General features: G+C 68.5%; 62 protein-coding genes, 1 tRNA gene and 1 pseudogene (1 of these 64 running past the window's edge). 28 read left to right on the forward strand and 36 right to left on the reverse strand.

The features are described 5' to 3' along the window. Nucleotides 1–122: 122 nt before the first annotated feature. The gene (locus QMK34_RS06940) at nt 123–1,580 is read right to left on the reverse strand and encodes a peptide MFS transporter (RefSeq protein WP_326412724.1); all 1,458 of its coding nucleotides are present in this window, start codon (nt 1,578–1,580) and stop codon (nt 123–125) included. A gap of 233 nt (nt 1,581–1,813) precedes the next feature. On the opposite strand from QMK34_RS06940, the gene nhaA reads away from it, so the two are divergent. From nhaA to QMK34_RS06960, 4 genes are all read left to right on the forward strand, one after another. After that, the gene (nhaA, locus tag QMK34_RS06945) at nt 1,814–3,016 is read left to right on the forward strand and encodes a Na+/H+ antiporter NhaA (RefSeq protein WP_326412726.1); all 1,203 of its coding nucleotides are present in this window, start codon (nt 1,814–1,816) and stop codon (nt 3,014–3,016) included. Between the two features lie 59 nt (nt 3,017–3,075). Then, the gene (locus QMK34_RS06950; RefSeq protein ID WP_326412728.1) at nt 3,076–3,567 is read left to right on the forward strand and encodes a phage holin family protein; all 492 of its coding nucleotides are present in this window, start codon (nt 3,076–3,078) and stop codon (nt 3,565–3,567) included. A gap of 17 nt (nt 3,568–3,584) precedes the next feature. Then, the gene (locus QMK34_RS06955) at nt 3,585–4,520 is read left to right on the forward strand and encodes an alpha/beta fold hydrolase (protein WP_326412730.1); all 936 of its coding nucleotides are present in this window, start codon (nt 3,585–3,587) and stop codon (nt 4,518–4,520) included. 71 nt (nt 4,521–4,591) lie between these two features. Further along, nucleotides 4,592–5,308: a TetR/AcrR family transcriptional regulator gene (locus tag QMK34_RS06960; RefSeq protein WP_326412732.1), complete on the forward strand. Its 717-nt coding sequence runs from the start codon at nt 4,592–4,594 to the stop codon at nt 5,306–5,308. A 403-nt stretch (nt 5,309–5,711) separates the two neighbouring features. Here the strand turns inward: QMK34_RS06960 and QMK34_RS06965 are convergent, their stop codons facing one another. From QMK34_RS06965 to nth, 4 genes are read right to left on the reverse strand one after another with little or no spacing between them, the layout of a single operon-like run. Further along, nucleotides 5,712–6,896, reverse strand: coding sequence for a MarP family serine protease (locus tag QMK34_RS06965; protein ID WP_326412734.1), 1,185 nt, complete (start codon nt 6,894–6,896; stop codon nt 5,712–5,714). Between the two features lie 6 nt (nt 6,897–6,902). Next, nucleotides 6,903–7,616 (reverse strand): NUDIX hydrolase, encoded by a 714-nt coding sequence (locus QMK34_RS06970; protein WP_326412736.1) that lies wholly within the window; start codon nt 7,614–7,616, stop codon nt 6,903–6,905. Then, complete coding sequence (locus QMK34_RS06975) at nt 7,613–8,215, reverse strand: TlpA family protein disulfide reductase (RefSeq protein WP_326412738.1); 603 nt, start codon at nt 8,213–8,215, stop codon at nt 7,613–7,615. The genes QMK34_RS06970 and QMK34_RS06975 overlap by 4 nt, the downstream gene beginning before the upstream one ends. Beyond that, nucleotides 8,212–8,895: an endonuclease III gene (nth, locus tag QMK34_RS06980; RefSeq protein WP_326413007.1), complete on the reverse strand. Its 684-nt coding sequence runs from the start codon at nt 8,893–8,895 to the stop codon at nt 8,212–8,214. The genes QMK34_RS06975 and nth overlap by 4 nt, the downstream gene beginning before the upstream one ends. Before the next feature lie 241 nt (nt 8,896–9,136). On the opposite strand from nth, the gene QMK34_RS06985 reads away from it, so the two are divergent. From QMK34_RS06985 to dnaN, 4 genes are all read left to right on the forward strand, one after another. Next, complete coding sequence (locus tag QMK34_RS06985) at nt 9,137–9,388, forward strand: hypothetical protein (RefSeq protein ID WP_326412739.1); 252 nt, start codon at nt 9,137–9,139, stop codon at nt 9,386–9,388. A 158-nt stretch (nt 9,389–9,546) separates the two neighbouring features. Next, nucleotides 9,547–10,221, forward strand: coding sequence for a Crp/Fnr family transcriptional regulator (locus QMK34_RS06990; RefSeq protein WP_003081747.1), 675 nt, complete (start codon nt 9,547–9,549; stop codon nt 10,219–10,221). A gap of 662 nt (nt 10,222–10,883) precedes the next feature. Next, nucleotides 10,884–12,158, forward strand: a complete 1,275-nt coding sequence (locus tag QMK34_RS06995; RefSeq protein WP_326412741.1) for an MFS transporter — start codon at nt 10,884–10,886, stop codon at nt 12,156–12,158. A gap of 185 nt (nt 12,159–12,343) precedes the next feature. Next, on the forward strand, nt 12,344–13,435 hold the full coding sequence (gene dnaN, locus QMK34_RS07000; RefSeq protein ID WP_326412743.1) for a DNA polymerase III subunit beta: 1,092 nt from the start codon (nt 12,344–12,346) through the stop codon (nt 13,433–13,435). Nucleotides 13,436–13,440: 5 nt separating this feature from the next. On the opposite strand, the gene QMK34_RS07005 is transcribed toward dnaN, so the two are convergent. The 7 genes from QMK34_RS07005 to QMK34_RS07035 form a co-directional block, all read right to left on the reverse strand. After that, the gene (locus tag QMK34_RS07005; RefSeq protein ID WP_326412745.1) at nt 13,441–13,689 is read right to left on the reverse strand and encodes a glutaredoxin domain-containing protein; all 249 of its coding nucleotides are present in this window, start codon (nt 13,687–13,689) and stop codon (nt 13,441–13,443) included. Further along, nucleotides 13,682–14,458 (reverse strand): MBL fold metallo-hydrolase, encoded by a 777-nt coding sequence (locus QMK34_RS07010; RefSeq protein ID WP_326412747.1) that lies wholly within the window; start codon nt 14,456–14,458, stop codon nt 13,682–13,684. Before QMK34_RS07010 ends, QMK34_RS07005 begins: the two co-directional genes overlap by 8 nt. Continuing rightward, complete coding sequence (locus tag QMK34_RS07015; RefSeq protein WP_326413008.1) at nt 14,455–15,255, reverse strand: NUDIX hydrolase; 801 nt, start codon at nt 15,253–15,255, stop codon at nt 14,455–14,457. The genes QMK34_RS07010 and QMK34_RS07015 overlap by 4 nt, the downstream gene beginning before the upstream one ends. An 84-nt stretch (nt 15,256–15,339) precedes the next feature. Beyond that, the gene (locus QMK34_RS07020) at nt 15,340–16,476 is read right to left on the reverse strand and encodes a hypothetical protein (RefSeq protein ID WP_326412749.1); all 1,137 of its coding nucleotides are present in this window, start codon (nt 16,474–16,476) and stop codon (nt 15,340–15,342) included. A gap of 34 nt (nt 16,477–16,510) precedes the next feature. Further along, nucleotides 16,511–17,155 (reverse strand): hypothetical protein, encoded by a 645-nt coding sequence (locus QMK34_RS07025; RefSeq protein ID WP_326412751.1) that lies wholly within the window; start codon nt 17,153–17,155, stop codon nt 16,511–16,513. Beyond that, on the reverse strand, nt 17,155–17,610 hold the full coding sequence (locus QMK34_RS07030; RefSeq protein WP_326412753.1) for a RidA family protein: 456 nt from the start codon (nt 17,608–17,610) through the stop codon (nt 17,155–17,157). The genes QMK34_RS07025 and QMK34_RS07030 overlap by 1 nt, the downstream gene beginning before the upstream one ends. Before the next feature lie 12 nt (nt 17,611–17,622). Beyond that, on the reverse strand, nt 17,623–17,784 hold the full coding sequence (locus QMK34_RS07035; protein ID WP_326412755.1) for a hypothetical protein: 162 nt from the start codon (nt 17,782–17,784) through the stop codon (nt 17,623–17,625). A 244-nt stretch (nt 17,785–18,028) separates the two neighbouring features. Between QMK34_RS07035 and QMK34_RS07040 the strand changes: the two genes are divergently transcribed. From QMK34_RS07040 to QMK34_RS07060, 5 genes are all read left to right on the forward strand, one after another. After that, nucleotides 18,029–18,877 (forward strand): esterase/lipase family protein, encoded by an 849-nt coding sequence (locus QMK34_RS07040; protein WP_326412757.1) that lies wholly within the window; start codon nt 18,029–18,031, stop codon nt 18,875–18,877. Between the two features lie 68 nt (nt 18,878–18,945). Further along, nucleotides 18,946–19,890, forward strand: coding sequence for an esterase/lipase family protein (locus tag QMK34_RS07045; protein ID WP_326412759.1), 945 nt, complete (start codon nt 18,946–18,948; stop codon nt 19,888–19,890). Between the two features lie 78 nt (nt 19,891–19,968). After that, nucleotides 19,969–20,217, forward strand: a complete 249-nt coding sequence (locus QMK34_RS07050; protein ID WP_326412761.1) for a hypothetical protein — start codon at nt 19,969–19,971, stop codon at nt 20,215–20,217. A gap of 21 nt (nt 20,218–20,238) precedes the next feature. After that, nucleotides 20,239–21,243: an ArsA-related P-loop ATPase gene (locus QMK34_RS07055; protein ID WP_326412763.1), complete on the forward strand. Its 1,005-nt coding sequence runs from the start codon at nt 20,239–20,241 to the stop codon at nt 21,241–21,243. Next, complete coding sequence (locus QMK34_RS07060) at nt 21,243–22,400, forward strand: ArsA family ATPase (protein WP_326412765.1); 1,158 nt, start codon at nt 21,243–21,245, stop codon at nt 22,398–22,400. The genes QMK34_RS07055 and QMK34_RS07060 overlap by 1 nt, the downstream gene beginning before the upstream one ends. A 39-nt stretch (nt 22,401–22,439) precedes the next feature. Here QMK34_RS07060 and QMK34_RS07065 read toward each other — a convergent pair whose 3' ends face one another. Further along, nucleotides 22,440–22,757: a WhiB family transcriptional regulator gene (locus tag QMK34_RS07065; protein WP_326412767.1), complete on the reverse strand. Its 318-nt coding sequence runs from the start codon at nt 22,755–22,757 to the stop codon at nt 22,440–22,442. A gap of 340 nt (nt 22,758–23,097) precedes the next feature. Here QMK34_RS07065 and QMK34_RS07070 point away from each other — a divergent pair, with 340 nt between their 5' ends. The 3 genes from QMK34_RS07070 (at nt 23,098) to QMK34_RS07080 (ending at nt 26,653) form a co-directional block, all read left to right on the forward strand. After that, the gene (locus tag QMK34_RS07070; RefSeq protein ID WP_326412769.1) at nt 23,098–25,269 is read left to right on the forward strand and encodes a transglycosylase domain-containing protein; all 2,172 of its coding nucleotides are present in this window, start codon (nt 23,098–23,100) and stop codon (nt 25,267–25,269) included. A gap of 300 nt (nt 25,270–25,569) precedes the next feature. Further along, complete coding sequence (locus QMK34_RS07075; protein ID WP_326412771.1) at nt 25,570–26,550, forward strand: metallophosphoesterase; 981 nt, start codon at nt 25,570–25,572, stop codon at nt 26,548–26,550. A 29-nt stretch (nt 26,551–26,579) separates the two neighbouring features. Next, nucleotides 26,580–26,653: transfer RNA gene (locus tag QMK34_RS07080), tRNA-Pro, on the forward strand. Between the two features lie 213 nt (nt 26,654–26,866). Here QMK34_RS07080 and QMK34_RS07085 read toward each other — a convergent pair. Beyond that, complete coding sequence (locus tag QMK34_RS07085) at nt 26,867–27,664, reverse strand: class I SAM-dependent methyltransferase (protein ID WP_326412773.1); 798 nt, start codon at nt 27,662–27,664, stop codon at nt 26,867–26,869. A 39-nt stretch (nt 27,665–27,703) separates the two neighbouring features. On the opposite strand from QMK34_RS07085, the gene QMK34_RS07090 reads away from it, so the two are divergent. After that, nucleotides 27,704–29,557 (forward strand): S9 family peptidase, encoded by a 1,854-nt coding sequence (locus QMK34_RS07090; RefSeq protein WP_326412775.1) that lies wholly within the window; start codon nt 27,704–27,706, stop codon nt 29,555–29,557. Nucleotides 29,558–29,801: 244 nt separating this feature from the next. Here QMK34_RS07090 and QMK34_RS07095 read toward each other — a convergent pair whose 3' ends face one another. Together QMK34_RS07095 and QMK34_RS07100 are read right to left on the reverse strand one after the other, a co-directional pair. Next, a complete protein-coding gene (locus QMK34_RS07095; RefSeq protein WP_326412777.1) occupies nt 29,802–29,987 on the reverse strand; it encodes a 2-hydroxymuconate tautomerase in 186 nt (61 codons plus the stop codon). Between the two features lie 103 nt (nt 29,988–30,090). Next, the gene (locus tag QMK34_RS07100) at nt 30,091–30,717 is read right to left on the reverse strand and encodes a TIGR03085 family metal-binding protein (RefSeq protein WP_326412779.1); all 627 of its coding nucleotides are present in this window, start codon (nt 30,715–30,717) and stop codon (nt 30,091–30,093) included. A gap of 42 nt (nt 30,718–30,759) precedes the next feature. On the opposite strand from QMK34_RS07100, the gene QMK34_RS07105 reads away from it, so the two are divergent. Then, nucleotides 30,760–31,881, forward strand: a complete 1,122-nt coding sequence (locus QMK34_RS07105; protein ID WP_326412781.1) for an NADH:flavin oxidoreductase/NADH oxidase — start codon at nt 30,760–30,762, stop codon at nt 31,879–31,881. A 122-nt stretch (nt 31,882–32,003) separates the two neighbouring features. On the opposite strand, the gene QMK34_RS07110 is transcribed toward QMK34_RS07105, so the two are convergent. The 4 genes from QMK34_RS07110 to QMK34_RS07125 form a co-directional block, all read right to left on the reverse strand. Beyond that, nucleotides 32,004–33,398 carry a glutamate decarboxylase gene (locus QMK34_RS07110; RefSeq protein WP_326412783.1) on the reverse strand — a complete coding sequence of 465 codons (1,395 nt, stop codon included), beginning with the start codon at nt 33,396–33,398 and terminating at the stop codon, nt 32,004–32,006. A gap of 212 nt (nt 33,399–33,610) precedes the next feature. Next, the gene (locus QMK34_RS07115; RefSeq protein ID WP_326412785.1) at nt 33,611–34,090 is read right to left on the reverse strand and encodes a Dps family protein; all 480 of its coding nucleotides are present in this window, start codon (nt 34,088–34,090) and stop codon (nt 33,611–33,613) included. A 42-nt stretch (nt 34,091–34,132) separates the two neighbouring features. Continuing rightward, on the reverse strand, nt 34,133–34,555 hold the full coding sequence (locus QMK34_RS07120) for an organic hydroperoxide resistance protein (protein WP_326412787.1): 423 nt from the start codon (nt 34,553–34,555) through the stop codon (nt 34,133–34,135). Nucleotides 34,556–34,687: 132 nt separating this feature from the next. Continuing rightward, complete coding sequence (locus tag QMK34_RS07125; RefSeq protein ID WP_326412789.1) at nt 34,688–35,260, reverse strand: NADPH-dependent FMN reductase; 573 nt, start codon at nt 35,258–35,260, stop codon at nt 34,688–34,690. A gap of 137 nt (nt 35,261–35,397) precedes the next feature. Here QMK34_RS07125 and QMK34_RS07130 point away from each other — a divergent pair, with 137 nt between their 5' ends. After that, nucleotides 35,398–36,441 (forward strand): alpha/beta hydrolase, encoded by a 1,044-nt coding sequence (locus QMK34_RS07130; protein ID WP_326412791.1) that lies wholly within the window; start codon nt 35,398–35,400, stop codon nt 36,439–36,441. Nucleotides 36,442–36,518: 77 nt separating this feature from the next. Here the strand turns inward: QMK34_RS07130 and QMK34_RS07135 are convergent, their stop codons facing one another. The 3 genes from QMK34_RS07135 to QMK34_RS07145 form a co-directional block, all read right to left on the reverse strand. Further along, nucleotides 36,519–37,061: a hypothetical protein gene (locus QMK34_RS07135; protein WP_326412793.1), complete on the reverse strand. Its 543-nt coding sequence runs from the start codon at nt 37,059–37,061 to the stop codon at nt 36,519–36,521. A 424-nt stretch (nt 37,062–37,485) separates the two neighbouring features. Continuing rightward, a complete protein-coding gene (locus QMK34_RS07140) occupies nt 37,486–38,088 on the reverse strand; it encodes an acyl-CoA-like ligand-binding transcription factor (RefSeq protein WP_326412795.1) in 603 nt (200 codons plus the stop codon). Then, nucleotides 38,069–39,607 (reverse strand): DHA2 family efflux MFS transporter permease subunit, encoded by a 1,539-nt coding sequence (locus QMK34_RS07145; RefSeq protein ID WP_326412797.1) that lies wholly within the window; start codon nt 39,605–39,607, stop codon nt 38,069–38,071. The genes QMK34_RS07140 and QMK34_RS07145 overlap by 20 nt, the downstream gene beginning before the upstream one ends. 173 nt (nt 39,608–39,780) lie before the next feature. Here QMK34_RS07145 and QMK34_RS07150 point away from each other — a divergent pair, with 173 nt between their 5' ends. Further along, complete coding sequence (locus QMK34_RS07150; RefSeq protein ID WP_326413009.1) at nt 39,781–40,926, forward strand: MFS transporter; 1,146 nt, start codon at nt 39,781–39,783, stop codon at nt 40,924–40,926. A 48-nt stretch (nt 40,927–40,974) separates the two neighbouring features. On the opposite strand, the gene QMK34_RS07155 is transcribed toward QMK34_RS07150, so the two are convergent. Next, the gene (locus QMK34_RS07155) at nt 40,975–41,352 is read right to left on the reverse strand and encodes a hypothetical protein (RefSeq protein ID WP_326412799.1); all 378 of its coding nucleotides are present in this window, start codon (nt 41,350–41,352) and stop codon (nt 40,975–40,977) included. A gap of 308 nt (nt 41,353–41,660) precedes the next feature. Further along, nucleotides 41,661–42,050, reverse strand: a pseudogene (locus QMK34_RS07160) (RtcB family protein); the annotation flags it as partial. 60 nt (nt 42,051–42,110) lie between these two features. Between QMK34_RS07160 and QMK34_RS07165 the strand changes: the two are divergent. Both QMK34_RS07165 and QMK34_RS07170 read left to right on the forward strand, forming a co-directional pair. After that, nucleotides 42,111–42,332, forward strand: a complete 222-nt coding sequence (locus QMK34_RS07165) for a hypothetical protein (protein WP_326412801.1) — start codon at nt 42,111–42,113, stop codon at nt 42,330–42,332. Then, entirely contained in the window at nt 42,329–42,916 is a 588-nt protein-coding gene (locus tag QMK34_RS07170; protein ID WP_326412803.1) for a hypothetical protein, read from the forward strand. The genes QMK34_RS07165 and QMK34_RS07170 overlap by 4 nt, the downstream gene beginning before the upstream one ends. Before the next feature lie 68 nt (nt 42,917–42,984). Here QMK34_RS07170 and QMK34_RS07175 read toward each other — a convergent pair whose 3' ends face one another. Together QMK34_RS07175 and QMK34_RS07180 are read right to left on the reverse strand one after the other, a co-directional pair. Further along, nucleotides 42,985–43,173 carry a DUF397 domain-containing protein gene (locus QMK34_RS07175; protein ID WP_326412804.1) on the reverse strand — a complete coding sequence of 63 codons (189 nt, stop codon included), beginning with the start codon at nt 43,171–43,173 and terminating at the stop codon, nt 42,985–42,987. Next, nucleotides 43,170–44,018 (reverse strand): helix-turn-helix domain-containing protein, encoded by an 849-nt coding sequence (locus QMK34_RS07180; RefSeq protein WP_326412806.1) that lies wholly within the window; start codon nt 44,016–44,018, stop codon nt 43,170–43,172. Before QMK34_RS07180 ends, QMK34_RS07175 begins: the two co-directional genes overlap by 4 nt. Nucleotides 44,019–44,116: 98 nt before the next feature. Here QMK34_RS07180 and QMK34_RS07185 point away from each other — a divergent pair, with 98 nt between their 5' ends. The 6 genes from QMK34_RS07185 (at nt 44,117) to QMK34_RS07210 (ending at nt 46,638) form a co-directional block, all read left to right on the forward strand. Further along, complete coding sequence (locus QMK34_RS07185) at nt 44,117–44,398, forward strand: hypothetical protein (RefSeq protein WP_326412808.1); 282 nt, start codon at nt 44,117–44,119, stop codon at nt 44,396–44,398. Next, nucleotides 44,395–44,574 (forward strand): hypothetical protein, encoded by a 180-nt coding sequence (locus QMK34_RS07190; protein ID WP_326412810.1) that lies wholly within the window; start codon nt 44,395–44,397, stop codon nt 44,572–44,574. Before QMK34_RS07185 ends, QMK34_RS07190 begins: the two co-directional genes overlap by 4 nt. Next, nucleotides 44,571–44,759: a hypothetical protein gene (locus QMK34_RS07195; RefSeq protein WP_326412812.1), complete on the forward strand. Its 189-nt coding sequence runs from the start codon at nt 44,571–44,573 to the stop codon at nt 44,757–44,759. Before QMK34_RS07190 ends, QMK34_RS07195 begins: the two co-directional genes overlap by 4 nt. A gap of 431 nt (nt 44,760–45,190) precedes the next feature. Continuing rightward, nucleotides 45,191–45,475 (forward strand): hypothetical protein, encoded by a 285-nt coding sequence (locus QMK34_RS07200; RefSeq protein ID WP_326412814.1) that lies wholly within the window; start codon nt 45,191–45,193, stop codon nt 45,473–45,475. Nucleotides 45,476–45,568: 93 nt separating this feature from the next. Then, nucleotides 45,569–46,081 (forward strand): hypothetical protein, encoded by a 513-nt coding sequence (locus QMK34_RS07205; protein ID WP_326412815.1) that lies wholly within the window; start codon nt 45,569–45,571, stop codon nt 46,079–46,081. Nucleotides 46,082–46,131: 50 nt separating this feature from the next. Further along, on the forward strand, nt 46,132–46,638 hold the full coding sequence (locus QMK34_RS07210) for a DUF3558 family protein (protein WP_326413010.1): 507 nt from the start codon (nt 46,132–46,134) through the stop codon (nt 46,636–46,638). A gap of 73 nt (nt 46,639–46,711) precedes the next feature. Here the strand turns inward: QMK34_RS07210 and QMK34_RS07215 are convergent, their stop codons facing one another. The 9 genes from QMK34_RS07215 to QMK34_RS07255 all read right to left on the reverse strand — a co-directional run. Further along, nucleotides 46,712–46,933, reverse strand: a complete 222-nt coding sequence (locus QMK34_RS07215) for a hypothetical protein (protein WP_326412817.1) — start codon at nt 46,931–46,933, stop codon at nt 46,712–46,714. 358 nt (nt 46,934–47,291) lie between these two features. Next, nucleotides 47,292–47,513 (reverse strand): hypothetical protein, encoded by a 222-nt coding sequence (locus QMK34_RS07220; protein ID WP_326412819.1) that lies wholly within the window; start codon nt 47,511–47,513, stop codon nt 47,292–47,294. Further along, entirely contained in the window at nt 47,510–48,430 is a 921-nt protein-coding gene (locus QMK34_RS07225) for a glycoside hydrolase domain-containing protein (protein WP_326412820.1), read from the reverse strand. The genes QMK34_RS07220 and QMK34_RS07225 overlap by 4 nt, the downstream gene beginning before the upstream one ends. Next, entirely contained in the window at nt 48,430–48,762 is a 333-nt protein-coding gene (locus QMK34_RS07230; protein WP_326412822.1) for a hypothetical protein, read from the reverse strand. The genes QMK34_RS07225 and QMK34_RS07230 overlap by 1 nt, the downstream gene beginning before the upstream one ends. 59 nt (nt 48,763–48,821) lie before the next feature. Beyond that, a complete protein-coding gene (locus tag QMK34_RS07235; protein ID WP_326412824.1) occupies nt 48,822–49,385 on the reverse strand; it encodes a hypothetical protein in 564 nt (187 codons plus the stop codon). Nucleotides 49,386–49,401: 16 nt separating this feature from the next. Next, complete coding sequence (locus tag QMK34_RS07240) at nt 49,402–50,070, reverse strand: hypothetical protein (RefSeq protein WP_326412826.1); 669 nt, start codon at nt 50,068–50,070, stop codon at nt 49,402–49,404. Next, entirely contained in the window at nt 50,067–51,164 is a 1,098-nt protein-coding gene (locus QMK34_RS07245; RefSeq protein WP_326412828.1) for a DUF5047 domain-containing protein, read from the reverse strand. The genes QMK34_RS07240 and QMK34_RS07245 overlap by 4 nt, the downstream gene beginning before the upstream one ends. A 5-nt stretch (nt 51,165–51,169) precedes the next feature. Beyond that, complete coding sequence (locus QMK34_RS07250) at nt 51,170–53,188, reverse strand: poly-gamma-glutamate hydrolase family protein (RefSeq protein ID WP_326412829.1); 2,019 nt, start codon at nt 53,186–53,188, stop codon at nt 51,170–51,172. After that, nucleotides 53,188–54,524 carry the 3' portion of a hypothetical protein gene (locus QMK34_RS07255; protein WP_326412831.1) on the reverse strand. It continues 673 nt past the right edge of the window, so the window shows 1,337 of its 2,010 coding nt (coding positions 674–2,010); the start codon falls outside the window, past its right edge; it ends in the stop codon at nt 53,188–53,190. The genes QMK34_RS07250 and QMK34_RS07255 overlap by 1 nt, the downstream gene beginning before the upstream one ends.

Here is a 54,524-nt window from a genome sequence, read left to right on the forward strand (position 1 = left end):
CTTCCCGAGTCGCACCGCCCGCGACGCCAGCCCGCCCAGCAGAAGGAATGGTCACACGCAAACACTCGCACAACCAGCAGCCGATATCACGAACCGACACGCAAAGATCTAGCTCTGTAGTACTAGTGGACGCCCTTCATCAGCTTGCGGATGAAGGGGCTGGCGATCGCGAGCAGGATGCCGATCACGATCGCGATACCGCCGACGATGCCGAAGTACGGCACCTCGCTGTCCGGCGTGTAGAACTTCGCGAGCTTGCCCGACATGGCCGAGCCGAGCGAGATCGCCAGGAAGTTCAGCGCCACCATCTGCGTCCGGAAGGTCGCCGGGGCGAGCTTCGTCGTCAGCGACAGGCCGACCGGCGAAAGCAGCAGCTCCGCCATGGTGAACACGAACAGGATGCCGATCAGGCCCAGCAGCGGGCTGCTGTTCGCGCCGCCGCCCGACATGGGGATGAACAGCAGGAACGCGCCGCCCATCAAGATCGTGCCGAGCGCGAACTTGATCGGCGACGACGGCTGCTTCGGGCCGAGCTTCGTCCAGAGCGCGGCGAACACCGCGGAGAAGACGATGATGAAGACCGGGTTGATCGAGTTGACCCAGGACACCGGCATCGTCCAGCCGAACAGGTTCCGGTCGAGCCGGGTGTCGGTGTAGAGCGTCACGACCGTGAACTGCTGTTGGAACAGCGAGAAGAAGGCAGCGGTCGCGATGTACATCGGGATGAACGAATACACCCGGCTGCGCTCGACGGCGGTGATCTTCTTGCTGCTCAGGATCACGGCGAAGTAGGCGATCGAGACCGTGATGACCACCCAGACCACGATGTCCACCAGGTTGTCCGCACGGATCGCCCCGAGCAGGACGCACGCGACGATGGCCACCACCACGACGGCGACGATGCCCGCGACCAGCGGACGGCGCGAGGCGGGCAGCGGGTTCGGGATCTCGTGCGCCTTCGCGCCGAGGTTCTTCCGGCCGATCGTGTACTGGATCAGGCCGAACGCCATGCCGATCGCGGCGAGCCCGAAGCCGAGGTGGAAATTGACCTCCTGCTGGGCGAGGCCGGTGAGCAGCGGGCCGAGCCAGCCACCGATGTTCACGCCCATGTAGAAGATGGAGAACCCGGCGTCCCGCCTCGGGTCGTCCGCCTCGTAGAGCGTGCCGACGATCGCGGTGGCGTTGGACTTCAGCCCGCCACTGCCGATCGCGACGCAGACGAGGCCGACCCCGATCCCGGCGAAACCGGGGAGCAATGCCAGGCCGATGTGCCCGATCATGATCAGGATCGCGCTGAAGAACAGCGTCCGCTCGGAGCCGAGGAGCCGGTCGGCCACCCACGCGCCGATGACTCCGGACAGGTAAACCAGGCCGCTGTACGCGCCGACGATGCCGACCGCGGTGGCCTTCGCCATGCCCAGCCCGCCCTGGCTGACCTCGTAGTAGAGGTAGATCGGCAGGATGCCGATCATGCCGTAGAAGGAGAAGCGTTCCCACATTTCCACGCCGAAAAGGTTCGCGAGCCCTCGTGGGTGCCCGAAGAACCCCTTGCCCCGCTCGACCTCGGTTGAGGTACTCACAACTGTCGTCCTTGTCGTAGACATCGTTGTCAATTCGCATGGTAGAAGGCTGGTGGGAAACCATGCCACCGCCCTCCGGATGATCTTCTCGACGGGGGGTGGGCCAACTGTGGTCAGGCTCATGAAGAGGGGCTTTCCCGCGGCCGGGCTGTTAAAATTGTGTCAAGGTGCGCCGGGAAGTCTGGTCGGCAACAGTGTTCGTGTTGCCCGAAACCAGTCCCCGGAGGATGCCCATGACAGCTGCCGAGTCCAGCCGTCCCGCCAAGGCCGTCGCCGAATTCGCCCGATACCTGCGCACCGAGACCACCGGCGGGATGATCCTGCTCGGGGCCACCGCGATCGCCCTGATCTGGGCGAACTCACCGTGGGGTGACATCTACCGGGTGGTGCGGGACTTCCAGCTCGGCCCGTCGCTGCTGCATCTGAACCTCTCGATCGGGGACTGGGCCAAGGACGGCCTGCTCGCGATCTTCTTCTTCGTCGCGGGTCTGGAGCTCAAGCGCGAACTGGTGATCGGCGAGCTTTCGCGGTTCAAGCAGGCGATCCTGCCGATCGTGGCCGCGTTCGGCGGCATGGTCGTGCCCGCGGTCGTGGCGCTCGGTGTCGGCTGGGGGACGCCGGGGATCGACCGCGCCTGGGCGATCCCGGTCGCCACCGACATCGCGTTCGCCCTCGGCGTGCTCGCGCTCACCGCGTCGAACCTGCCGAGCAGTGCCCGTGTCTTCCTGCTCTCGCTGGCCGTGGTCGACGACCTGGGCGCGATCCTGGTGATCGCCATCCTGTTCACCGCGAGTTTCGACCTGGTCGCCGCAGGGGTCGCGGTGCTCGCGCTGGCGCTCTACGCCTGGCTGCAGCACAAGCGCGTCCGCACCGCGTGGATCTACGTCCCGCTCGCGCTCGTCACCTGGGTCGCGGTGCATTCGGCGGGCATCCACGCGACGATCGCCGGGGTCGCCCTCGGCCTGCTCACCCGCGTCCGCCCGGACAAGGACGAACAGGAAGCGCCGGCGTTGCGGCTGGAGCACCGGCTGCAGCCGTGGTCGGCCGCGGTCGCCGTGCCGCTGTTCGCGCTGTTCGCGGCCGGTATCAAGATCTCCGGCGAGTCGCTCGGCGAGGTCTTCACGACCGCGTTGCCACTGGCGGTGCTGATCGGGCTGGTCGGCGGGAAATTCGTCGGCATCCTCGGCGCCAGCATGCTCGCGGTGAAGCTGAAGCTCGCCGAAAAACCCAGGGATATGGGCTGGCGGGACCTCTCCGCGCTCTCGCTGCTCGGGGGTGTCGGGTTCACGGTCAGCCTGCTGATCGCCGACCTGGCGCTCGGCGCCGAGCAGAGTGAGCTGGCGAAAGCCGCCGTGCTGATCGCGTCCGCCGTCGCGTCGCTCTCGGCCGCGGCGCTGCTGCTGCACCGGAGCCGGGTGCACGCGAAGTTCGACTGATCGCGACACTCCCACTACTCCATCGCGCCTGCCGAACGGGCACGTGGCACGATGGCCCGGTGAGCAGCCCCAAGCACGAACGCACCGGCCCCGACGGCGTGGGGGCCGTGCCCTACATCCCCCTGTCGAGTGATGACGACGTCGTAGCCGGTGAGCAGTCCATCGGCAAGCTGGTCGGCGACGCGACACAGCATCTCTCGACGCTGGTCCGCGCCGAGGTCGAGCTGGCCAAGTCGGAGATCGTCGGTGAGGTCAAGAAGGGCGTCAAGGGCGCCATCTTCTTCGTGATCGCGCTGGTCATCGCGCTGTACAGCTCGTTCTTCTTCTTTTTCTTCCTCGGCGAACTGCTGTCCGAGTGGCTGCGGCGCTGGGCCGCGTTCGGCATCGTGTTCCTGCTGATGCTCGTCACCGCGGGCGTCGCCGGGTTCCTCGGCTACCGCAAGGTGAAGAAGATCAAGGCGCCAGAGCGGACGATCAGCAGCTTCAAGGACACCGCGGCGGCGCTGAAGCCGCACCGCGAAGAAGCCGATCTGTCCCCGACCCGCGACTGAGCGGGTCTTTCCTCCAGGTGCAGGCGACCCCGGACCCGTCGATCGTCCGGATCGACGGTCCGTGGACCCATCGTGACGTCTCCGCGAACGGCATCCGGCTGCACGTGGCCGAGGCGGGCGATGGCCCGATGGTGGTTCTGCTGCACGGTTTCGGCGAGTTCTGGTGGACCTGGCACCACCAGCTGACCGCACTGGCCGACGCCGGGTTCCGCGCGGTCGCCGTCGACCTGCGCGGTTACGGCGACTCGGACAAACCGCCCCGCGGCTACGACGCGTGGACGCTGGCTGGGGACGTCGCGGGCCTGATCAAGTCGCTCGGCGCACGCAAAGCCCATCTGGTCGGCCACGCCTGGGGCGGCATGCTCGCCTGGACGGTCGCCGCCCTGCACCCCCGCCTGGTCGAGTCGATCAGCATCCTGGGCGGCGCGCATCCCTTGGCCCTGCGCTCGGCGATCTCCCGCACAGCGTGGCGCCGAGGCGACAGCCAGGCCCGAGCGGCAGGCCACCTCTTCCGTTTCCAGGTCCCCAAGACCCCGGAAAAATGGCTGGTCCGCGACAACGCCGAAGCGCTCGAAACCCTCTTCCGCGCCTGGTCAGGTCCACAGTGGACGAAGACCCCGGACTTCACCGCGACGACCCGCGTGTTCCGCCAGGCGATGCTGGTCCCGGGCGTCCCCCACAGCGCACTGGAGTACTACCGCTGGGCGTTCCGAGCCCAGTTCAGGGGCGAAGGCCGACGTTTCACGGACGCGATGGGCACCCGCGTAACGGCACGGGTCCTCCAGCTCCACGGAGAGCTCGACACCTGCATACGCCCCGAAACGGCCCAAGCCTCGACCCCGTGGGCAGGCCCCCACGCCACGCTCACCACCTGGCCCGGCATAGGCCATTTCCCCCATCTGGAAGCCCCCGCGAAAACCAGCGAAGCCCTGACAACGTTCCTGACAACATAACGAACTATGTTCGGGAACGCGAACAAAGTAGTGCTCGCGGAACTACGTTCGTTTCAGGGTAGGGTCGGAGGATGTCAGCCGATCCAAAACAACGCCGCGCGGCCCGGCACGCTCAGCCGCCGACCCCTCCGGCGCAGCAGGCTCCCCGGAAGGCACCGCTCACTGTGGAGCGGATCACCGACGCGGCACTCGAGGTGGTCGCCACGGAGGGCTACGACGCGTTGACGATGCGCCGTGTCGCGGCCGTACTCGGCACGGGTCCCGCGTCGCTGTACGTGCACGTCGTCAACAAGGCCGACATCGACGAGTTGATCATCGGCAGACTTTGCGCGCAACTGGTCCTGCCCGAGCCCGATCCGGCGACGTGGCGCGAGCAGATCGTCGACGTCTGCACCCAGACCCGCGATCAGTACCTGAAGTACCCCGGGATCTCCCACGCGGCGCTGGCCATGGTCTCGACCAACCTCGACGTACTCCGTGTCAACGAAGGAATGCTGGCCATCCTTCTCGCGGGAGGCATCGAACCCCAGACGGCGGCCTGGGCGATAGACGCCCTCTCGCTCTACGTCAGCGCCTACACCCTGGAGATGTCCCTGGTAGCGCAGCGACAAAGCCAACGCGACGACAGCTGGGTCATAGACCGCGACGAGCTGGTCCGCCGATTCACCGCCCTACCGGCCGACCAGTTCCCCCAAACAAGACGCTACGCAACCGAACTGACCTCAGGCACCGGCCACGAAAGATTCACCTTCACCCTAAACCTAATAATAACCCCCCTAACCCCCTAACCCACCCAGCCCAGACCGCGAAGGGAACATTTGGAGCACCCAGGTCCCTCATGGTGGCCTTCAGAGACAGTCAAAAACTCCCGCAAGCCCCCAACCCGCCGAAGTCGCGCACGCAGAGCCCAGCACCCCACCGCCACCACCAAACAGCACCACCAAACAGCACCACAGCGTCTCCGCGAGCTCTGCGAGTGGAGACTTCACCGCCGCGCGCCCTCTTTCGCGGCCGCCAGGCCGCCCCAACTCGCGACGGTAGGTCGCCCCCCTACAAACAAAAGCCGCACTTACGCTGGAAGTCGGGGCGGCCTGGCGGCGCGAGTTTGTGAGCGCGCTGGCCAAAAAACACAGGCTTCTAGCCGCACCTCAGGACTCAACCAAAAGCCCGCGACCAACCAACTAGCGCAAGCTAACTGGCACAAGGCCCAGTACTAACGTTCGCAGACTGCGCCGGTGCAGCATTGACTTCATCCAAGACCTGCGCCGCGGTCAGCGTGAACCCCGTATCCGGATCCTCGACGGCTGCCCCGAAAACAACCCCGATGACCTGTCCGCCGGGCGTGATCATCGGTCCCCCGGAGTTCCCGCTGCGAATCCCGGCCCGCACGGTGAACACATCCCGCTGCACGGTGTTCTTCTCGTAAATATCCGGTCCCCGCAGGTTGATCCGCCCCCGCACCCGAGCGGGTGTCGCCTTGTACGGCCCGTCGAGCGGGTACCCGAGCACGATCGCGCTGTCTCCAGCCGCCGCGGTCTCCGACGCGAACGGCAACGGCTCCGCCTCGAGCCGCGGCACCGCGAGCACCGCGATGTCGACCTCTGGGTTGAAATACACCACCCGCGCGGGCAGTCGCCCCTTGGTGGTCTCGATCGCGACCTCATCGGTCCCGGCGACGACGTGCGCGTTGGTCATCACTCGCTGCGGCGAGATGACGAACCCGCTCCCTTCGAGCGCGCGTGAGCACGAACTCGCGTTGCCGCGGATCTTCACGACACTCTCGTGTACCCGTTTCACGACGCTGCTGTCCGGCAGCGCGTCGTCCGGCGGGCTGGTGTCCAGGGTCGGCGCCTTCTGGAACGGGTCGACGGCCAGTGGGAAGCCCGAAGCGTCGAGCAGCTTCCGGAGTTCGCTCGGGAAGCCCTGTGCCGCTTCCGGCATCACGTTGTTGACCTCGCCGAGGACGACGGAGCCGTTGATCGCCTTGGGCAGCCATGGCAGGCCGGACACCGTGGTGAGCGGGGTCGCGATCAGCCAGGCGACCACGAAGACCACCGCGGCCTGGACGAGCGCGCCGAGGGTTTTGTCCACTCCGGACAGTTTGTCGGGGTTGATCTTCTGCCGGAGCTTGCGCCCGACCCAGACGCCGAGTGTCTCGCCGAGCGCGACCAGCAGCAGGAACGTGGCCACGGCGAAGGCGACGCGCGCGGCCGGGTTCATGAACAGCTCCACGACCAGTTGCGCGAGCTTGATCCCGACGATCGCGCCGAGCACCACCCCGATGAGTGAGGGCAGCGCGACGATCACGCCCTGGAACGCACCGGAGACAGCCGCCAGCAAGGCCAGCAGGAGCACCAGCACATCTACCCAGTTCACCGGTGTTTACTCCCCGTCCGCCGTGCTCCGGCCGTTCCGCGAATCGACCCGCGCCTGATAGTCCGACAAAGCTACGTCAAGGTCCCGGACGTCACCGAAGTCCCACTCGGCGTCCCAGCCCGCGAGGCTCAGCAGCACTGAGAGCAGCCCGGCGGTGAAACCCCAGACGAACAGGCCTTCGACCTCGAAAGCGGGGCCCTTCCAGCGGTTGTCCTTGCTCACCTGGAACCGGTTCGCCGGGTCCACGAGGTCGGCCACCGGGACTCTCGCCACGGAAGCCGTCTCACCGAGGTCCACGGCTCGCACGGGCGAAGGGTTCACCCAATGCGCCAGCACCGGTGTCACGGCGAAGCCCGAAACCGGGACGAACAGCTCCGGCAGCACCGCCACCGGGCGCACTCCGGCGGGGACGACGCCGGTCTCCTCCTCGGCCTCACGCAGCGCGGTGCCGATCGGGCCGCCGTCGCCGTCCTCGGCGCCGCCGCCGGGGAACGCCACCTGGCCCGCGTGCGAGCCGAGGGTGTCGGCGCGGCGCTGCAGGAGGACGTCCGGGCCCTTCTCGCCCTCGCCGAACAGGATGAGGACCGCCGCGGGGCGCGGGTAGGCATCCTCCGGTGGGGTGAATCTGGTGAACACCTTCGCGTCCAGGTCGCCACTGACCTTGACCAGCGGGCGAAGCCATTCCGGCACGGAGTCCGGGTCGACGAGCGGTCCGGTCATGACGTCCCCTCCACGGCTGCCTGCACCTGGCCAGTGTCACCGAACACGCGTGGGCTCCCGATGAGCCGGACCGTCCCATCCGCGCTGAGCAGGTACGACGCTGGCAGCGTCGACGGGACCTTCAGCGCCGTGCGCACCGGCCCCGTCTTGCCCTCTCCGTCGAACAGCGACGGCAGGTGGACGCCGATCCGCGCGAGCAGGCCGAGCCCGTCCGCGGCCGGGCTCGCGACCTGCACCTCGAGAACCGGCACCGCGCCGGGCATGGCCGCGTAAGCCGCCAGCACCGGGAGCTCGGTCTTGCACGGCTCGCACCAGGTCGCCCAGAAGTTGATCAGGACCCGCTGCCCGGCCAGCGCGCGGCCGAGGTCGACCTCGGCGCCGTCACCCAGGCAGTCCGCCCGGACGTCCCGCAGCTGCGAGACCACGTCCTGGGTGCCTTCGCGCGGCGCGGGACAGGCCGCCAGCGCGGCCTTCGCCCTGGCCGGGGTCAGGTCCCCGGTGGCCTTGGCGGGCGCCTGGCCGCCGCGCGGCAGGAGCGCCACGATCAGGGCCACCACCAGCACGGCCCCGCCGAGCGCCCACTTGGTGAGGGTGGTCACGGCCGGGCCGCCAGCTCCAGGATGTGCTCGCGTTCGACGCCCTTGACCAGCTTCGCGGCGGCCTCGAACTCCGTCGGCCCGGCGCCGTAGGAGGGGCAGTCGCGGGCCAGCGGGCAGGCGCCACAGGCGGGTTTGCGGGCGTGGCAGACGCGGCGGCCGTGGAAGATCGTGCGGTGCGACAGGAGCGTCCACTCCTTGCGCGGGATCAGCTCGCCGATCGCGTGCTCGACCTTGACCGGGTCCTCGAGCTCGGTCCAGCCCCAGCGCCGGACGAGCCTGCCGAAGTGTGTGTCCACAGTGATCCCCGGCACACCGAAAGCGTCGCCGAGCACCACGTTCGCGGTCTTGCGGCCGACGCCCGGCAAGGTCACCAGGTCCGCCTGCTTGCCGGGGACCTCGCCGTCGAACCGCTCCACGAGCGCGGCGCCGAGGCCCAGCACGGAGTTCGCCTTCGCGCGATAGAAACCGGTCGAACGCAGGAACTCTTCCAGCTCGGCGCGGTCGGCCCCGGCGTAGTCCTCGGCCGTGCGGTAGCGCGCGAAGAGGGCGGGGGTGACCTGGTTGACCCGGACGTCCGTGGTCTGCGCGGAGAGCACGACGGCGACCAGCAGCTCGAGCGGCGTGGTGAAGTCGAGCTCGCAATGGGCGTCCGGATAGACCTCGTCGAGGCAACGCTTCATGCGCCGCGCGCGTCTCACCAAAGCGAGCCGGCTTTCAGCGGCGCCGCCCTTGCGGGGGGTGTTCGAGACGGCAGCTGGCACCCCGATAGCCTACGGGCGCAGCCGGGCCGAGCACGCGGGAGCACCCGCGGGTAGTCGTCCGACACGCCAGAGCACCACCTCGGCGCAAGAAGCACGCCGCCATGAGCGAGGATCTGGAGTCAATGCCTAGCCCTGATACCGAGTGCACTGGACTGGAATCATGACTGTCTGGTTCGTCATCCTGGTACCACTGGTGATCATGTTCTTCGCGCTGTTCATGGAACGCGTGGAGAGCCGACTGAAGTACGTCGCCGTGCAGGAGAACGAGGTCGAAGAGTTCCTCGAGCAGGCCCAGCCCAACGAGGTCAGGGCCCTCTACGGGCACGGCATCGGCCGGGCGCTGGAGCTGTTCCGGCTGCGCCGGCTCGGCGGCAGGGCAGCCAGGCTACGGCCCCGCAAGGTACGGCGTTAGGCTCCACGTTCGAGCTAGATCGTTCCGGTCCGCCGCACGTCACGCGGCGAGCCGACAGGCGATCTGGCGAGTACGCCCTAGACTGACGCGAAAGTGATCGGCGACACGGGCCTCGAAGACGAGGTCCGGGGTCGTTTGTCGATGAGGAGGCACCCGAGGTGGACGAAACCCTGGCCCGCGCGGGCATTTTCCAGGGTGTTGAGCCGGCAGCCGCAGAAGCGCTGGCGCAGACCTTGGAATCCGTGGAGTTTCCCCGCGGGCATGTCATCTTCAACGAGGGTGAGCCCGGCGACAAGCTCTACATCATCCAGTCCGGCAAGGTGAAGATCGGGCGCAAGTCGCCCGACGGCCGGGAGAACCTCCTGGGCATCTTCGGCCCGTCCGACATGTTCGGCGAGCTGTCGATCTTCGACCCCGGCCCCCGCACGTCCAGCGCGACGACGGTGACCGAGGTCCGCGCCGTGACGATGGACCGCCCGGCCCTGCGGCAGTGGATCTCCACGCGCCCGGAGATCGCCGAGCAACTACTGCGCGTAGTCGCCCGGCGCCTGCGCCGCACGAACAACATGGTCGCGGAACTGATCTTCACCGACGTCCCCGGCCGCGTGGCCCGCGCACTCCTGCAGCTCGCCCAGCGTTTCGGCAGTCAGGAAGCAGGCCTGCTCCGAGTGACCCACGACCTGACGCAAGAGGAGATCGCCCAGTACGTAGGCGCCTCACGCGAGACGGTCAACAAGGCCCTGGCGGACTTCGCCCACCGAGGCTGGCTCCGCCTAGAGGGCAAGAGCGTCCTAATCCTCGACCCCGAGCGCCTAGCCCGCCGAGCCCGCTAAAAGCAAAAGAACAAGGCACCCCAAGCCCCAACTCAGCCCCGGCCACCCAAAGTGACCGGGGCTGAGCCATACCCACCCAAAAAACCCAAAACACCAACAACACGACCCACCCACAGCCGTTTGCCCCAGCCACAGCGTCTCCCCGAGCCCTGCGAGGGGAGACTTCACCGCCGCGCGCCCTCTTTCAGGCCCGCCAGGGCCTCCCAACTCGCGACGGCAGGTCGCCCCCCTGCAAGCAAAACACGCGCTTACGCTGGGTGTCAGGGGCGGCCTGGCGGCGCGAGTTTGTGAGCGCGCTGGCCAAAAAACACAGGCTTCTAGCCGCACCTCACGACTAGACCAAAAACAAAGGGCCGGGCGCCACCCCCGACGTGGCGCACCGGCCCTTCGCTTGCGCGGATCATCCCCCGACGACCCGCGCTCCCTACCTCCGGATGGGCCCCGACCCTGATACCGAAGGGAGTTCGTCCTCACACCATCGCACGGCTCCAACCCACAAAATCAAGGCCATTCACTCTCAAGGACGCCACCCGCACGGTTTCGTTGCGCTCGCCACCTGAAATTGGGGTGAGCGTTACCGAACCGAGACTCGGCTCACCTGGTGACGCACCCGACCCTCAAATAACTGGTACTCACGTACCAAAAAAGTCATACTGGTACACGTGTCCCAGTCTGTGTCCAGCCACGAAAGCCGTACCTCCCTCGCCGACTACCGCGTCGCGCTGACCTCGCCCGGATCCCGCGGGCCGGTCTTCGCGTCGCTGCTCGCCCGGCTGCCGATCGCGATGATCGGCATCTCTGCGCTTCTCTACGTCCAGCGCGAGACGGGCTCCTTCGCTTCGGCCGGACTGGTCTCGGCCGGTTCGCTGATCGGTGTCTCGGTGGGCGCCGTGGTCCAGGGCAGGCTCATCGACCGCTTCGGACCAACGCGGCCGCTGCTGGTCACCGTGGCCCTGTTCGCCGTGGCGATGACGGGGCTGGTGATCGCGATCGAGGCGCACACCACCACCGCGGTCATGGTCGCGCTGGCCTTCGGAACGGGCATCACCGAGCCGATGGTCGGATCCGCCTCGCGGGCACTGTGGACGCGCCTGCTGCCTTCGGGAGCCGCGCGCAACGCCGCGTTCTCGTACGAGGCGATCAGCATGGAGGTCTTCTTCATCCTCGGCCCGGGTTTCGCCGGGCTGCTGGTCGCCGCACCGTGGGCGGGCACCGGCATCGCGGCAGGCTCGATCATCATGGTCAGCGGCGCCCTGCTGTTCGCGCTGAACCCGACCGTGCGCGCCTGGGGGCCTTCGCCGTCCTCGGGCGGGAAGCTGCTCGGCGCGCTGGCCAGCCCCGGCATGCGGACCCTCGCGCTGGCGGCGCTGGGCTTCGGCGCGGTGATCGGGTTCGTCGAGGTCGCGGTTCCGGCGTCGGCCACCGAAGCCGGGCACGCGTCGGTCGGCGGGCTGCTGCTCTCGGCCTGGTCACTGAGTTCTGTCGCCTTCGGCGTGGCGTACAGCCTGCGTCCGTGGCCCCGCAAGATGGGAATGCGGCTGCCGGTGCTGCTCGCCGGTTTCGGTGCGCTGGTGGCCCTGCTGGCGCTGCCTTCGACGCTGTGGGCGCTGGCGCTGGCGCTGACGATGCTGGCGGCGGGCGCGCTGATCACCCCGCAGTCGACCACGCACTCGGCCGCGATCGAACTGGTCGCGCCGAAGGGCACGGCCGCCGAGGCGTTCGGCTGGGTGCTCACCGCCGTCACGACGGGACTGGCGATCGGCCAGTCGATCAGCGGCTACCTCGTCGAGCACGCCGGCCCGTCCGCCGCGTTCCTGACCGCGGGCGCCTTCGGCCTGGCGATGGCGGCCGTCGTCTGGCTCCTGCGCGGAACCGTCCGCCCGGTCGCCACGACGCCTTCCCCGACCACCCCCGAGCTGGTCGGCGCCACCCGCTGACGGTCAAGGTGGCCTTCACGGCACCGCGCTGCGCCCCGGCTCCCGAAAACGGGAGCAAAGGTCCCTTGCTCCCGTTTTCGCTTGACTGCCTCTGATGGCCACCTTGAGGGACCTAGAGTCCCTCAAGGTGGCCATCAGGGACTTGAGCCGCGGGAATTGTCGGTGCCGGTCGCTAGCTTGCGGGCATGGACCTCACAGCCAGCACGCGCACACTGTCGGCCGCCGTCTCCGCCGCGGCCCGGCTGCTCCCGGGCAAGTACGGCGACCCGGTGCTGTCCGGTCTGCTCCTGAGCGCCGACGCCGACGGCCTCACGCTGGCCGGGAACGATCGCGAGCGGGCCGTCCGGGTTTCCGCCGCCGCGATGGTGCACACCGACGGTGAGGCGCTCGTGCCCGCGGCGCCGCTCGCGGAGACGCTGCGCATGCTCGACGACGAGCTGGTCCGGGTCGTCGTCGAAGGTTCGCGGCTGGCACTGCGGGTGGAGGGCGGCCGGTTCGCGCTGCCGCTGCTGAGCCGGGAGCTGCATCCGGGTGCGGCGGTACTGCCGCCCCAGGTCGCGGCGGTCGGGGGAGACACGCTGGCCAGGGCCTTGCGGACCGTCGCGGGCACCGCCGCGAAAGACGACTCGCTGCCGATGTTCACCGGCGTCCGCGTGCACGGCGCCGACGGCGAACTGCACCTGACCAGCTCGGATCGCTACCGGATGGCGGTCGCGAAGCTTCCGCTGCGCTCAGGGACGGCCACCCCGCTCGACGCGCTGATCCCGGCCGCCCTGCTCGCGGAGACTGCTCGTCAGGCGAGCGGGGTCGTTGGCCTGCACGCCGAAGGCGGCCGCTTCGGGCTGAGCTGGCGGGACACCATGGTCGGCACCGCCGTCCTGGACGGCGGGTTCCTGTCCGAGCAGTCGATCTCGACGTCCACAGTGGACACCACGGTGGACGTCGCCGCGGACGCGCTCGCCGCCGCGGTCCGGCGGGTCGGGGTCTATGCCGACTCGCATCGGGTGCTCACGCTCGAGGTCGGCGACGCGCACCTGCGGCTGGCGAGCGCGCGGCAGGACACCGGGGAAGCCGAGGAGACGCTCAAGGCCGAGGTGCTCGGCGGGCGGACGTCACCCTCGTTCCAGACCCGGTACCTGCTCGACGCGCTCGCGCCCTTCGCGGGTGAGCGGATCAGGATGTCGGTCCAGCCGGGTAGGCGGGCTTGCATCATCCGCGCCTGCGAGCCCGGTGAAGTCGACCTGACCTATTACCTGATGCCTATGCTCACCCGCTGAACAGCTCAGGCGGCCGCGCGGACGGCGGCCTCGACCTCGGCGAAGCTGGGGTTGACCATCGCGGCCGAGCCGACGAAGACGGTCGGGACGATCTCGTTGCCGTTCGCCACCGAGCGCACGCGCGCGGCCGCGTCGGCGTCCTCCCAGATGTTGACCTCGCGCACCTTCAGCCCGCTGGACATCAGCGGGCGGCGCAGTGCCGCGCAGAATCCGCACCCGGGCCGCCAATAGAACTCGACGTCGACGTCACTCATTTCCCGCGTCCTCCGACCGTAGATAGTCCAGCTGAGCCTGCACGCTCCACTCGGCGGGCACCCACAGCGCCTGGTCGACGTCGGCGTAGACGACCTCGACGACCTGGCGCGCGGTGGCGGCCGCACCGAGCTCACGAAGAGCCGAACGCACCTGATCAAGCCGCTGTTCCCGATGGGCGAGGTATTCCCGCGCGGTCGCCGCCAGATCCGGCAGCTCCGGGCCGTGGCCGGGCAGGCCCAGCGTGCCGGCCGGGAGCTCGATGAGCTTGCGCAGCGTCCGCAGGTAGTCGCCGAGGTCGTGCAGGACGGTCGTGCCGCGGCCGAGGATCGTGTCCCCGGTGAGCACGTCGTCGCCGATCCGCAGGGAAACGGAGTCGTCGGTGTGCCCCGGGGTGTGGAGGACGCCGATCTCCAGCCCGCCCGCCTTGAGCACCTCGCCGTCCCCGAAGGCCTCGGCGCCACGGCAAAGGGCCTGGTCGAAGGCCCGGATCGGCGCGCCGACGCGCTCGGCGAACCAGGGCGCGCCCTCGGCGTGGTCGGGATGGTGGTGGGTGAGCACGATCAGCTCGACCGGCGCGGCCGCGGCCAGCAGCGTGAGGTGCTCGACGTCCTCGTAACCGGGGTCGACGACAACGGCTCCGGCCGCGCCGGGGGCGCGGAGCACCCAGCTGTTGGTGCCCTCCAGCGTCATCGACGACGGGTTGTTCTCCAGCAGCACCGACGCGGTCTCCGTGACCCGGCGCAGCACTCCGTACGCGGGCGCGCTCACTTTTCCTCCAGCACGACGCGGACTTTGTCGCCTTCCCGGACGAGCGTGGGGATGATCTTCTCGATCCGCCGTCCGACGGCGAGCACGTCCGCGGCGGCGGGGTACTCGGCCAGCTCGGTCAGGGTGATCCAGGTCGGCGGCATCAACATGCGACGGCCTTCGCGGGCGTCGTCGATCGCCTCTTCCGGGCGCTGCCAGCCGGAGCTGTCGGCCTCGGTGGTCGCACCGTCGGCCTGCTGGCCTTCCGGGAGCGTCGCGACGAAGAACCTCGTGTCGTACCGGCGCGGCTCCTGCTCGGGGGTGAGCCAGTTCGCCCACGGGCGCAGCAGGTCGGCGCGCAGGGTGAGGCCCGCGTCGGCCAGGAACGCGGCGAGCGAGATCTCACGGGAGACCAGCGCCTGCCTGGCGTGCTGATACGGCGTGACATCGGCGAGTACGCCGTCGGCGGTACCGGCCAGCAGGACGCCCGACTCCTCGAACGTCTCCCGCACGGCCGCGCACACCAGGGCGCGGGCGAGCGACTCGTCGCAGGAGAACCAGGCGGCCCACTCGGCGGCCGTCGGGCCCGCCCAGCTCACCGACGCGTCGGCATCCCGCTTGTCGACCCCGCCGCCGGGGAAAACCGTCATCCCACCGGCGAACGGCATGCCCTTGACCCGGTGCTGCAGGAACACCTCGAGCCCGGCGGGCCCGTCGTGCAGCAGCATCACGGTCGCGGCGTCCTTGGGCGTCGACGGCGGCAAGCCCTCCGCCGCCCGCGTGCCCACCCCGGCGCCCACCGGAATGTCGAACGTCATGTCTTCGGGAAGCTCAGCCACGCCTGGCAACCTACCAACGACCACGCGAGAAACCACGATGCGTCGACAAGTTGCGGATTGGTCCTACCAGCCGCGCTGCTCGCCGCTGCGAGAAGCGCCGTTGAGACGGATCTTCGCGGCCTCGGCCCGCTCGCGCTCGGCGAGTTCGGCGTGCAGCTCACGCAGCAGCGCGCGATCACGCTCGCTGAGGCTGGGATCGTCCAGATCCAGCGCGGGCAGCTCGACGACCTCGTGCATGCTCGGCTTGCCCGACGCGATCTCGCGACCGCGCTCCGGATCCTCGGCCAGCGCCTGGCGCAGCTGGGCGACCTCGGCCGGGGTCAGGTCGGCGGTGCGCTCGGCCCGCGTCTCCGACCGCGACTTGCGCGGCTGCTCTTGCTCCGGCGCCTGCTGGGCGGCGGGCGGGGGCAGCTGCGGCATCGGCGGCTGGACGATCGGCACGACCGGGGCCATCGGCTGCTCGGCAGCCGCGGGCACCGGGCGGATGCCATGCCTGCTGGTCGGCGCCGTGATCGGCGCCGTCTCCGTGGACGGTGACGGGATGATCGGCTCGGGCCGGTACTCGGTGTGCGGGCTGCCGGTCACCCAGACCGGACCCGCGGCGGCCGAGGCGGCCTGGTGGTACGCCGACCGCGCGACGCCAGGGCCACTGACCTCGACGACCGAGCGGATGCCCGCCCGGCGCAGGGCGGTGTCGACCCGGAAGGCGACCGCGGGCGGATTGCCCTCGGGACCGATCTCGACGAGCACGACCCGCTGCGGCAGTGAGCCGGGGACGCTGCCAGCCGGGGTGTTGCGCCACACGGCGTGCACCGAGCGGACGTCCGGCAGCACCTGAAGGGTGCGGTCGAGCGCCTCGGCCAGGCCGAACTCGGGCTGATTCTCCCCGGTGAACCGGTGGGTCAGCTCGTGCTCGGACTCGTCGACGAGCAGCTCGTTCGCCAGCGTGGCGTCGGACCGGCTCATCTCCAGCACCAGCGCGAGCTCACGCTGCTCGGCCGAGCTCACGGAGATCCGGCCCGCGATGAGCGTGCCGGTCGTGAGCTCGACGGCTTCGTCGATGTGTGCGCGGGCGATGAGCTCCCGCGATTCGGTGAGCGCGCTGTCGTCGATGCGGCCCGCCAGGGCCAGCAACAGGTTGTGCAGTCGCAGGGGTACCGAAAACCCGTCCATAGGCGGGCCGTCGTGGACCTCCACCATTGCTCTCCTCCCAGCTCGCCTGGCGGAGCGAGCGCTAAGCGGCAACCAGCCGATTACCGGTGTCCGTGGCTCCCGTGCAGACCAGCTCGGAACTGGCCAGCGCGGCCCGGTGGTAACCGGACAGATCGAAACGCGGCGGAAGGACTTCGACGCTGGGTTCCTCGTCACCCAGTACGCGCAACACGCGCTGTAGCTCCCCGGCCAGCCTCGGCAACCCGGACAGCGCAGTCACGAGGAGCACACGCTTCGTCCCACCCGCACCAGCAGCACCCCCGCCTGAAAAGCCGAGATGCCGCCAGCTCTGCCGCACTTCACCCACATCGGGTCGACCACGCAACGTTGCGTGAATCAACACGGACACAGAGTCGACGGAGTTCACCCATTCGGGCGCACTCTGCGTGAATGTGTACCCCGTCTCGGTGACGTCGTCTACCCCGAGGGTCGAACTGACCTGATGCCAATCGGCGCCATGCGGAATGAGCCCCGCCACGAGCAGGCGATACTCCGTTTGATCGAGATCGATCCTGTGCTTAAGCAAAGACCTGGGCAGGGTGCGCGCGAGGGTGCCCATGGCGCCTTCGCCGAGCCAGTCGCGGAACCGCCACAGCAGCTGGTCCGGCAGGCGGCCGGCGAGCCTGAGCAGCAGTTCATGCAAGGACTGCTCGATGTCGGGATCCATCACTTGACCTCCACGATTACCTCGACCTCCACCGGCGCCCCGATCGGCAGCTCCGCGACGCCGACAGCCGAGCGGGCATGCACGCCCGCGTCGCCGAAGACCTCGCCGAACAGCTCGGACGCGCCGTTGACCACCGCGGGCTGACCGGTGAAGCCCTCCGCGGACGCCACGAACCCGACGACCTTGACCACCCGGACCACGTTGTCGATCCCGACGAGCGCGTGCACCGCGGCCAGCGCGTTGAGCGCGGACGTGCGGGCGTGCTGCTTGGCCTCTTCGGGGCTGACCTCGGCGCCGACCTTGCCGGTCGCGGCGAGTTCGCCGCCGACGAACGGCAGCTGGCCGGACGTGTAGACGTATTCACCGCTGCGTGTGGCGGGCACGTAGGCCGCCAGCGGCGCGGCGACGGCGGGCAGTTCGATACCGAGCTCAGCGAGCCGGGCGCTCCAGGTCATCAGTCAGATCCTTCAGTTCTTGGGCCGCTTGAGGTACGCCACGTGCTGCTCGCCCGTCGGGTTCGGCAGCACGGTGACCAGTTCCCAGCCATCCTCGCCCCACTGGTCGAGGATCTGCTTGGTGGCGTGGATCAGCAGGGGGACGGTCGAGTACTCCCATTTGGTGGCGCTCATACGCGGGAGCGTAACCAAGTGATCCGGAGTGAGGACAAATCGTCTCGAAAACTACCCGGGGTAACCACACTGAACGATCACTTCACCCCGATGTGGCCTGGCCGACACCCGAGCCTGTCGCGCATGCTCGGTCCCCACACGTTCACAGCTGGGGGCAGTCAGCTGGGGGAGGTCAGCTCGGGGAAGTCAGCTCGGGGAAGTCAGCTGGGGGGAGGTCACAGTGCGACTGAAACAAACAATCCTGGTGACCACATTCGCCCTCCTCGTTGGCTTGCTCGCCGCGACCCCCGCCGACGCGCGGACCAGCGTCAACGACTGGTCCTGCCGCACGGGCGAGGCGCATCCGGTGCCGGTCGTGCTCGTGCACGGCACCAGCGACAACAAGGAATCCACCTGGCGTGAGCTCGGCCCGATGCTCGCCTCGCGCGGGTACTGCGTGTTTTCGCTCACCTACGGCGTCCTGCCGGGCGCGTCGACCGGGCCGGACGCGGTCGGCGGGCTGACGCGGATCGAGGACAGTTCTCGCGAGCTCGCGACGTTCACCGGCAAGGTCCTCCGCGCCACCGGACGGCCCAAGGCCGACATCGTGGGGTACTCGCAGGGGACGCTGCTGCCGACGTACTACGCGAAGTTCCTCGGCGGCCGCACCAAGATCAACCGGTACGTGAGCCTCGCGCCACTGTGGAACGGCACCGACGTCGCGCTGGCCGCGGACCTCGTCGGCCTGCTGCGCCTGCTCGGCCTCGACGGGCTCACCCGCCTGCTCACGAACTGCGCCGCGTGCACGCAGGTGCTCACCGGCTCGCCGCTGCTGGAGCGGCTGCGCGCGGACGGGATCCGCGTGCCGGGCATCCGCTACACGAACATCGTCACCACCCACGACCGCAACATCGTGCCGTACACCAGCGGCCTGCTGAACGGGCCGGACGTGACCAACGTCGTCCTGCAGGACACCTGCGCGGCGGACGAGAGCGAGCACGGCAGCCTCGTCGTCGACCCGAACGCGCTCGGGCACGTGCTCAACGCGCTCGATCCGGCGCGCGCCAGGCCGGTCCCGTGCCGTCCCACTGGGCCGGATGGGCTAATCCGGTGAACTGATAGCGATCCTGACCACATTGTGGTTCACTTCACACCTACTCGTCAGTAGTTAGGGAGTACCCGATGCGGACAACGAAGTCCCTCGCGGCCGCCGTCCTGGCTGCCGCCCTCGCCCTGATCTGCGTCCCGGCGGCGAACGCGACGGCGAACCTGCCCGTCCCGTGGACCCTGCTCGCGGCCGTCCCCGCCCAGCTCGCGAACCCCGGCGGCGCGCCGCCCGGCGCCAACGACTTCTCCTGCAGGCCCAGCGCCGCCCATCCGGAACCGGTGGTGCTCACCCACGGCCTCGGCGCCAACCAGACCGTCAACTGGCAGACGTATTCGCCGCTGCTCAAGAACAACGGCTACTGCGTCTTCTCGCTGACCTATGGCGTTCCCGGCACGCCGATGCCGATCTACCAGCCCGGCGGCCTGGTCCAGATGCAGCAGAGCGCGCACGAACTCTCCCTGTTCATCGACAGGGTGCTCGCCGCGACCGGAGCGTCCAAAGTGGACATTCTCGGCCACTCCGAAGGCACCGTGATGCCGAGCTACTACGTCAAGAACCTCGGCGGGGCGGCGAAAGTGGCGAAGTACGTCAGCCTGACCCCACTGTGGAAGGGCACGACGCTCTTCGGCGTCTCGCACCTGTACGACCTCGCGAAGGTGCTGAACCTGAACCCGCTGATCGACGGCGCGCTCGACCCCGCTTGCGGCTCGTGCCGCCAGTTCCTCCAGGGCTCGGACTACAATAACGACATGAACAGCGGCAGCGGCATCTTCCAGCCGGGCGTCGAGTACACGAACATCCTGACCCGGTACGACGAAGCCGTGGTGCCCTACACGAACGGCCTCGGCTCCGGCCCGAACGTGCGCAACATCGTCCTGCAGGACACCTGCGCACTGGACTTCTCCGAGCACGTGGGCCTCGCGGCGGACCGCAACGCGGCGGGCCACGTCCTCAACGCACTGGACCCGGCCCACACCAAGCCGGTCCCCTGCGTCCCCGCCGGTCCGCTCGGCAGCTGACGCAACAGTCCCTGAAGGCCACCATGAGGGACTCTAGGTCCCTCATGGTGGCCTTCAGAGGCCGCTAACGTGGGTGGCGTGGAGAGCTGGCGGGTGTTCGCGACGGTGCTGCTGGCGGTCGCCGGACTGCCGCTCGTGCTCGTCGTGATGGCCAAGGCGCGCGACCGGACGGGCAGTTCCGGGCAGGTCGCGATTACCGGCGCAGTGACGTTCACCATCCTCGTGGTGCTGGCTGTGGTGATGCTCACGGTGCTACCAGGGGTCCTGACCTGGGTAATCGTCGGAACGGTCGCGGCTGCGCTCAGCGTCATGCTGCTGGCCAGCTGACGCCTCAATTAGGGTGAACAGGTGACGACAGGACCCGCCGGCTGGACCGACGAACTCGCCCGAGCACGGCTGCATTTCGTCACGGGCAAGGGCGGCGTCGGCAAGACCACGCTCGCCGCGGCGCTCGGCCTGGCGCTGGCCCGTGGCGGGCGCCGCGTGCTGGTGATCGAGGTCGAGGGCCGCCAGGGCATGGCGCAGCTCTTCGACACCGAGCCGCTGCCCTACGCCGAGCAGCGCATCGCGGCCGTCCCCGGCGGGGGCGAGCTGCGCGCGCTGCACATCGACGTCGAAGCGGCGCTGCTCGAGTACTTCGAAATGTTCTACAACCTGGGCTTCGCCGGTCGCACGCTGCGGCGGATGGGTGCGATCGAGTTCGCCACCACACTCGCGCCGGGACTGCGGGACGTGCTGCTCACCGGCAAGATCAAGGAGTGCGTCGGCCGGACGGAATCCGACGGCCGCCACACCTACGACGCGGTCGTCGTCGACTCCCCGCCGACCGGCCGGGTGGTCAAGTTCCTCGACGTCACCAAGGCGCTCACCGACCTCGCGAAGACCGGCCCGATCCGCGGCCAGGCCGACGGTGTGGTCCGGCTCCTGCACTCCGGCGAGACGGCCGTGCACCTGGTCACGCTGCTGGAGGAGATGCCGGTCCGCGAGACGGTCGAGGCCGTCGCCGAGCTCGACGGCGCGGACCTGCGCCCAGGCGCGGTGCTGGTCAACCGCGTACGCCCGCCCCGGCTCCCCGCCCGCTCGGTGTCCTCCGCCGCTGACGGCCGTGTCGACGCTTCGCGCGTCCGCGCCGGGCTGGCGTCGGCCGGGCTGAAGCTGCCCGACGAGACACTCGAAGCGCTGGTCGAGGAGACCGTGGAGCACGCCGTCCGCGTCGCCGCCGAGCAATGCGCGCGAGAACAGCTGGCCGAAGCCGACCTGCCGACGCTGGAGCTGCCCGACCTCACCGACGGCGTCGACGTCCCCTCGCTCTACGACCTCGCCGAAGCACTGACCGAACAGGGGGTGCGGTGATGGACTCCACCCGTGCGGACGCGGCGCAGGACCCTTCGCTCGACCTGGACGCGCTGATCGACGACCCGGAAAGCCGCGTCATCGTCTGCTGCGGTTCCGGCGGCGTCGGCAAGACGACCACCGCGGCGGCGCTCGCCCTGCGCGCGGCCGAACGCGGCCGCCAGACCGTGGTGCTCACCATCGACCCCGCGCGGCGGCTGGCGCAGGCGCTGGGCCTGCGGGAGCTGGGCAATCACCCGCGGCAGGTCATCGTCGACGGCTTCGAGCCCAAGGGCGAGCTGTGGGCGATGATGCTGGACATGCGCCGCACGTTCGACGACATGGTGCGCGTGCACGCCGGGCCGGAGCGGGCCGACCAGCTGCTGCAGAATCCCTTCTACCAGACCATTTCCACCTCGTTCTCCGGTACGCAGGAGTACATGGCGATGGAGAAGCTCGGCCAGCTCGCGGCGTCGGGCGACTGGGACCTGATCATCGTCGACACCCCGCCGAGCCGGTCCGCTTTGGACTTCCTCGACGCGCCGACGCGGCTTTCGAGCGCGCTCGACGGCCGGATGATCAAGCTGCTCACCGGCCCCGCCAAGGCAGGCGGCTGGGGCCTGCGCAAGGTCGTCACCGCCGGGGTCTCGCTGTTCGCGAAGGCCGTTTCGACGATCATCGGCGGCCAGTTGCTCGCCGACGCGTCGGCGTTCATGCAGGCCTTCGACAGCATGTTCGGCGGCTTCCGCGAACGGGCCCGCAAGACGGCCGAGCTGCTGCGCTCCAGCGGGACGTCGTTCCTCGTGGTCGCCGCGCCAGAGCCGGATGCGCTGCGTGAGGCGGCCTACTTCGTGGAACGGCTGTCCGACGAGTCGATGCCGCTGGCCGGGCTGGTGGCGAACCGCACCCACCCGGTGCTCGCCTCGCTTTCGGCAGGCGAAGCACTGGCCGCCGCCGACGCACTGGAGAAAGGCGAGACGAGCGCCCCGCTCGCCACAGCCGTGCTGCGGCTGCACGCCGACAGGGTCGCGCTGAACGAGCGAGAGAACAGGCTGCTCGCGCGATTCACCCGCGGGCATCCCGAAGTCCCGCTCGTGCGGGTACCCGCCCTGCCCAGCGACGTCCACGACCTCGAAGGACTGCGCGACATCGGCAGCAGGCTGGCCAAGGTCTCGTGAGCGGCGCGGCCGGTGCTCACCGGCCGCGCCACCCGCGAGTCAGCCGACGCGTGCTTCCTGCTCTTCTTCCTCGTCGGCCCCGCAGAAGCGCCGCTTGGCCGCTTCCAGCAGGTCCGACCAGCTCACGACGTCAGGACGACGGCGCAGCAGCGCGCGCCGTTCCCGTTCCGTCATGCCGCCCCAGATGCCGAAGTTGATCCGGCCGTCGAGCGCCTCGGCGAGACATTCCGTGCGTACCGGACAGCCCTGGCACACCGCCTTGGCCCTGTTCTGTTCCGCTCCCCGGACGAACAGGCCGTCCGGGTCGGTGTCTCGGCACGACGCGTCGATCCGCCAACTCGACTGGTTGGTTTCCATGCCCCCAGCTCCCTACCCTGGTGTCAGACACACCATTGGGGGACGCAAAAACACTTCGCTCCCCCACGAGCGTGTCTCCCTCTAGCTCACGTCGGTGGACCGGACACCTCCCCGGTGCCGGTGCCGCGATCCGGCCGGACATCGTCGCCGATGCTCACCCGTCCGCTGGCTGTTCTTCGCGAGACTGTGACGGACTGTAGGGGCCCTCGGTTCCCCCCGCCAAGCCCCAGAATGCCCGCCGATACCAGAAGTGACCTCACGGGGTGGCGTTTGTCGTCGAAAACACCACCGCCGGAGGCGACGTCACGAGAGCCTGACAGCGTCCGCGTACCCTGGCCTCGTGCGCAAAACGGACGCTTTGCTGAAGCTCATCGGCCTTTGTGTGCTCGCGGGGGTGCTGGTCGCCGGCATGTTGTTCCCGATCGTGGGTGCCGGCGGGGTCGTGTCGAACCAGGCCAGCGAGACGGTGGACAAGACGTCCTCGGACCTGGCCGACATCCCGCCGCCCTTGGTGACGACGATCACGGACAACGCGGGCAAGCAGATCGCCACCCTGTACAAGCAGTACCGGCTGCCGGTGAACGAGACGCAGATCAACGAGGCCACGCGCTGGGCACTCGTGTCGGTCGAGGACAAGCGCTTCTACGAACACCACGGCGTCGACTGGAAGGGCACGCTCCGGGCCGCGGTCAGCAACGGCACCGGCGGCGACACCCAGGGCGCCTCGACGCTGACCCAGCAGTACGTGAAGAACTACCTGATCAACGTCGTCTACCGCGACAACAAGTCCGGCCAGGAGAAGGCCAAGGAGCAGTCGGTCGCCCGGAAGCTCAAGGAAGCCCGGATCGCGATCCAGCTCGAGACCAAGCTGACCAAGCCGCAGATCCTCGCCGGCTACCTCAACGTCGTCGAGTTCTCGCGGCAGATCTTCGGCATCGGCGCGGCCGCACAGGCTTACTTCAACACGACCACGGAGAAGCTGACCGTGCCGCAGGCCGCCCTGCTCGCGGGCCTGGTGAACAACCCGATCAACAACGACCCGTGGAAGTACCCGAAGAAGGCGACCGACCGCCGCAACCTGGTGATGGACCGGATGGTCGACAACCTCAAGCTCGCCAAGGCCGACGCGGAACGGTTCAAGGCCGAGCCCCTCGGCGTCGTACCCGACGGCCCCCAGAAACCGGCCGCGAACTGCGTCGGCGCGGGCACCGAAGCCGGCTTCTTCTGCCAGTACGTCGAGGACTACCTGCTCAAGGCCGGGATGTCGCAGGACGACTTGTACACCGGCGGCTACACGATCAAGACGACCCTCGACGAGAAGGCGAACCACGAGGCGAAGATCTCCGCCGAGGCGCAGGTCGACAAGACGCAGCCCTACATCGCCAACACTCTTTCGCTGGTCAGACCCGGCAAGGACAAACACGTGGTCGTCGCGCTGGCGGCCAACCGTGACTTCGGGCAGGACCAGTCCAAGGGGCAGACGCTCTACACGCTGCCGTCCGGGGTCTACAACACCGGCGGCGCCGGGTCGACGTACAAGATCTTCACCACCGCGGCCGCGCTGGACAAGGGCGTCGCGGGGATCTACAGCAGCGTCGACGTGCCACCCAACTACACCTCGCACGTGTTCTCCGGTGGCCCGAAGAGCTGCCCCAAGACCGGTCCACCGCTCAACTCGAACTGGTACTGCGTCGGCAACGCGGGCGACTACAGCGGTTTCGGCGGCGCGACGAGCGTCCAGGAAGCGCTGGCCACCTCGCCGAACACCGCGTTCGTCGAGCTGGAGGACAGGCTCGGCAGCACCGGCCCCGGTATCGACATGGCGAACAAGCTGGGCATGCGGGAGACGATGTCGAGCACGATCAGCGGCGGCACGGTCGACCCGAAGTCCGACGAGGCGGCGAAGAGCCAGTCGCAGGCGCAGGCCTATGGCCCGACCTCGAAGAGTCCCGGCTTCGGCGCGTTCACCCTGGGCTTCAGCCCGCTGAGCGGCCTCGAGCTCGGCAACGTCGCGGCGACGATCCTCAGCGGCGGGGTCTGGTGCCCGCCGACGCCGATCGGCGGGATCACCGATCGCGGTGGCAAGCCGCACGCGATCACCGAGGCCGCCTGTGAGCAGGTCGTCCCGGCGGAACTGACGAACACGCTGGCCGTCGGGCTGAGCAAGGACGACCAGGGCGGTGGCACCTCGGCGAAGGCGGCCCAGGCCGTGGGCTGGAACCGGCCGATCATCGGCAAGACCGGAACGACGAACGACAACGTGTCGGCCACCTTCGTCGGCGGCACCCCGCAGCTGGCCGGAGCGGCGATGACGTTCAAGTTCGGCGGCGGCAAGGGCGGTATCTGCGACGCCGGCCAGGGCAATGTCCGGCTTTGCCCGAGCGGGAACATCTTCGGCGGCAAGGCGCCCGCCAGGACCTGGTTCGGCGCGATGACGAACATCATGGCCGGGCAGGACGCCCCTGGGCTGCCGGAAGCGGATCCGAAGTACACGGGTGGCGCACCGCGGTAGCCACCCCGCGTCGATTCTGCGATGAGGAGACGTTCAGACCGGTCCAGGCTGTGACAGCCTGGACCGGTCGGCGTAATCGGGAAGCATTTTCACCCGCCCGCAGGGGTTCCCGAAGAGCGCTTTCGTACCGGTCAGGTCCTCGAACGTCGGAGCGACCCGGATCGGAATCAAGACAAACCGTCGTCGTTCTCGCCCGGCTCGCGGCGGGAAACCCGTCGTCGGACCGGCTGAACGCGGTGCCGCGGGTTCCCCGGAATGGGGGCGAAGTCATCCCACCGTCGAGCACGTATCCTGGACCTTGTGAGCACGCTCAGTAACACAAGCACGTCCGGGGCCACGGTCAAGCGCCTCGCGCTGGGGACCGTGGCGCTCGGCGCCGCGACACTCGGTTACGCCGTCGGCATCGAACGCCACCACTGGACCCTGCGCACGGCCGAACTCCCGGTCCTCGCGCCCGGCTCCCGGCCGTTCACCATCCTGCACATCTCCGACCTGCACATGCTGCCCAGCCACAAGGCGAAGCAACGCTGGGTCTGCGCGCTCAACGAGCTCAACCCGGACCTCGTCGTCAACACCGGCGACAACCTCTCACACCACCAGGCCGTCCCGTCGGTCATCCGCGCCCTCGGCCCGCTGCTCGACCGGCCCGGCCTGTTCATCTTCGGCAGCAACGACTACTACGCGCCCAAGCCGAAGAACCCCGCGCGCTACCTCATGCCGCGCGGCAAGAAAAAGAAGATCCTCGGCGTCCAACTCCCCTGGCGCGACCTGCGCGCGGCCTTCGTCGAGCACGGCTGGACCGACCTCACCCACGTCCGCCGCACCATCGAGGTCGCCGGACAGGACGTGTTCGCCGCCGGCGTCGACGACCCCCACCTGCACCGCGACCGCTACGCCGACATCTCCGGCCCCGCCGATCACACCGCGACCGTCCGCATCGGGCTCAGCCACTCCCCCGAACCACGCGTCCTCGACACCTTCGCCACCGACGGCTACGACCTCGTTCTCGCCGGCCACACCCACGGCGGCCAGCTCCGCATCCCCGGCTACGGCGCCGTCGTCACCAACTGCGAGCTCGACCGCTCCCGCGCCCGCGGCGCCTCCCGCTGGGGAGCCCGCATGTGGCTGCACGTCTCCGCCGGACTCGGCACCTCGCCCTACGCCCCCGCCCGCTTCGCCTGCCCGCCAGAAGCGAGCCTGTTGACGCTGGTCCCGCGCGGATCCGGCACCCCCGGCACCCAGAAGCCAGCCCAACGCAAAGCCCGAAACACCGTCCGGTAGAGTTCACGTCGGCCCAGTAAGTGATACATCGGGGTGTGGCGCAGCTTGGTAGCGTGCCTCGTTCGGGTCGAGGAGGTCGTGGGTTCGAATCCCGCCACCCCGACGGAAGATCAGGGAGATCTGTATCTGCGGAAATCGCAGATGCGGATCTCCCTTTTCGTTTCCTGGGGGTCGAACCCCCAGACCCCCGCCAGGCGGGGCTTCGCCCCCCTGGACCCCCAGTTGTGGGCGGGTTGGGTGTCTGGCTCTGGTTGGGCTCTTGGCGGGTTTTTTTGGGGCTTTGCCCCTTGCCCCCTCGTGGGGGCGGGTTGCGCTTTTAGGTTGTTGTTGTCGTTGTTGCTGTTGCTGTTGTGGCTGTTAGTTCGGTCCAGCATTGGGTGAAGTCGCCGTCGGTGCCTCGGGTCCAGGTCCAGGCTGAGCGGGCTGCGGAGGCCAGTTGGTCTCGGTCGGCTTCGGGGCCTGGGGTGTTTAGGGCCTCTACCAGGCGGTCTTCTATGTACTTTGCCAGTTCTCGGTAGGTGAGGTCCTGGCGGTAACGGGTTCTGGTGTGGAGGTTGGTGAAGCCTGCGGCGGTTACTTGGTCTGCGATGTGCTTGCCTGCGAAGGGATTGCCGCCCGCTCTGCGGCGGAGGAGATAGTGACCTCGGAGGGCCGCGTCGACGTTGGCTGTTTTGGGGCGCAGTCTGGCTCTGCTCCAGTCTGATGTGGACAGAGCAAGGGTGCCGCCCGGTTTCAGGACTCGGCGGAGTTCTTTCAGTGCGGCTGCGGGGTTCGCCAGGTGTTCGAAAAGGGCGTGGGCGAAGGCTACGTCCATGGTGGCGTCGGCTATCGGGAGGGCGTAGATCGAGGCGGCCATGAAGTCCACTGTGGATGCTCCGGCTCGGCGGGCCGCCGTTCGGGCCAGCTCGACCTGGCCCGCGTCGCGGTCGACCCCGAGCACCCGTGAGCCGGGGGCCAGGCCCAGCGTGATCGAGCCGGGGCCGCAGCCGACGTCGACCACCCACATCCCGGGTACGAAAAGCGGCTGCGCGAACACCGCTCGCTCCGCCGCCTGTCGCGCGGCCATCATCGAAACCGCATCCCGCGCGAATCCCGGCGCGTAACCCTCCAGCACCCCGCACACAGTACGGCTCGGAGATGGCAGGATCGAGGGGTGAGCACGCAGCCAGGCAACAAATATCCGTCCGCGGTCGTCCCCGAGCGGCTTTTCGACGACGAGAAGGCCGAGTCCCGGTGGCGTGCGCGCTTCCACGCGGCTCGCCTGTCGGTCCCGGACTGGGCCCGCGACGCCCCCGAAGCATGCGTCTACGTCTCGAACGCCAGCGGCGTGTGGGAGGTCTACGCGTGGGACAGGACCAGCGACAAGCACCGCCGGGTCACCGATCGACCCAACGGCACCCTGCACGCGACGGCCGCGCCCGGCGGCGAGTCGATCTGGTGGTTCAGCGACACCGACGGCGACGAATTCGGCTCGTGGGTGCGGGAACCGTTCGGCGGCCGCGCGGAGGGCACAGAACCGGAGAAGGCGCTGCCCGACGTCCACGACGGCTACCCCGCCGGTCTCGAGATCGGCTCGCGGGTAATCGCGATCGGCGTGTCGACCGACGACGGCAGCGAGCTTTTCGCGCACCTCGACGGCGAGACACAGCGTTTTTATACCCACGCCGACGACGCGTCGATCGCGTCGATGTCGCGGGACGAGACCTTGCTGACGATCTCGCACTCCGAACACGGTGACTCACGTCACCCCGCGCTGCGCGTGGTGTCCACCGAGGGATTCGCGACCGTAGCGGACAAATGGGACGGGGAGGGCAAGGGGCTGGGCGCCCTGGAGTTTTCGCCCGTCGCCGGTGACCAGCGGCTGCTGGTCCTGCACGAGCGGCGCGGCCGCGAGGAACTGCTGATCTGGGACGTCGCCGCCGACACGGAGCGCGAGATCGAGCTCGACCTGCCCGGCGAGGTCGTCGCGGACTGGTACCCCGACGGCAGCGCGCTTCTGGTCGTGCACTTCCACCAGGGCCGGAGCTCGTTGCACCGCTACGACCTGTCGACGGCCGAATTGTCCTCTTTGGACACACCGGCCGGCCGGATCGGCGGCGCGGGCGTCCGCCCCGACGGCACGGTCGAGTACTCGTGGTCGAGCGCGGCGCAGCCCGCCGCGGTGCGCGTCCGCACGCAGGACGGCGGCGACACCGTGCTGCTGACCCCGCCGGGCGAGCGCGCGCCGGAGTCCGCCCCGGTCACCGACGCGTTCGTCGAGGGCGTCGGCGGGCAGATCCACGCGCTGGTCTCGCGGCCGCTGGACGCCCCCGATGGCCCGCTGCCGACGGTGTTCTCGCTGCACGGGGGCCCGCACGCGGCGGACGAGGACCGTTTCTCCGCCTACCGCGCGACCTGGCTCGACGCCGGGTTCGCGGTGGTCGAGGTGAACTACCGCGGCTCAACGGGCTACGGCTCGGCCTGGCGCGACGCGATCGAGGGCCGTCCCGGCCTGACGGAGCTCGAAGACGTCGCTTCGGTGCACGACTGGGCTGTCCAAAGTGGACTCGCAGACCCGGAGAAATGCGTGGTGAACGGCGCTTCCTGGGGCGGCTACCTCTCTCTGCTGGCGCTGGGCACGCAGCCCGCGCGCTGGGCGGCGGGCGTGGCCGGGGTGCCGGTGGCGGACTACGTCTCCGCCTACGAGGACGAGATGGAGCAACTGCGCTCGTTCGACCGCGCACTGTTCGGCGGCTCACCCGAGACGGTGCCCGCCGTGTACCAGGAATGCTCACCGATCACGTACGTGGACGCGGTCGCGGCGCCGGTGCTGGTGCTCGCGGGCGACAACGACCCCCGCTGCCCGATCCGGCAGATCGAAAACTACCTCGACCGGCTCGCCAAGCGCGACCTGCCGTACGAGTTCTACCGCTACGACGCGGGCCACGGCTCGCTGGTGATCGCCGAGACGATCAAGCAGTCCTCCATCGAGGTGTACTTCGCCCTGCGCGCCCTCGGCCTGCGCTGACGCCTCCAGCCCCACTCGACTCGGCCGCTCGACCGCCTCTGAAGGCCACCTTGAGGGACTCTAAGTCCCTCAAGGTGGCCTTCAGAGGCTTGGAACGCGACACAGTTGTCCACAGGTTCATACACTTGTGGACAACTGTGTCGAAAAAGCGCTGAACAGGCCTTACCGGGCTTCGGGGCCGGTAGAGTGGAGCGGGGCAGCCCCCCAGGGCGGGTGGGGGGTGGGGTGCGCGCGGCGGGCGGTGTCAGCGGTCCGAGAACAGGGTGCCGCCGGTGGCCCAGTGCTCTGCGGGGACCTCGGTGATGGTCACCCAGACGCCCTCGGGCTTGCCGCCGCAAGTGCGGACGAACGCGTCGGTCACCTCGCGGACCAGCTCGCGCTTCTGCTCGGGCGTGCGGCCGGGGAACATGGAGACGCTGATCATCGGCATGGTCACTCCTGGGGCGGTGGGACGGGACAACCGAAAGTAACGGCTCACGGGAATTCGGTGGCGGCGCGCCCGCTATGGAGAGTCAGTGACCGGGCCGCTCGAGCTAGAGCCCGCGGTTGAGCGCGCGCAAGCGCTCGACCGCCGCCGGGTCGCCTTCGAACGTGACCCGCACAGCGTCGCGACCGAACAGGAACAGCAGCAGCTCCACCGGCTCACCCACGATGGTCACCGCGTCGGGGCCCGCCTTGACCGTGGCCTCCTGGCCGTCCGGGGTCCTCAGGTTCACACCGACGGGTGACTTCCGCAGGTTCAGCCGAGCCGCCTGACGGGCCGACTTCCACGCCGTCGCGTCCCGCACCGGATCGGCCTCGCGCGGCTCCCAACCCGGCTGCGCCCGGCGCACGTCCTCGTGGTGGACCAGGAACTCCGGGCCGTTCGTCAGCTCGTCGAGCGGACCGATCGTCGTCGGCCAGAACCACGCGGGCCCGGACCGGACCTGCGCGACCAGCTCGGTCCACGGCCGCGCCGCGTACTTGTCCTGCACCCGCTGCGTATGCGGGGCGAGCGCGGGCACCATGATGCCGGGCGCGGCGTCAAGGCGGTGCTCACGGACCAGCAGGTGCGCGGCGAGATCGCGAGTCCGCCAGCCTTCGCACAGGGTCGGCGCGTCCGGCCCGACCTCTTCGAAGAGCACACTCAACGCACGACGTTCATCAGCGGCGACACCCATGGCAGCGACGTTACCCGCCGGTACGGGAGGTCGGCATCTCGCGTGGCCCAGCGCACCATCGGGAAGATCCACGCCGACGAGGGCGCTGTGACCATCGTGAGCCGACTATTCGAACAGATCACCCTGCGCGAACTGACTTTTTCGAACCGCGTCTGGGTCTCGCCCATGTGTCAGTACTCCTCCACCGACGGACTGCCGAACGACTGGCACCTGATGCACCTCGGCCAGTTCGCCGCGGGTGGCGCCGGGCTCGTGCTGACCGAGGCCAGCGCGGTGACGCCGGACGGGCGCATCAGCCCGCAGGACGCCGGTCTCTGGAACGACGAGCAGGTCACTGCCTGGCGCCGGATCACCGATTTCGTCCACGCCCGCGGCACCAAGGTCGGCATTCAGCTGGCCCACGCTGGCCGCAAAGCCTCGACTTTCCGCCCGTGGGGCGGTAGCAGCGGCACGGTCCCGGCCGACGAAGGTGGCTGGGAATCGGTCGGCCCCGACAGCAGGCCGTTCGGGTACTACGCCCCGGCCCGGCCCCTGTCCGAGGACGACGTCGCCCAGCTTCCCGCCCGGTTCGCCGCGTCCGCGCGCCGCGCGATCACCGCGGGGTTCGACGTCGTCGAGCTCCACTTCGGTCACGGCTACCTGGTCCACCAGTTCTACTCCCCGCTGTCGAACTCCCGCACCGACGCCTACGGCGGCATCTTCGAGGGCCGGACCCGCCTGGCGGTGGAAATCGCCGAGGCCGTCCGCGCCGAGATCGGTGAGGCGATGCCGTTGTTCGCCCGTATTTCGGCGAGCGACTGGACCGAAGACGGCTGGCAGATCGAAGACTCGGTCCGGCTGTCGAAGCTCCTGAAGGACAGCGGCGTGGACCTGATCGACGCGTCCTCGGGCGGCAACACCCCGCACCCGGACATCCCCGTCGGCCCCGGCTACCAGGCCCCCTTCGCCCGCCAGATCCGCGAAGAGTCCGGAATCCCGACTGCCGCGGTCGGCATGATCACCGATCCGGCCCAGGCGGAGGACATCATCGCCTCGGGCACCGCCGACGCGGTGTTCCTGGCCCGCGAGCTGCTCCGCGACCCGCACTGGCCCCTGCGCGCCGCCCACGCCCTGTCCGCGAAAGCGCAGTGGCAACCCCAGTACGAGCGTGCCGACTGGTCCTGACTGCCTCGGCGCCGCCCAGGTTTCACGTTCGGCCTGACTGCCCCTGAAGGCCACCTTCACGGCGTTTTACGCCGTGAAGGTGGCCTTCAGGGGCCTTCGGGCGCGGGGGGGGGGGAGGGCCGTTAGTGGTGGAAGGCCGTCGCGACGCCGGAATCGTGCGCGGCGGGCTTTTCCTGTCCCTCGAGATCGGGCAGCGCGCGCCGCAGATCGGCGAGCAGCAAGTCCGCGAGATCGTGCGTGAACCCGTTGCGCACGACGATCCGCAGCACCGCCAGGTCCGTCCGGTTCTCGGGGAACGTGTACGCGGGCACCAGCCAGCCCCGCTCGCGGAGCCGCCGGGAAACGTCGAAGACGTCGAAAGCGGTGACGTCGTTCTTGACGGTGAACGCGAAAACCGGCAGCTGGTCACCCCGGGTGATCAGCTCGAACGGCCCCAGGTCCGCGATGCCCTCGGCGAGGTGCACGGCGACGTCCCGCGACGCCTGCTGAACGGCCCGGAAGCCTTCCGTCCCGAGTCGCACGAAGGTGTAGTACTGCGCGGCGACCTCGGCGCCCGGCCTCGAGAAGTTCAGCGCGAAGGTGGGCATGTCCCCGCCCAGGTAGTTGACGTTGAACACCAGTTCCTCGGGCAGCGCGGCCTTGTCCCGCCAGATCACCCACCCGACACCGGGATAGACCAGGCCGTACTTGTGCCCCGAGGTGTTGATGGAAGCCACCCGCGGCAGGCGGAAGTCCCAGACCAGCTCGGGATCAAGGAACGGCGCGATCATCGCCCCGGACGCGCCGTCGACGTGGACCGGGATGTCCCAGCCGCGGCTGTCCCGCAGCTCGTCGAGCGCGGCGGCGATCTCGGCGACCGGCTCGTAACTGCCGTCGAAGGTCGACCCGAGGATCGCGACGACACCGATCGTGTTCTCGTCGCACCGCGCGACGGCCTCGGCCGCGGTGAGGTGGAAACGGTCACCGTCCATCGGCACCAGCCGCGGCTCGACCTCCCAGTATTCGCAGAACTTCTCCCAGCAGACCTGGACGTTCGCGCCCATCACCAGGTTCGGCTTGCCCGTCCGGCCGAGCTTCGACCAGCGGCGTTTCAGCGCCATGCCGGCGAGCATGCAAGCCTCGGACGAGCCGGTCGTCGAACAGCCCATGATCTCGGCGACGTCCGGGGCGTGCCACAGGTTGGCGAGGATGTTGACGCAGCGCCGCTCGAGTTCGGCTGTCTGCGGGTACTCGTCCTTGTCGATCATGTTCTTGTCGACGCATTCGGCCATCAGCTCGCGGGCCTGCGGCTCCATCCACGTGGTCACGAACGTGGCGAGGTTGAGCCGCGCGTTGCCGTCGAGCATGAGCTCGTCGCGCACCAGCTGCAGCGCCGCGTCGGCGGGCAGCGAGTGGTCGAGCAGCTTGTCGTGCGGCACGACCAGACTGGCGGCCAACGCCGGATTCGCCCCGGCATACAACGGATTCGTCCCGCCTTGGCGGTCCGGACGGCTCGGTTTCCCCTTGTGCAGCACCATGCCCACGACCGTACTGCCGCAGACGCAAACCCGCTTCGGGAGAAACGACCACGACGTCTCCGTAAGGCGCGCCAGCGCCGCCGGAGACTTCACCGCGCGCCTCTTTCGGCCGTCAGGCCCCGCGATCGCGATGGCAGGGCGCCGTACAGACCAGGGCGCCCCTCCGTCGAGAAGGAGCGCCCTGGCAGCGCGATCGCGGAAGCGCGCGCAGACTAAACAGCCTGCTGGGCTTGCCACATCCAGTGGGCCTCTTCGAGCGCGCGGGTGATCTCGATGAGGAGGTCCTGGGTGACCAGGTCGCTCTTGTCCGTCTCGTCGATGCGCTTGCGCAGCCGCTCGATCAGCGTGGACAGGATGTCGACGATCGCGGCGACCGTGGACTCGACGGACTGCCAGTTGTCCGGGAACGCGGGGCTGCCGGAGCTCTCGACGACGGTCTTCGCCTGGCCGTTGGGCGAGACGCCGATCGCGTTGGCGCGCTCGGCGACCTGATCGACGTACAGCCTTGCCGTGGTCACCAGCTCGTCGAGCTGCAGGTGCGCGTTGCGGAAGTTCGCGCCGATGACGTTCCAGTGTGCCTGCTTGGCGATCAGCGACAGGTCGACCAGGTCCACCAGCGTCGCCTGCAAGGCGTTACCGGTGATCTCCTTGTCGGCGTCGCTCAGCGGGCTCTTGATCGGGGAGTTGACCATCTTCGATGTCCTTTCAGAACGTGGTGGACCTGGGCGGACAGGTCAGACGGTCGCGCTGAGCGCGACCTCGATGTTGCCGCGGGTGGCGTTGGAGTAGGGGCACACCTGGTGCGCCTGCGCGACGAGGTCGTCGGCCTGGGCCTGCTCGAGGCCGGGCAAGGAGACGTTCAGCGCGACACCGAGACCGAATCCGGCGCCCTGCTTGAGGACGCTGACCTCGGCGGTCACCGTGGTGTCGGCGAGCTTCACCTTGGCCTGGCGCGCGACGAGCTGCAGCGCGCTGTGGAAGCAGGCGGAGTAACCCGCGGCGAACAGCTGCTCGGGGTTCGTCTTCTCCCCGCCGGGGCCGCCCATTTCCTTGGGGATCGCCAGCGACTCGTCGATGACGCCGTCCGACGAGGTGACCTCGCCGTTGCGCCCATCGCCACGAGCCGTTGCCACAGCGGTGTAAATCGCGTCAGCCATCTTGTCAGCCCTGCTTTCTGATCGGGACACTCTTCGTCGAGCGTCTCATCTGAGACAACGTTCCGCCGGGTCAGAACCGTGCCGCCTCATGGCGGGCGTCACGTTCGCGGAATATCGGGCCAACACAGGGGGTCAACCGGCGCGCGACACCGCGAACTCGGCGACCTGGCGGCCGATCAGCCGCAGCGTCCGGACGGATTTCTCGTCGGAGGCGCCGCCCGCCTCGTCGAACTTGGTCTCGGCGGAGTTGATGGAACCACCCAACGGGGTGGCCCAGCCGCGCAGCGCGTGGGTGATGGTGCGGAGCTGGTCCAGCGTGGTCACCGCGGCCTGCCAGCCGTAGGCGACAGCGGCGAGGCCGACCGCGCGGCCGTCGAGGTACGGGCGGGTGTCCTCCCGCAGGTCTTCGACGTAGTCCAGGGCGTTCTTGACCAGGCCGGACAGCGCGCCGTGGTACCCGGGCGAGACGACGATGATCCCGTCGGCCCGGCGGATGCCCTCGATCAGCCGCAGCGCGCGCTCGTCGCGGTCGGCGAGCGCGGTGTCGTAGAACGGCAGCACCAGCTCGGGCCCGGAGATCAGTTCGGTCGTGACGCCGAGTTCGGCCGCGCCCTCGATGGCGATCCGCAGCGCGCGCTCCGATTGGGAGCCCTCACGCAGGGAGCCGCCGATACCGAGCACGTTGACCGCTTGGGGTGAAGTCACGTCGTCGAGGTTAACCCCTCCAGTTAAGTGGAGGACCAGGATTTGGGACGGAGTCCTCGGTCACACCGGACGCCCGCTGGACCAGGTACCTACTCGCTAGTAACGTCAGGGGCGCATCAGGCCACCAGGAGGAATCAATGGCGATACCGCTCCAGATCCGGGTCCAAGCCGCGGTCTCCCAGCTGCTGTACTGGCTGCCCCGGCCGGTCCGGCGGGCGATCGCGGGCAAACCCGTCCGGCTCGACGGCCAGGAGCTGGCGCTTGACGCCCAGCTCCTGCTCCGCCTGCAGAAACTCTCCGGCGCCGCGCTGGTGAACGGGTCGGTCGAGCAGTCGCGTGCCCTGCTCGACGCCGGCCGGCACTTGGTCAGCGGCAAGCCGATCGAGCCGATCGCGGTGCGCGAGGTCACCATCCCGACCGAGCACGGCGACCTCCCTTCGACGCTCTACACCCCGGCCGGGCTGCCGGAGCCGTCCGGCCTGCTGGTGTTCTTCCACGGCGGCGGCTGGGTCGTCGGCACCCGCGACAGTCACGACAACACCGCCCGCTACCTCGCCAAGCACGCCGGTGTCCGGGTGCTGTCGGTCGAGTACCGGCTCGCGCCAGAGCACCCGTTCCCGGCCGCCACCGAAGACGCGATCGCGGCCTTCGACTACGCCTACGCGAAGGCGAGCGAGCTGGGCGCCGACCCCGCCCGCATCGCGGTCGGCGGCGACAGCGCGGGTGGCAACCTCGCGGCGGTCACCGCACAGCAGGCGGTCCGGCGCGGTGGCGGCGTCCCGGCGTTCCAGCTGCTGTTCTATCCGGGGACCGATTTCTCCACCCGGCGCCGGTCACGCGAGATTTTCGGCGAGGACCTTTTCCTCACCGACAAGGACATGGACTGGTTCGAAAACCATTACGTTCCGCGCGGCACAGATTTGACGGATCCGCGCCTTTCCCCACTGCACGGAGAAGTGTCAGGACTGCCGCCCGCGTATATCGCTACTGCCGGTTTCGATCCGCTTCGCGACGAGGGCGAGGCTTATGCGGAGAAACTGCGGGCGGCCGGGGTGCCGGTGGCGCTCAGCCGCCAGCCGGACCTGATCCACGGGTACATCAATTTCATCGGCGTCGGCCGACGGTTCACCGAAGCGCTCGCCGAGGCCGCCGGTGCACTGCGGCTCGGCCTGAGCAAATAGCGACCCCGGACAGCCGGAATCCGGTGTGGAGAAATGTCCACACCGGATTCCGGTTCCCCCCGATGGTTGGTCCTGGGCTAGTGCGCAGGCACCGGGATCGGTACGGGGACAGGCAGACCGGGCACCGGCAGGCCCGGTACCGGAAGGCCGCCCAGCAGGCCGGAAACCAGGCCGGTCACCGCGACCAGCAGGGTCTTCAGCAGGTCACTGACGACCTTCAAGGGGCCGGGCAGGTCCGGCAGCGCGGGCAGTGGCAGGGGCGGCAGCTGCCGCGGGGTGGCCGTCGGATCGGCGATGAGGCGGGAGGATTCATCGGCCCGATCCTGGGAGTCGACCGCCCTGGCCTGAGTTTCCGCCTGGATCGTGTAGCGCTTGCCCGCGGCGAGATCGGCCAGCACGGGGCTCATCGTGTTGAGCGCGGACTGGGTCTTCGCGACGTCTCCGGCGTAAGCCACCTTGGTCAGGTCGTCGCGCATCTGGAGCACCTGGGCGGCGACCGCCTGGGTGGCCGAGGACCCGTGTCCGCCGGCCGGACTCGCCGCGGCCATGCCGCCCGAGGCCACCGCCAGCAGACTGCCTGCGGCTACCGCGGCAATCGTTCGGGCAATGTTGCCTTTCATACCTAACCTCCTGGCCTCATGGGACCTAACGGTTCTAATCGGTACTCCCCGTGTCGGAGAACCACCAGCCGATCACCTGTTGGAACACATTTCTAACCCTTACGTGCCGAATTCGATACTTCCGAACTATCCCGCAATTGATTAACCCGCCGGGCTTGCCCATACCCCGGAAGATCATCATCACCCCCGCCATTGATCACCATCGGTGATCGGAAAACCCGAAAGTACGTCAAGGTCACCCATATCGGGGTAATCGGCAATTGTTTATCCCCATCACTCCGTCGGACCGCGTGTCGCGACTGCTCCGGACGGGCGGGTCACCCACAGCTCTACCGCCAGTCGGGTTAACCGGCGGCGCCCGAAAAGACGGCGTGACCGCTTTCCGGAATGGCTCAAGAAAAGGACTCAGCCGGATTCCCCGGGCTCACAGCGGGAGTCCGGCCTCCAGGTGCGCGAAGGCGTCGTCGAGCAGCTGCATGTGGTCGGCCACCTCGGAACCGCCCGAGGACAGGAACGCCGACATCAGCACGCCGACCACCGCACCGGCCCAGTTGCGCACCTCGAAGTCGTCCGGCGAGCGGCCCGCCCGTTCCGCGGCGACGTCGGCGAGCAGCTGGATCCCGGCCACGTACTGCTCCATGACCGCGGCACGCAGTTCCGGCTCGTTGAACACGAGCAGCTGACGCTCGCGTTCGCGCTCCCAGGCCTCCGGCGAGAGGCCGCCGAACACCTCCCGCAGGGTCGCGCGCAGGGCCGCGGTGGCGCTGAGCTCGGGCGGCTGGGCTTTCGCCGCACGCATCAGCACGGGGTCGAGCTCGTCATAGACGACCGTCGCCTCTTTGCTGGGGAAGTACCGGAAGAACGTGCTCGGCGAGATCTCCGCGGCGGCGGCGATCTGGTCGACCGTCGTCGCCGCGTAGCCCTGCTCGCCGAACAGCCGCAACGCGTGCCGCTGGACAGCGGCACGCGTCTTGGCCTTCTTCCGCTCCCGCAGCCCGGCGGGCCGGTCAGATGCTGACGACGTCATGCTCCGATTGTGGCCGCCCGGCCACCAACCCCGCCGCCCGGCTCGACAGGAACATGGCCGCGAGTGCCGCGCCTGCCGCGGCGATCCCGGCGCAGGTCCACAAGGTCGCGTCCATTCCGCTCACAAATGACAACCGAGCGTTCAGCAGTAATGGCTGTGAACTCAGTTCACGGGCAACGGCGACGGCCGCCGAGGCACTGCCGCGCGCGACCTCCGCGACCTGCGGCGGCAACCCGCTCGTGTCGAGCCCGGCGCGGTAACCGGCGTTGAGCACGGTGCCGAGGATCGCCACCCCGATCGTGCCGCCGACCTGCCGCAACGCCTGGATGAGGGCCGAACCCGCACCGGCGCGGCCCTGGGTAAGCACGCCCATGGCCTGCGCCATCAGCGGCGGCAGGGTGAGCCCGGTACCCAAGCCGATCACGACTTCCCAGAGCACCGTCGTGCCGTAACCGTCGCCGACGGCCGTCGACGCACCCCAGACCAGTCCGCCGGCGAGCAGCGTGAACCCGAGCACGACCGTCCGCTTCACGCCCGCGGCCGCGCTGAGCGGTTCGGCGGCCTTCGACGCGACGAGCATCCCGCCGATCAGCGGGAGCAGTCGGAGCCCGGTGCCCAGCGCGTTGGCCCCTTCGACCGCCTGGAACAGCTGAGGCAGCACGAACAGCAGGCCCATCAGCGCGAATGACGAGATCGTGGCCAGTACCGCGCTCCACACGAACGTGGGCGAGCGGAACAACACGAGGTCGGTGAGCGGGTTCGCCGCCCGCGTCTGCCACCGGGCGAACGCCGCGAGCAGGGCGGCGCCGACGGTGATCATCAGCCAGGCGCCCGTGCTGCCCCAGCCGTCGCCGCCCGCCCGGACGAACCCGTACGTCAGCGCGACCAGCCCGGCACTGGACAGGGCGATCCCGGCGACGTCGATCCGCCCCGTCCCCGAACCACGGGTGAGCGGGACCAGGAAACCCACCGCGAACAGGCCGACCAGCACGAGCGGGACGTTGATCAGGAACACCGAGCCCCACGAGAAATGGTCCAGCAGCCAGCCGCCGAGCACCGGTCCGAGCGGAATGCCGAGGAAGGTCGCCATCACCCAGACGGTGAGTGCGCGCGAACGTTCCTCCGGGGCGAACAGGATGTTGAGCAACGACATCGACAGCGGGATGAGGAACGCCGCGCCGACGCCGAGCGCCACCCTGGCCGCGATCAGCGTGCCGGGCGAATCCGAATACGCGCAGGCCAGCGAGGCCAGTCCGAACAGAGCGAGCGCGCCGAGCAGCAGCTTCTTCGGCCCGTATCGGTCGCCGAGCAGGCCCGCGGGCAGGAGCAGCGAAGCGAGCGCGAGCGTGTACGCGCTGCCGAACCACTGCAGTTGCGTAGTCGACGCGCCGAGGTCGGTGGCCAGCGTCGGCACGGCCACGTTGAGCACGGTCTGGTCCAGGCCGACGGTCAGCAGGCTCACCGCGAGCGCTGCCAACGCCCACCAGCGACGAGGATACGTCGCGGTCCCAGAAGTCATAGCCCCTCCTAATTGATAGTTACTACCAAATGAGAGTAGCTTCCAAAATCTGCGGACGCCAGCCCTTGGCCGAAAATAAGAAGTTGCACGCGCGTACCAAGATGAGCTCTCATCGACCTGTGCCGCTGCAGCCGTACCGTCGTGTGCTCGCCATCCCCCGTGTCCCGTTTTCGATGACGCTGATGTTCTTCGCGCGCCTGCCGATGACCGCGATGGGCGTGACGCTGACCCTCTACGTCGTGCAAAACCTCGGCCGTGGTTACGGCGAAGCCGGGCTGGTCGGCACCGCGACCATGCTCGGCAGCGCGCTCGGCTCCCCGCTCGTCGGCAGGATGATCGACAAGTACGGCCTGCGCCCGGTGGTGGCGGTCTGCGGGGTCGCCTCCACCACGTTCTGGATCAGCGCGCCACACCTGTCCTATCTCTGGCTGCTGCTGGTCGCGCTGCCCGGCGGGCTGCTCGCCATCCCGTCCGGCTCGATCGCCCGCCAGGTGCTCGCGGCGCTGGTGCCCGAGTCGCAGCGCCGCGCCGCCTACTCATTGGACTCGGTCTCGGTCGAGGCGTCGTTCATGATCGGGCCGTCGGTGGGGATCCTCGCGATCACGCAGCTGCCCGCGTCGACCGCGTTCACCGGGGTCGGTGTCTGCTTCGGGCTGACGGCCGTCCTGCTGTACCTGACGAACTTGCCGATCCGCGGCGAGGACGATTCGCGGCCGAAGATCGCCGGGCCCCGGCCCGCGCTGCGGACCTGGCTGAGCGGCCGGCTGATCGCCACCCTGCTCGTCGCCGCGGGTGCGTTGTTCACCTTGGTCGGCACCGAGGTCGCGGCGCTGGCGTCACTGCGCGCGACCGGCGACGTCGGCTGGACCGGCCTGGTCATCACGGTGATGTGCGTGGCGTCGGTGATCGGCGGCATCGTGCACGGCGCGGTCGCCAAGTCGTTGACCCAGACGAAACTGATGCTGCTGCTGACACTGCTGGTGCTGCCGGTCGGGCTGTTCGACCAGCCATGGTGGCTGCTGATGATCGCGCTGTTCCCGACGAACCTGGTCTGCGCGCCGACGCTCGCCGCGACCACCGAGTCGGTCAGCAAGCTGGCGCCCGCCACCGTGCGCGGCGAGGCGATGGGCCTGCAGGACTCGGCGACGCGCCTCGGGCTCGCCGTCGGCAGCCCGGTGGTCGGGTTCGCGATCGACCACAGCTCACCGGGCTGGGGCTTCGTCGCGGCGGGCCTCGGCGGCCTGGTGCTCGCCGGGCTCGGCCTGATCTGGAAACGCCGCTCGGCCACGGCAGGCCGCGTCCCAGCGCTAACCAGCTGAGCTCACTGGATTTCGCAACTCGTCGACGAGTTGCGGACGTGGCGGACGCTAGCCGCAGGCTTTGCGGAGGGCGTCGAGGCGCTTGACGTTGCGCTCGGCCCATTTGCCGACGACGCCGAGATCCTCGAACCGTTCCTTCTGCACCTCGACGTACGAGTCGGCCATCGTGACCAGCGCGTTCTTCACCTGCTGATCCTGGACCTGACCGGCCAGCTCACGCAGGCGCTTCTCCTTGTCGACGGCCCGCGCCTTGATTTTCTGGGGATCCACCAAGGGATTCAGGTCGGCGAGGCCGAGCGCCTCGGTGCACGCGCTCACCTTGTCCACGGCGCCGTTGGCCCCGTCGACGGCGGAATTGACCTGCTCACAACCGGCCAGCAGGACTGCGGCGACAGCGAACGATCCGAGAACTCCCCAGCGGTTCATGCCACCACGCTACCGGTTCGCACGCGATTGACCAGATACCGCCGACAGCTCGTCAATGTGCAACGTAGTTGCCGTGGCGTGCAGTTTCGTGACGACCCGGAGCCGATCGGGCCCACCGTGAGCGGTGTCCGCACGAACCGAACCGATGCGGTCCGGCATCGACATCCCAACTACGGCTTGACCGGCGACGTCGTGCTCTACGGCAGCGGACCGGGCACGGTGACCACCGGCGTAGAACTCGCGCCCGTGAGCGTGCGCCCGCGCGAGTCCCACGCTCGGGACTGCGAGTTCCACAGTGTGGAGGTGGGTCAGCCCTTCACGCAGATGACCTGCTTGAGGTGCGCTACCACCTCGACAAGGTCCGTCTGCGCCTTGATCACCGTCTCGATGTCCTTGTACGCGCCCGGAATCTCGTCGACCACGCCGGAGTCCTTGCGGCACTCCACCCCGGCCGTCTGCTCCTCGAGGTCCTGGGTGGTGAAGGTCTTCTTCGCCTTGGTCCGGGACATCCGGCGGCCCGCGCCGTGCGACGCGGACTGGAACGAGTCCGTGTTGCCGAGCCCGCGCACGATGTACGAGCCGGTGCCCATGCTGCCCGGGATGATCCCGAGGTCGCCGGACCCCGCCCGGATCGCGCCCTTCCTCGTCACCAGCAGGTCGACGCCGTCGTAGGTCTCCTCGGCGACGTAGTTGTGGTGGGTGAGGAACTGCACTCACCTGCGCCGATGGCCTCAAAATGGGGCAGATCTGGGGCACAAGTGAACGGCAGCAGTCAAGAACTCCCGACTTATGACCCGTGGGGCGTCGTCAACGCGGTCATGTTCAAACTCGCCGCCGACGGGTTCAAGCCCCGACTGTCGAGCGACACGATCGGCGAGGCAAAGGAGGCCGCCAGTGCGCTCCTGATGGCGCTGGGCGTTCTGCCGGTCGTGCCGGACTACGCGGCCGAGGACGCCGTGGCAGAGGCGGCGAAGCGATGACCCGCCGTAACAGTTCCAGTGATCAACTCGAAGAGGTCACCATGGGGGAACCACCGAGATCGCGCCCGCGCATGCTGGCCAAATCTTTGCCGATCATCGTCGCGTTCGTACTTGTCGCTGGGCTGCTCGCCGTTGTGCGCGTTGATCGATCGCCCGTCGCTTCGGCGGCGGAGCCGGTCTGCGACGCAGCGGTCGTCATGGCCGATCGCCTCGATGCGCTCGGGCGGAACGCCTACAGCTGGGTAATCGTGCCCGGAATACTGCCGGGCCCAGCGTGGGGTTTGACGGGTTATCCGACTGACAGGACAGTCTCGATCTCGTCGGAAGTGCCCTGCGAGCAGATGTCCAGTGTCGTGAACCACGAGTGGGCGCACACGCAGCAGATCCGCAAGTACTCCGTGCCTGGACGTGCGGTCAACGCCTTCGGCGGCCTTGACGAGTTCGAGATCGCCGCGGATTGCGCGTCGCTGCTACTTGGATCAAGGCTTACTCCGTACCTCGACCGGCGAAAAATCGCCACCGGTCAGGCGGGGTGTTCCGAGATCGAACTTTTGGCGGCACGCCAATTGGTCGGCATGCACTGACCAGGCACACCTAGCAGAAGGGCCCCGGCGTTCACGAGTCGCCGGGGCCGTCCTGTCGCGCAGTGTGCCTACCGGCGCACCTGAGCGAGCAGCGCCGACCAGCCATCAGATGTTGCGGTGAGATGCCCGGCGGCACGGTCCTTGGTGTCCCGGACAGCCACAGTCGAGGGTGCGTAGGCCACCTCGACACAGTTGTTCGCGCCACCGGAGGATCGGGACGACTTCCGCCACTCGGTGTATTCGACCTCGGTTTTCACTTCTTCTCCAGGTCTTTCGCGACCGCTTCCAACATGGCGATGCTCTCACGCGCTGGCAAGGCGGTTTCGGTCAACGTGCGGAACGCGAGCTGGTAGGCGTTCACGTGTGACTCGCCGTCCAGCAGGTCAGCCCGCGTCAGATCCTCCAAGTACGCCCACGTCTTGGTCGCGGTGCCCACGGCGACATCCAGCAGCGTGAACCCGGAGCCCAACGCGGCGTGCTGACCGGCCGCGAAGGGGTGGACCTGCACGGTGATGTTCGGACGCGTGCTCACTTCAGCCAGGTAACGGAGCTGGCCAGCCATCGTGGCGGGGTCGCCGATCATGCGCCGGAGTGCCGCTTCGCCGAGGACCAGGTGGACCTCGGGCGGCGGCATCCGATCGAGTAGCGCCTGACGACGTACCCGGGAGTCGACGACACGGGAGACATCCACGGCAGCGACTACCGCGCTCGTGGTGACGACGGCCTTGGCGTAGCCCCGCGTTTGGAACAGGCCCGGAATCAGCTCGGTGTCCCAGATGGCCAGCGATCGCGCGTCTGCCTCCAAGCCGAGGTACTGACGTGCCCAGTCGGCGACCTTGCCGAAGCTTCCGCGCTTGCGAGCGTGTGCGGCGAACTCTTCGACGCGGGCGGTGTCCTCGGGACGTGCGCCGTAGAACTCCAAGAGCCTGGTGACCTCGTCGGCCTTCAGCGTGGCTTGCCCCTGTTCCACCTTGCTGATCTTCGAGAGGTGCCAGCCGACGTGGTTTGCGGCGTCTTCGCGGTTGATGCCCGCGCCTTCTCGGAGCTCTTTCAGATCGCGTCCGAGCAGGAGCCGGTAGGTCGCCGGGCCGGTGGATTCCATGGCTGGTGATCGTAGCGTCACCCGATTGGACCGCGCTAACTCGAATTTCTAGTTGTACCGTCGGTGGCACAACGACTACAGATACTCGCGGGGATGCCATGGGAAAACACGTACTGATCGAGACGAGAGTGACCACCGACGCCGATTACACGGCCAGGTACTACAAGGCCCATGGCGCGGCGCACCTGTACCGCAAGCGCGACCTTGCCGACAGCTCGATTGGCCTGCTGTCGCCGTGGTGCCTGGTCGGGAAGCTCGCCCCTGAGCTGCACAAGCGGGGGGACATCGATCCCGCGCCGATCACGCCGGGCAGCTCGTTCCTGGTGTGCCGTCACTGCCGGGCCGAACTCGCCCTTGTCCGAACCGGGCGGATCTCGTGAGCTACCCGAACAGCCCGGCGGGCAACCTGGTGACGCACGACCGGCCGCGCCACGACGAGCGGTGCCCGTGCGGGCTCACTCCTGCCGGGGTGTGGATCGAGCACATGCCAGACGGGCAACGGGTACGCACGCCGTACTGCGGTGCCTCGCCTCGCGAGCCGGAGATCGGCCAGTGACCGCCCTCGCCAGCTTGGACCGCGTCAAGGCTCCCGAGTCGCTGCGCAAGGGGCGAGTCACCGAGGTGGATGCCGAGACGTGGACGCCGCGCGAGCGCGAGGTCCGCGCCTGCTGTCACTGCCACGTCGTCTACCAGTCCGCGGGCTACGCGTGGGACTGCGAGCACTGGCACGAAGGATTGTGATGGTCGACCCCGGCCATCTGGCCGCTGAGTATCTCGCCGGAAGCACCGTGGCAGAACTCAGCGACCGCCACGAAATCCCGTGGTCAACGGCCTATGGACTACTGGCTGCAGTAGATACCCCGATGCGGGCAACGTCTGTGAGGCCACGGCCCATACCCGCGACGCTCGCGATGGACCGCCGGAGAGGCCACACAATCCGCGAGCTCGCACGCACATACGAATCGTCATACGGCACCGTCCAACGATGGCTGACGCTGCTTGAGGCCGCTAAGTCCGCCCCCTGATCGTCCGGCCGCCGCGCTGCTCCCCTCGCGCGGCGCGGCGGCTGGGCTTCCACTTCGCGTCTTACCCGAGGCGCGGAGGCCAGAGCCCCCACGACTTCACGAGCGTGGGGGCTCTGTGCTGGCACCGACATACCCCAGAAGGACCAGATGAACCTGCCGCTGCCGAGCCACGGATGGATGCCCGAGGCCGACGACCACACCGCCCCGCACCGTCCAGCCCACTGGGTACCACCCGGCTGCCACAAGGCGGTCGGGGCTGACGGTCAGGTCCTCTACCTCGCCCAGTGCGGCGTCGCCTGCTACCCGAACTACGGCACCGACCCCACCCGACGCATCGCCCGCCACGGACTCTGCTCGGACTGCGAACTACACGTGCCGTGCCCGATATGCACCCGCGAAGAGGACGAGCTCAACCGCCTGCGGCTGCGTTAGCGGTCCGCCGGAACCGCTGACAGCCCCGAACCGTCACAAGTACAGTGACCGGGGAGCCACTCAGGGTGGGCGACGACAGCGGGGAGCAGCGCGATGGCCGACGGACAGCCGGGGATCGAAGTCGGAACAGACGGCACCTTCGTGCCTCCTGCCCCTGCCAGCGGAGACGCGGGCAAGAACTTCATCGACAACTTGATGACCGCCCCGCTAGACGCCGAGGGCGCGCACCGCGTTGCCGATGGAGGCGCAGACCTGAAACAACAGGCTCTCAATGGCGGGTTCGCGATCAACGAGGCGGGCCTTCAGGCGTATTTGAAAGCCTGTGACAAATTCCTCGACGGGTTCGAGTACTGGAAACGTCAGCTCGAACTACTCGGGAAGGCAGCTCAGATGGGATCGAGCAATTACGCCCGTCAGGTAGCTCAGTTCAACGTAACGGTCCACGAGGGCGACGCCAGTTCCCTGATGCCGAACCTTATGCTCATGCGAGATGGAATCGAGAACGCTAAGGCGGCGCTCATCATCGCTCGCAAGAACTACCGCGAGACTGAAGAACGCCACAGCGTCAATTTTCGTAAACTCAACCAGGGACTCCACGACTCGTGAAAAAACCCACTGGACTTGTAACGTTCGCAGGCATGCTGGTCGCCGCAATAATGCTCGCGGGATGCTCCAGCCCAGTTGAGGGCCAAGCGAAGCCGGGCACGGTTCCGTCCAGCTCCCAAGCTTCCGGCTCGGCGTCACCCACGTCTGATCCCAGTAACCCCTTCGCTAGCATGGACCCTTGCAAGTTGCTTGATCAAGTTCTCGCTGGACAAGGGTACGAGCCCGCGACTCCGGATATCGCCGACCCTAAGCGATCTTGCGGCACTAAAAAGGGCGCAATACAGGGACAACTCGGCTTAGCGCTCCAGGCGGGGCAAAAGATCGACGATAACATCGCCAATCCGGCCAAAGCGGCTCCCGCCAAGATAAACGGCCGCCGATCCGTCCAGGAGAAGGAACCGCTCGGCGATCACGGCGACTGCACCATCGGCATGGAGGTCCAGTCGAACTCGCGCGCTCTCGTTCTGTTCAACTCGTCGTCTAAGACGACCGACGAAGCCTGCGCGGCAGCGCAAGACCTCGCGCTGAAGGTCGAACCGCTACTACCGAAGAACTGACCCAGCAGACGACGAAAGCCCCCGCTCTCAACCGGATGCAATCCGGCGAGAACGGGGGCTTTCGTATGCACGGCTATTTGCCGCGTGTCCCCGGGGTGGTCGACTTCTCCGACCCGGAATCTGGATCCGGCACCTGCACGTCTGACTCTTGAATCGGGCCGTTCGAGTTGGTGAACATCGCGACGATGCCCGCCTCGGCAGGCATGTCCGGCGGCTTCGGGCCCGACCGCCAGGCCGCGTTATCCGGGTGCCCCGGGTTGAACTCCGGGCTCGGGTGGTACTCCTGCTCGCTCATCAGGGTTGGGTCCTTCCAGCTGGTTGTCGTAGTGCCGCTGGCCGTCGTACGAAATGCCGCCCGGCCGCGGCGGCAAGATTTTCCATGCGGGATCCCGATCGGCGTAGATATCCCAGGGCCCAACGGCCAGCGGACGGAAGGCGCGCGCGTCGGCGCTGCGCCCGTACGCCAGCAGCTGGTCGAGCAGGGTCCGGTCGGGGTCGAGGTTTGCGGCCTTGAGCCAGCAATGCAACCGGTGTTCGTCGCTGAACCCGCGGCATTCCGTGGTCGCACGGTGGACGGCTCGGTATGGCATGGCGTGCTCCTGAAAGTCGGCTGGCCGGGCGGGTCTTCCCCACCCGCCCGACCAGCCGCCACGCTAGAACACCCGTTCGACTGGTGCAACCGGCGGGGCCGCTGGCGGCTTCGGTGCGTTGGCCGGGCCGCCGAGCACGGCCAGCGCGGTCACCGCGCCCGTGATGAGGGTCGCCCACCCCGTGGACAGGTCGGGGAACAGCACGGCGATTCCCCCGGCGGCGACGATCGCCCCGGCGACGCCTGCGAGGAACTTCCGGATCCGGGCCGCGTCGAGGCGCCTCATACGGCACCGACCGCGAACGAGTGCGTGGCGGTGTAGCGGACGGTGGCCATCGCCGCATCGGGCGGGATGGGTACCGGGCCGGGCCGGTTGGACTGCCACGTCGTGGCGTTCACCGCGCCACCGACGCCCGTGCCGTGCAGATCGTCGCCGGTGTCGCCGTAGAACAGAATCGCGTGAACCTGGATGACCTCGTTCCAGCTGCACGCGAGGTAGAGCGCGGTCTTGCCTTTCACGATGAGGTCGAGGTGTTCGTCGGTGCCTGCGGGTGCGGTGGCCATGGTGTCCTCCTGGTCGAGTGCGCCGGGAGTGCCGGCACTCTGGGTTGCGCGGGTGGTAGGCGCGTTGTGTTGGCCCCAATCGGGGGCGAGGATGTCGGAGACGTCGACCTGGATTCCGCCGACGTAGATCTGTCCGAGCCGCTGGTAGAGCGCGGCCTTGGTCGAGTGTTTGCCCGTGGACCAGGCGGCGGTTTGCCAGCCGTAGCGGGCGTGCGCGCCGACCGCCATCTCGATGACGTCGAACTCGCCGTAGACGCCGACGAGCTCGCGCCCGCCGAGAATCGAGGCCGCGCCGTCGAGGTAGGCCATCACCGCGGTGAACTGGTCGCGGGTCACCTGGTCGGAGTCGACAGCGAAGTAGACCGGCCGGTCCGCGGGGAACCCGATCGCGTCGGCGTCGGCACGGGCCGCCCGTGCGGCTGCCTGCCCGCCCGCGTAGCCGCCTGCGGCGTCACCGGCGTGGTTCTCGTAGACCAGCGCCACCCCGCGCCCAGCGGCGACCATGTCGGCGTACTCGGCGCGGGTGATGTTCTTGGTCCTGCCCGGCGTGCCGACGTAGCGGATGACCCCGTCATGGCGGGCATCACGCACCGCGGCGGCGCGCGGACGACCCGCCGAGTAGTCGAGGGCGGTGGCCATCAAGTTCCTTCCGGGTAGAGCGGGGGCGGGTCGGCGATGTCGCCGCCGAGCTCACGCACGGCGTCGACGACCTTCGCGTCCCAGCGCAGGTGCACGGTGATCCGTTCTTGGGTGGCATGCTGCGCTTGCCACAACCGGGTGACGTCGGCGCGCAGCGACCGCACCTCGTCGGCGAGCTCGGCGCCGGTCGCGGTCGTAGCGGACAGCAGTGCCGCGGTGCCATCGGTCTTGAGCTTCCGAACCTCGGGGCGCGCTTTGAACACGAGCACGACCGAGCCGAGCAGGCCGGTGATGGCGACAATTGCGCCGGTGACGATGGCCCAGAGGTTCACGTCTCACGCCGTCCTCGCCGCGCCGCGCGCGCGGTAGTCGGACGCGATCGGCCCGGCCGTCATGGCCGAATCCAGGTCAGTTTCAGCGACGGCGTGCTGTCGATGACGCCGAGGGTGTAGCCGGTCTGCGCGTAGTGCCACAAGCTGACGACGTCACCGGCGGCGAACCGGGTCTCTTTTACTACGGTGGCGGCCTGGTACAGCTGCGAGCCGTAGATGCTCGCCGAGTTGTCGCGTCCGGTGGTGAAAGACGCGCCGCTGGCGATCCACAGCAGCTTGTCTCCTGGTTGGGAGTTCGGCGCCCGGATCGAACCGACCAGCGACCAGACACCCGCACGGTTCAGGGTGAATTGGTCGAGCCCGGCATTGGAACTGACTTCCGGGCAGCCGGTGATGGCGCCGCGGAGTTTGAGCCGGGTCTCCGTGCCGGACGCGATGCCTTGGGTGCCGGTGTCGAGGTAGGCCGCGTGCCCCTGAACGGTCGCGCCCATCGTGTTCAGGGTCGCGTCGGTCGTCGCCGTCTTGGTCTCCAGATCCGTCGCCAATTGCTGAATGTGCAACGACACGTTCGGCGGGTCGCTCACCGCCGGGTAGCGGTATGCGTAGATGGGTGTGGCAGGCATGTCAGTTTCTCCTTTCTCAGAAGGGAATTACGGTCAAGACTCGATTGGCGAAGCCGCCGGTTCCGCTGTCGACGCGGTATTTCATGGTGAAGGTGTGCAATCCCTGATTCAGCCCGTCGGCCGCGGTCAGGAGCAATTGAGAGCTCGCGGACATCGTCGCTTCCGGCGCGCCGAGATACGCACTACTGGCGGCGTTGGGTGACACTGTTGATGCGCCGGTGACACGGAAGTTGGCGATGGCGGTACAGTTCGTCACGTGCACGGCAGCCTTGACCAGGACCAGGCACCGGCGGGACGAACCGATGTACACATCCCGAAGTTCCGGGCCGTAGGACGGTAGGTCCACGTAGCCGCCCGCGGTGTCGGACTGACTTTCCTCTGCCACGACAAGCCCAGATCGGATCTGATTCGCGGCGCCCGCGCCGGGCGCTCCCACTTTTCCCCAGATGAAATATTGCGTCTGTTTGCGGACGACCATCACGACGTCATCGGGCTGGTAGGCGACGCCGATTCCCGACTGAATGACGCGCAGGTTCGACAGAATGACCCCGTTGACTTCCACGGTGTTGACGCCTGAGAGTTCGTCCCACGTGACGATCCGGCCGGTGTAGGTGGCGATGTCTTCGGGTCCGGTCGGCGCGGCGGTGCCCGCGGCAAGCAAGCTCGCGATGTCGGCGGCGTTCATGTGAGGTACTGCCTTCTGGTGTCAATCCCCATGGCGCCATCGGCGGACAGTGCGTAGGTGATGCGGTCGATGATGTGCGTTTGGGCGCTGGCGTGGTCGTCATAGGTCACAGTCACCACGTCCCATGCCTCCAGCGCGGCGTTAGGCACGGTCCCGAGACTCACTGTGTAGGGCAAACCGTTGGCGGACAACAACATTGATGCCGCTGCGGCGCTGCACTGTTTGGGGGTGTTGAGGAATGCGGAGCTGTAGAACTTCGGGACCTTCCCGAACGGGCCGCCCCATCGCGTCGGTGATGCCGGGTCGTTGTCGTAGGCGATGCCTTGCACCGGCGGGAGTTCGCCGGTGGACTCGCCGCGCGCAACGACAGCGTTGTAGATCCCGTCCCGGGAGATGGCACGTTTCATCGACACGAGCACGCCGCCCCGGCCGTGGTTGATCGTCCACACAGAATCCCGCGCTTGCGCGGGTGGCGACTTGACTTGCAGCCGCCCGGCGTAGTCGAAATACATCACTTTCCCATACGCGGCAACGAGATCTCTGACGAACTTCAGCCGGTCCTCATCGACGACGTGCGAGGTGCCCAACGTGACCGCATACGCGGGGAAGTCGTAGACAGTGACCAGGTTCGGCACCACTTCGCCGATCACCTGGTCGATGACAGCCCCGACGGACGCGGACGGGCCGAACTGGTATGGCGCGATGTTGCGGCCGTCGCGCACGTTCACCATCCGGTCGGACGCTCCAATGTGGAGTTTTCCGTTCGGGGTACGGTCCTGTTCGACAGAGTCGATGCGGAAGTAGCCGAGTCCGACGAACTCGCGGATGCCGTTGCCGTACTGCACGCCGCGCTCAAGGTAAATCTCTTGCCCGTAGGGTGCGCCGGGCGCGGTCGGCGTGACCGGCCACGCAAGCGACGTGGTGAGGTCTGCCGTTGAGGTGATGTCCGCGGTGGTGTCGGAAGTGACGTCGCCGGAGTTGACGGGGATTTCGACGCCGAGCGGATTGACGCCGGTCTGTCCGGGCGCCACGACTTTCGCGCGGAACACTGCCTTGTGAGCACCGCGCACGGTGTTGAGGAACGAATCAGTCACCGGCCTCACGGCACGATCACCTCGCCGGTGGACACCTTGTCGATGAGGTTCGAGTAGGTCGTGACCGCGCCCAGCAGATCGCCGTAGGTGGTGTAGCTGGCGAGCACGTCGGCGTAGACGTAGGTGTCCCCGTAGACCGTCGAGCCCGGGGCGGCCACTTCGATCAGCGGGAGCTCGAAGAACCGCCGGACGGTGCGCCGAGAGTGCTTCGCCTGCTTGAACCCCTTGACGACCGCGTACAGCGTCGGCACGGCGCACGCCGGGCCCGGTGCCTGCACGAAGACGGGTTCGCCCGCGGACAGCCGCCGATCCATGTCCGCGGCGGCGGCGAGGGTGGCGGTGGTGATGGTGAGTGTCACGCGTCGGGAGCCCATCACGTCGGTCACTGCGACCGGCAGCGTCCGGCCGACGATGTCGAACTCGGCGCCGCGGTCGGGACGGTCGACGTCCGACACGCCGGTGACGGTGACCGCGGTGTTCAAGCTCGGGCGTGACGGGTTCTTGAGCCACACCGACGCCGGTACCGGGGTGATGACGGCGGTGTCGCGGTCGGTGACGGCGCGGCGCGGGACGTAGAGCAGCCGCGAGCGGGAGATCGCCGAGGACCCGCCGGTGTAGGTCGACACTCCGGACGCGAGGATGCGCAGGTTCGCCGCGGCGTTGGTGCGCCACGACCACATGCTTTCGGCGTTCGTGCCGGTGGTGTTGGAACCGCCCTGCTGGTCGCTGAACGCAGGCACCGGCTGTGTCGCGCCGGTCGAGGCGGATTGCTTCCACTGTTGCAGCACCCACACGGTGGCGTCGGCGGCCACACTCGCCGCCGGGTACACCACGTCCTGTGCGGCGGAATTGCTTGAGACAGCGAGATGCACCGGGGTGGTGGCGTTGGTGAACGCGCGGATCTGCGCGGTGCACGAGTCGCCCGCGGCGCCGCCGGTGAACGCGACGGTGGGCGCGGCGAGCCCGGCGGCGTAGGTCCGGTAGAACGCGGCCACGTTGGAGAATCCCCCGGCTAGCCGGGTCCACCCGGTGGGGGTGGTGATGGTGGCGCCGGTCGCGCGGTGGCTGGCCAGCAGCAGCAGGATCGTTCCGGTGGTCGGGAGGGTTCCGGCGGGTAGTGCCGGGGTGAGGGTGGCGTTGTTGCCGGTCGCGATAGCGCCGGTGCCGAGCGAGGTGACCGGCGCCGAGTCGACCGCGGTCATCCGGTAGGTGTTCGCGACACCGGCCGCGAACTCGTAGTCATCGATCTTTCCGGCGCCGCCGATCAGCGCGACGGTGTCGCCACCGCGCACGGTCGACCAGGTGATCCCGTCGGTGGTGCGTTCGACCTTCGCGTAGTCGGCGTCTGTGTTGAGCCCGGTGAACGCGATCCGGACCCGTGACAGGTCGGCGAGGTAGGTGGCGGTGGTGCCCATCACGGACTTGACCGCGGCGGCGTAGGCGTAGAACGCGGGCGTGCGGACACCGCTGGCACGCGAAGCCGCCGACAGGTCGCCGCCGGGGAAGAACGACGCGCGCAGCGCGTTCGACAACTCCAGCTGTACACCGGCGCCCGACCGGTTGCGGTTGCAGATGTTCGACGGATCGGACCCGCCCAGCTCCGACGGCGCGGCGCCGACGCTGAAACCGGCCGCGGCCAGCGCCGCCGAGATCTTGTCCCGCAAGCCGGTGTCGAGTCCGCCGAGTGCCGTCTCAGCGATGCCCGCCGTTCCGGCGAAGCCGTGCACGGACACGGTGCGATCGGTCGAGCCGATCAGCGCGAGGCACTGTGGTTCGTCGAACAGGCCGCTGGTGATGTGCAGATCGGTATTGCCCGACGGCTTGATTCCGGCGAACTCGTAGCGCGCCATCTGACTACCGGCGATCTCGCGCGCGAGCTCTCCGGTACCGGCCTCGATCGCGCCACCGTGAATCGCGATCGCCGACCACCCCGTGCCGGGCGGGCCGGACTGCGTGCGGGTGTAGGCGATGCCCTCGACCTGCTCGGCGGCCAGCGCCGCATACGAGCTGTACGGCGGTGCCATCAGCGGCCACCCCCCGCCAGCGCGGTCCGGCGGGTCTGGCGGCCGAACTCGTCGAACTCCAGCGTCAACCGCTGCGCGATGCCCGCGCCCAGGTCGACGACGGCGTGCAGCACGGTCGCCCCGCCACGCCCGCCGATCGCGTCGGCCGTGGTGGTGGCGTTGGTGACGCGCCCGGTGCGGCCCGGGGTGAACAGCTCAGGTCCACGTTCACCGACCAGGTACGAATGGCCCGCGGACGCGGTGCCGCCACGCGCGAGCATCGGAATGTCCGGAATCGAGGGGATCCCGACCAGACCGGACACGTTGTTGACGCCGTGGATGATCCCGTTCACCAGCCGGATCGCGACGTTCACAGCGCGCTTGGCGCCGGACACGATGCCGTCCCAGATGCCGCCGATGAAGTCGCCGAGCCCACGGAAGAACCCCTTGATCCCTTCTACGGCAACGTTCCACTTGTCACGGATCCACACGACGGCCTTGGTGACGGCCAGGATCAGGTCTTGCCAAATCCCCTTGAAGAAATCGCGGACACCGATCCACAAGGCGGTGAACCACGCCACGACGGCGTCCCATTTCTGGCGAAACCAGATGACAACCGCAGTCACGACGTCGGACGCCCACTTCCATACGGCGTCCCAAATTCCACGGAAAAAGTCCAGGTTCGACACGATCAGGACAATCAACGCGATCAGCGCGGCAATGCCGATCACGACCAGGCCGATTGGGTTCGCGTCCATCGCGGCGTTCAGCAACCACTGCACGACCGTGTAGGCCATGACCACGGTCTGCCAGATCTTGACCGCGGTGATCACGGTCTGAATCACGACGGCGAGCCCGCCGAGCGCGACCACCAGCGGCACCAACCACGTGCTGTTCTGCTGGATGAATCCGGCGATGGCTTGCAGCTTCGGACCTAACCAACCGATCGCCGTGGCGAGGATCCCGCCGACGATGGTAGCCAGCTTGCCGAACGCGTCGGCGAGCGGCGGAATCAGCGGGCCCAACGCGCGAAGCCCGGAGTTGAGGACCTTCCCCACCGCGGCCGACACGGCAGCGAGCGCGTCACCGATGGCCTTGATGGCGGCCTGGCCGTCGGCCGAGGACGTGAATGCCCGGATGGTATCGAGAACGACGGTAAGGGTGCCGCCGAGCTGGCCGAGCCCGGACGACATCAGACCGGTGATCACGTCCTTGACGATTCCGAACACGGTGCCGACGACGGACCCGATCTGCCGGAACAGGTCGAGCGCGCCGCGGATCCAGGCGGCGAGGCGCCCGTCGTTGGCCGCGGCCTGAATGAACGCGTTGAACCGCTCACCGACGTTGCCGAGCCCGG

Source organism: Amycolatopsis sp. H20-H5 (genome assembly GCF_035828755.1).
Taxonomy (GTDB): Bacteria; Actinomycetota; Actinomycetes; order Mycobacteriales; family Pseudonocardiaceae; genus Amycolatopsis.

Excerpts from the sequence above, each read along its gene's own strand:
- nhaA (WP_326412726.1), top strand. The coding sequence starts at position 1,814 with ATGACAGCTGCCGAGTCCAGCCGTCCCGCCAAGGCCGTCGCCGAATTC.
- QMK34_RS06960 (WP_326412732.1), top strand. The coding sequence starts at position 4,592 with ATGTCAGCCGATCCAAAACAACGCCGCGCGGCCCGGCACGCTCAGCCG.
- QMK34_RS06970 (WP_326412736.1), bottom strand. The coding sequence starts at position 7,616 with ATGACCGGACCGCTCGTCGACCCGGACTCCGTGCCGGAATGGCTTCGC.
- nth (WP_326413007.1), bottom strand. The coding sequence starts at position 8,895 with ATGAAGCGTTGCCTCGACGAGGTCTATCCGGACGCCCATTGCGAGCTC.
- QMK34_RS06985 (WP_326412739.1), top strand. The coding sequence starts at position 9,137 with ATGACTGTCTGGTTCGTCATCCTGGTACCACTGGTGATCATGTTCTTC.
- dnaN (WP_326412743.1), top strand. The coding sequence starts at position 12,344 with ATGGACCTCACAGCCAGCACGCGCACACTGTCGGCCGCCGTCTCCGCC.
- QMK34_RS07005 (WP_326412745.1), bottom strand. The coding sequence starts at position 13,689 with ATGAGTGACGTCGACGTCGAGTTCTATTGGCGGCCCGGGTGCGGATTC.
- QMK34_RS07015 (WP_326413008.1), bottom strand. The coding sequence starts at position 15,255 with ATGACGTTCGACATTCCGGTGGGCGCCGGGGTGGGCACGCGGGCGGCG.
- QMK34_RS07020 (WP_326412749.1), bottom strand. The coding sequence starts at position 16,476 with ATGGTGGAGGTCCACGACGGCCCGCCTATGGACGGGTTTTCGGTACCC.
- QMK34_RS07025 (WP_326412751.1), bottom strand. The coding sequence starts at position 17,155 with ATGGATCCCGACATCGAGCAGTCCTTGCATGAACTGCTGCTCAGGCTC.
- QMK34_RS07030 (WP_326412753.1), bottom strand. The coding sequence starts at position 17,610 with ATGACCTGGAGCGCCCGGCTCGCTGAGCTCGGTATCGAACTGCCCGCC.
- QMK34_RS07035 (WP_326412755.1), bottom strand. The coding sequence starts at position 17,784 with ATGAGCGCCACCAAATGGGAGTACTCGACCGTCCCCCTGCTGATCCAC.
- QMK34_RS07045 (WP_326412759.1), top strand. The coding sequence starts at position 18,946 with ATGCGGACAACGAAGTCCCTCGCGGCCGCCGTCCTGGCTGCCGCCCTC.
- QMK34_RS07060 (WP_326412765.1), top strand. The coding sequence starts at position 21,243 with ATGGACTCCACCCGTGCGGACGCGGCGCAGGACCCTTCGCTCGACCTG.
- QMK34_RS07065 (WP_326412767.1), bottom strand. The coding sequence starts at position 22,757 with ATGGAAACCAACCAGTCGAGTTGGCGGATCGACGCGTCGTGCCGAGAC.
- QMK34_RS07095 (WP_326412777.1), bottom strand. The coding sequence starts at position 29,987 with ATGCCGATGATCAGCGTCTCCATGTTCCCCGGCCGCACGCCCGAGCAG.
- QMK34_RS07100 (WP_326412779.1), bottom strand. The coding sequence starts at position 30,717 with ATGGGTGTCGCCGCTGATGAACGTCGTGCGTTGAGTGTGCTCTTCGAA.
- QMK34_RS07110 (WP_326412783.1), bottom strand. The coding sequence starts at position 33,398 with ATGGTGCTGCACAAGGGGAAACCGAGCCGTCCGGACCGCCAAGGCGGG.
- QMK34_RS07115 (WP_326412785.1), bottom strand. The coding sequence starts at position 34,090 with ATGGTCAACTCCCCGATCAAGAGCCCGCTGAGCGACGCCGACAAGGAG.
- QMK34_RS07120 (WP_326412787.1), bottom strand. The coding sequence starts at position 34,555 with ATGGCTGACGCGATTTACACCGCTGTGGCAACGGCTCGTGGCGATGGG.
- QMK34_RS07130 (WP_326412791.1), top strand. The coding sequence starts at position 35,398 with ATGGCGATACCGCTCCAGATCCGGGTCCAAGCCGCGGTCTCCCAGCTG.
- QMK34_RS07135 (WP_326412793.1), bottom strand. The coding sequence starts at position 37,061 with ATGAAAGGCAACATTGCCCGAACGATTGCCGCGGTAGCCGCAGGCAGT.
- QMK34_RS07140 (WP_326412795.1), bottom strand. The coding sequence starts at position 38,088 with ATGACGTCGTCAGCATCTGACCGGCCCGCCGGGCTGCGGGAGCGGAAG.
- QMK34_RS07145 (WP_326412797.1), bottom strand. The coding sequence starts at position 39,607 with ATGACTTCTGGGACCGCGACGTATCCTCGTCGCTGGTGGGCGTTGGCA.
- QMK34_RS07150 (WP_326413009.1), top strand. The coding sequence starts at position 39,781 with ATGACGCTGATGTTCTTCGCGCGCCTGCCGATGACCGCGATGGGCGTG.
- QMK34_RS07155 (WP_326412799.1), bottom strand. The coding sequence starts at position 41,352 with ATGAACCGCTGGGGAGTTCTCGGATCGTTCGCTGTCGCCGCAGTCCTG.
- QMK34_RS07170 (WP_326412803.1), top strand. The coding sequence starts at position 42,329 with ATGACCCGCCGTAACAGTTCCAGTGATCAACTCGAAGAGGTCACCATG.
- QMK34_RS07180 (WP_326412806.1), bottom strand. The coding sequence starts at position 44,018 with ATGGAATCCACCGGCCCGGCGACCTACCGGCTCCTGCTCGGACGCGAT.
- QMK34_RS07185 (WP_326412808.1), top strand. The coding sequence starts at position 44,117 with ATGGGAAAACACGTACTGATCGAGACGAGAGTGACCACCGACGCCGAT.
- QMK34_RS07200 (WP_326412814.1), top strand. The coding sequence starts at position 45,191 with ATGAACCTGCCGCTGCCGAGCCACGGATGGATGCCCGAGGCCGACGAC.
- QMK34_RS07205 (WP_326412815.1), top strand. The coding sequence starts at position 45,569 with ATGGCCGACGGACAGCCGGGGATCGAAGTCGGAACAGACGGCACCTTC.
- QMK34_RS07210 (WP_326413010.1), top strand. The coding sequence starts at position 46,132 with ATGCTCGCGGGATGCTCCAGCCCAGTTGAGGGCCAAGCGAAGCCGGGC.
- QMK34_RS07215 (WP_326412817.1), bottom strand. The coding sequence starts at position 46,933 with ATGAGCGAGCAGGAGTACCACCCGAGCCCGGAGTTCAACCCGGGGCAC.
- QMK34_RS07220 (WP_326412819.1), bottom strand. The coding sequence starts at position 47,513 with ATGAGGCGCCTCGACGCGGCCCGGATCCGGAAGTTCCTCGCAGGCGTC.
- QMK34_RS07225 (WP_326412820.1), bottom strand. The coding sequence starts at position 48,430 with ATGGCCACCGCCCTCGACTACTCGGCGGGTCGTCCGCGCGCCGCCGCG.
- QMK34_RS07235 (WP_326412824.1), bottom strand. The coding sequence starts at position 49,385 with ATGCCTGCCACACCCATCTACGCATACCGCTACCCGGCGGTGAGCGAC.
- QMK34_RS07240 (WP_326412826.1), bottom strand. The coding sequence starts at position 50,070 with ATGAACGCCGCCGACATCGCGAGCTTGCTTGCCGCGGGCACCGCCGCG.
- QMK34_RS07250 (WP_326412829.1), bottom strand. The coding sequence starts at position 53,188 with ATGGCACCGCCGTACAGCTCGTATGCGGCGCTGGCCGCCGAGCAGGTC.